Here is a 56067-nt window from a genome sequence, read left to right as displayed (position 1 = left end):
TGCCCCGCAGGCGTGGAGCCCGCACTCACCCACTTCTCGCCCGGGATTACATACTTCTCTGTCGCCGGGTGATTGCTGCACTCCGCCACCAGAATGGTTTGGTCCGGCAGCAGCGTCCAGGTTTCCTCGGAGCTGGCGTCATTCTTGGTTGCACCGTTGGACCAGCTATTGGCCACGGGATCGTAGATAGCGGTAGCCGTGGTGTTGATGTTGCCCAGCAAGATTCTTCCATCCGGCAACACGCAGCATGGCGCATCGCCGATGTTTGCCCAGCCTGGCCCATTGATCGTGGTCCAGGTGTTGTTTACCGGGTCGTAGATTTCGCAGGCGTTGATGTCCACGCTGTCGGAACCGAAATTGTCCTCGCCGCCTGCCATGAAGATGCGGCCATCCCGCATCACCGCCGAGGCGAAGTAGGTTGGGCCAACCGGCCCCACCGCTAGCGACGTCCATGAGCCATTGACGTAACTGCCAAAGGCATCAGGGCTGAGCTTGTGCCAGTTTGCCGTAGCGAGTTCCTGCACCAGCACCGTGCCGTCGGTCATCAGCATCATGTGATTGGCGCTGAAGCCGGGTTGCGTGGTCAGAGGGGTCCAGCCAGCCATATGCGCTCTCCCATATCGATGGGGCTTGCATCTGCAACCGGAAAACGGGAATCGTCCTGACACCGCGCCTGGGTGTCGGTCCAGCGAAACTGGGCGCTGAGAACGCGCGAAGCCTAAGGTCGCCGTCGTAAGCAACGGGTGAATATTTGAAGACAGTGCAGCGCACTTTCGCGATTTGCTATGCAGATCACACGGGGGATCACACTGCGGCGGACAGGTGTATCGACGGTGTAACTATTGCTTGCGAGTCCGTAAAAGAACGGAGCTGGATACAGCGTCGACATCGGCAAAGGCGCATCCAGCGCCGCAGTGGTTTCCACACCGCGTACTTTCTCCTTACCTCGGCATAGGCAAGCACTCCATCACTTCAATCGATTCACCCGGAAAGATGGCGAAGTGAGGATGCCCTTCGAACATGTTTGCCGCTGCCTCGTGCGACTCCGCACGCACCACGGTATAGGCGGTGAGCTGGTTGCGGGCGCCCTCGATACCGTTGCTTGATATGCGCAACGTCTTTCCGAGTGGGGTGCCGGCATCAACGATAGCGCTCTGGTGCTGAGCGACCCACTGGCCCCACGCCTGCATGCCTGCGTTTTCGCGTTGCTTGCGCTCCGCTTCGCTCAGCGCATTCCAACCGGATGCTTCGAACGAAGCCTCCGAACCGATATAAACCGCCAGATAGTTCTTCATGCTTTGCTCCGTGGTGGTGACGCTTCGGTGCTCGCTGGGTGGATTTCTTTCGTCGTGGAGGGCGCAACGCGCGTGGTTGTCAGATCACTCGGCCAGCGCGGCCAAGGGCGTCTCCCTGGGGCTGACGGGCCATGGGTCCGCCCAGGCGGGAATGCGCATGAGGCCATCGAGCCAGCGCCGGACATGAGGGAAATCCTCCAGCGGCACCTCGCTCTGCTGCCAATCGCACGCCATGGAGCCCAGTTGGAAATCGGCGATGGTAAGCCTGCCGCATGCGACGAACGCCTTTCCGTCCAGATGATGATCCAGCACGGCCGCCAGCGTCTTCACGGTGGGAATCATGGCTGCCAGCTGTGACCGGTCGGTCTCGCCAAAATGGAACTGTGGCTTGATCACATGCTCGAAGTAGAACGGGCCCACGGCGCGCAACCAATGGTTGTCGTTCCACGACAGCCAGCGCAGCACATCCACCTGTTCCATGGGGTTATGTGCTGGCCACATGTCCGAGCCAGCCTTGATGCAAAGGTACGCCATGATGGCGGATGACTCCCACAGCACCGTATCGCCATCCACCAGGGTCGGCGCCTTGCAGTTGGGGTTGAGCGCCGCGTAATCCGGATGCTTCAAACCGCCGGCCTTAAGGTCGACATGGATGAAATCCGCTTTGATGCCAAGGTGCTTGACCAGCGCGAGCACCCGTCGCGGCGCCTGTGTCTTGATCCAGTAGATTTTCATGTCTTCGCTCCGGTGTGTGTGTTCACGACCGTCACTCAACATACGCTCCGGCAAAATATGTTAAAGAACATATTTTGATGAGCTGCTATACCGAACGTTCGGAGAGCACGGTCATGTCCTATACCCCTGAGCACAAAGTTCGTACGCGCGCGCGCATTGTCGAATCCGCACGGCGGCTGTTTAACCATCACGGTTTTGAGAAGGTCACCATCGACCAGATCATGACGGCGGCCGGGCTGACGCGCGGCGCGTTCTATCACCACTTCGACAGCAAGGATGAGCTCTATGCGGCCTCGGTCGCGAGCTTCATCACCTGCAATCCCTTCACCTCGCATATGGCCCATGCGGCGACGCCCGTTACCGATCCACGACAGCTCGCCCGTATGCTGATCGACCTCTATCTCAGCGACGAAGTCCTGGAAAATCTCGACCTGCATTGCCCGTTGTACGGACTGCCAGGCGATGTCGCTCGTGCGGGTCTTGAGCCGCAGAAGGCGTACACCGATCTCATACGCAGCATGAGCAACATCTACCGCGCCGCTCTCGATGGCGTGCACGATGCGGATCGGCGCGCGGAATCGGTGGTTTCCCTTTGCGTGGGTGGCATGGTGCTTGCGCGCACGACCAACGACCCCGGCTTGCGCAAGTCGCTACGGGCGTCAGCACGGCATCAGGCGCTGACGCTGCTGCAGGCGGAGTGAAGCGAAGCGGTTCTCAGCCCACTTCGCTGCCAAGACGAAGATGAATGCCCAGCTCGGTCGCCAGTTCGCGCATGCCTTCGGTGTTACGAGCAAGCGCCATCCAGCCGGCAACGCTGTCGTCTTCGGTGTCGATCACCCACAGGGCGTATCCATGCGGCGCGAGGTTGTCATAGGCGGTGCCGAGCAGCGTCCCTGAGTCGATGTCGGCGTGGAATTCATCCTCGTCCGGATCGCCATCCCAATCGATCGACAGATTCCAGCGTGAGGCCAGCTCGTTGATGGCCTGCACGAGCACACGCGTATCCTCGGCATCCACCCGGAAGGCCGATCGCCAGTCAGCCACCTGCACCACCACCTGCGCCACGTCGACCTCATCCTCGGGCGTATCACCGACCGCATCGCGATAGGCAGTGAACTGCTGAAACGCGGAATCGTCATCGCCCGGATTGATCAGCAGCAGGAGCTGCCAGACCTTCGCATCCAACGAATCTTCGTCATCATCGAAGTGATGGTCAGTCTGAAAATCGTCGTCGAAGTCGCTCATGTGCTGCTGTCCGAATTGGGCTTGCGTCAGGAAGTGAGCATAACGGAGCGGGCGCCCATTCCGGTAACGGTTCAACCATCGCTGGTGGCGGCGGTTTAGGGCTGCGCACATACGTCGCGCAAGGAGATCGACTCGGCGCCGCACGCGCTGCTATCCGGCCGGCCGCCTTTTTGGGGTGGACGTGGCTTTCTCACTTCGGCCCCCGATAGCACCGGATGCCGCAGCCTTCAGTATGCGGCGGAAGGTGGGGCATTCCATATGGCTTGGTGCAGGGCAGACAGCGGCGTGCCGCAGGCCGTCCCGCATGGCGCTTAGTTTGCGGATGCTTTCGTCCAGCTCGTCGGCTTTGGCGGAAAGCATGCGGCGCTTGATATGTGGCCTGCCGTCCTTGGTAAACATCAGCGCGATCTCATCGAGCGAGAAGCCGGAGGCGCGCCCGAGCGCGATCAGGGCCAGTTGCTCGACCACGCCCGCATCGAACAGACGGCGCAACCCTCGCCGACCCACTGAGGTGATCAACCCTTTTTCTTCGTAATAACGCAGCGCCGAGGCGGGGAGGCCAGACTGTTTCGCCACATCGGCGATATCCAGGAGTTTCACCCTTTTGACCTCAAGTCGACTTGAAGTGGCACAGTTTAGCTCCCGCTTCCAGCCGACGCGCAAGGGAGACACCATGAACACTCGCCCATCCGCCAGCCATCCGCAAAGTACGCTATGGAACGGCCCATCGGGTCACGCCTGGGTCGAAGAGCAGGCCGTGCTGGATCAGATGTTCAAGCCCATGGCAGACGTGCTCGTTGATGCGGTGCGCTCCGACAAGGCAAGCCGCGTGCTCGACGTAGGCTGCGGCACCGGCGCCACCACGCTCGCTGTCGCCCAGCTCCTTGGTACGCAAGGTCACTGCACCGGCATAGACCTATCTGCACCGATGATCACCGCCGCTATCGCGCGCGCCCGGCAGAGTGGTTCATCAGCGGAGTTCATCTGCGCCGACGCGCAGCACCACGCCTTTCAACCCGCCCGTTTCGACATGCTGATATCGCGCTTCGGCGTCATGTTCTTCGAGCAGCCTGTGCAGGCGTTTTCCAACCTGAGGCACGCCATGCGAGACGGTGCCTCGTTGTGCCTTATCGCGTGGCGCTCCGCGACGGAAAACCCCTTCATGACCATCGCCGAACGCATGGCTGCACCGCTATTGCCAGAGATGCCCGCCCGCCAGCCCGGCGCGCCGGGACAGTTCGCGTTTGCTGATAAGGACCGGGTGACTGCCATCCTGAAAGACAGCGGATGGAGCGGCATCGACATGACGCCCATCGATATCGAATGCGCGTTCCCCGAAACCGAACTGACCGGCTACTTCACCCGCCTCGGCCCTGTCGGGCTCGCACTGAAACAATCCGACGAGCACACGCGAGCGCGCGTGATCGAAACCGTACGGCCTTCGTACGATGCCCATGTTCGCGGAACGGACGTCCGTTACACCGCTGCCTGCTGGCTGATCCGCGCCCGCGCATCGTCCGGATCGAGGTGATTATCTGCCATGAGCACGTTGATACTCATCTTGCTGATCGGTGCGGGCGCTACCGGCGTGATGGATCTATGGGCGGTCCTCCGTAAGCACGCGCTGGGGATCCCACCACTCGACTACGCGCTGGTGGGCCGCTGGATCGCCTACCTGCCTCGCGGGCGTTTCTTCCATCACCCCATCGCTGCGACGCCCTCCGTGCCGGGTGAGCGTGCGATGGGCTGGATCGCTCACTACGGCATCGGCATGGTTTTCGCTGCGGCGCTCATCGGCATCTGGCAAGACGCATGGCTTTGCCAGCCGACCGTGGGCCCCGCCCTGCTTGTCGGCATGATCAGCGTAGCGGCGCCATTGCTTGTCTTGCAGCCCGCATTGGGCGCAGGCATTGCCGCCAGCCGAACGCCACGCCCCAACATGGCGCGGCTCCACAGCCTGGTGACACACGCGGTCTTCGGTTTGGGTCTCTATCTCTCGGGCTGGATCGCCAGCAAGTGGGGCTTCGTGATCGGGCTGACCCTCTGCGCGAAGTGACCTTGCGTTGTTCCGGATCCCGCGAACCCAGGAAACTGCCACCAAATAGCCCGGAAGGAGCCACCGGCGAAATCCGGGACAACGCCGCACTGCACAATCCCAAGCGAGTCATTCGGCATAGCTCGCCGACTCCTCGCTACGCTTCATCCGCGTTACGTGCCGCTGGCATCCTTGGGCACGTTGCCCTCGATCCAGGCGATGATGAATTCATCCAGCGGCGTCCGCTCCCCCACCGCGATGCCGGCCTCACGAACAAAAGCCGCAGCCGCCTTGATCAGCGACTGTCGCGCAAGGCTTGTCGCCTGCCGTGCCGCTGCCTGCTTCTGCCGCAACTGCACGGTATGCGCAGACGGCTTCCCCGGTTTCGCGTACTTCTGATATCGGCGCAACTCGTCCGCCGCCAGCTTGGTATCAAACGCTGCCTGCAGCGTGGCCCGATAAGCCTTCAGTACGGGAATCAGCGACGCTGATGCCGTCGCGCCTGCGACGGCGGCGTGGTTGGGATGTTCCAGTGCTTCGAGATAGGCCGCGTACGGAAACAGCATGGGTGCGGTCATGGAGGGAACCTGATGCGGGATCGCTCAGCATATTCGCGGGTGGCCAGCGCGCGCCACCCGCCGAGAGGTTCCGTACCGCACCAGCCCGTTAATCGTGCAACGCGGAACGCGGCGTGGGAGTCAGCCGCATGGATTGGACCTGACCCGTCAGCCACGTCTCGAGAGTCGGAGCGATCAGGCGATCCCAGGCGCCCGAGGTGATAAACGCGTCATGGTGCTGCGCGTCGCGAAACACGGCCACGCCGACCAGCACATGTTCGCCGGTTCGAACCGGTAGCCGTGGGAAGTTGTTGGGCGCGTCCTCGGTGACGTACCACGCGATGTCATGCGCTCCGGCGTTCTCAAGCACGCGCGTCATATCCTGCCCGCAAAAATCCAGCAGGCGCTGGTCAGCAGCGGCCTTCAGCGAGAACACCGTCATATCGATCAGGCCCGGCGGATCGATGTGCGTGCCAACGGCAGCGCGCTTGAGCGGCTGGTACTTCAGGCCCGCACCCGTCCAGGCCGGCTTGAGAAGCAGCACGTTGTCCGAATCAATCATCGTGTCATTGGCGGCACCGCGATTCGCCGTCCAGACAGGACCGGTGTAGAACCCCGTCAGCCCAGCCTCGCGTGACGCCATATCCTGGAATCCGCGCATCCAGACGAACATGTCGGGATGGTCCAGATCACGAAACTGTCCGAGCAGCGGCATGCCCAGCGCTTCCTGCGATTCAACAAACTCCCGCTCGAACAGTTCGATCAGAACGTCCCGCTTGCCCGGATGCAGCGTGTACTGGCGAAGCTCAATCACCGAGCACTCGGCTTGGTCATCCGTGGAACACCGGGGCGCGCTGTCAGAAGGCGAGACGATCGTCATTGGGGAACCTGCAGGTGGGGAGAGAAGAAGCCGGCAAAAGCCAACGTGGGCGAACAAACCAGCGGCCAAAGAACCCGAGTCGATAAGCCAAGGGTGCCCGCAAGGCCGGCCCAAGCTAATGGGGATATAGGACGTTACGTGTCCTATATGGGCGTGACGACGCACGCTGGCCGCTACTCGCCGTTCTCCACGTGCAGATCAATCGTCTCTGAAATGCACTGCGGCGTGTGAGCCATCACAGAAGGGTTTGTTCTTTGATTGCCCGCATCGGCAGAGTGTGACCCGGTTACGCACCTCGTACGTGAATCCGTCAGCGGCGATGACGGGGATGCCTCCGCGCAACCACAGCGGGCCGCTGCATGCTTCAACTGGGTCTTCGATGAGGCCGATGGAAACCGGCAAGGCATCTTCAACCGGCTCCCCGGTCGCCCTGTCCCACGCCACCAGACGCCCGGACGGGCACCGGTTGACCTGACGGATAAAGGCAGCACGCACACCCGGGTTGTCGGTCTCGGCAACCTGGTTCCAGACCTGCCCGTTGGGATCGCAGAACCGCGCAAACGCGCAGAGGTTTTCCACGTCCGTAAGCGCATGCGATGGGCCATTCAGCACCTGCGCCTGATCGGCGTAAGACTGCCGGCTTGCCGTTTCAGTGCCATCAAAGCCAACTTTCTTATGCGAGCCATCGCAGAACGGCTTCGTCTGCGACATACCGCAACGGCATAGCGAATAGGTTGGCGGGTGCTCGATCGGCGGCCCTTCCTCCCACGCTTCAGAACCGCCCGCGCCATCCGCGACCACGGTTTGTTTCGCGAGCGCGATATCGCCAACGACCAGATACGGACCGTTCCTGGACACGGTCACGTGAACGTTTGCTCTTTCGGGAGTCATGACATTCACTCCTCTAGCCCTGGGGTGGACCCTGGATCGTAACCATGAGCCCACAGCCGGGGTGGCGACGTGAATGCGAGATGGCGCTGCAGGTGAAAACGACGGTGGAAAATGCCGGGAAGCGTCGTCAGCTGCCCGATATCGGCGTAACGATGCACGCTGGCGTCAGCCGCATGCCCCATCCCGGTTTTGACGCGCGCAACGCGCCATCACTGCGGCTTGGCAGCCATCGCCGCGAGCTTTGCCACCGTGTTCATATTGCGCGCCGTGCCGGTCTTGGCAACAGGGATCTTCATTTTGGAATCAGCCATGCCGTCGCCGTAATGCACGTAGATCTCGCGGCTGCCCAGCTTGACCACTTCGCCATTGAGCCCGGTGACGGAATCCAGCGTGTCCGCCGGCGGCGCCGCATCGAGAAAAATCGCCACCACCCGATTGGGCGCTTCCTTGGTAAACGGATTGGCGGCAGCCACCGCCGCGATCTCGGCAGCGGTTCGCACGTGCACGCCAACCGGCTTGCCCGCATAAGCCTGCAAACGCTTCTCGAGGGCGGACTTCACCTGCGCCTCTGTCTTCTTGCTGGTGAATACGACATTGCCGCTGGCGATGTAGGTGCGCACATGCTCGAACCCGGCGTCCTCGCACATGGCCTTGAGGTCAGTCATGGCGAGCTTACCGGTGCCACCGACGTTCACTGCGCGCAACAAAGCAACAAAGGCAGTCATGGTTCGATCCTTACAACCAAGGCTAAACGTATTTGCTAAAACCGGAGCATCATTGCACGTGCCCCGGATTCTCCCCGCGCTTCATCCGGGCTACGTTGTCTGCTTACATCTGTTCGCCATCATCGACGATGCGTTTTCATCTCGTCATACAACCTGTCGCCTACCAGCTTGTTGACCCAGGCCGATGGGTGGCCGCTGTAGTAGTAGAAATATTTTCTGGGATCTGAGCACGGCTCACCCTTCTCGCCGAGCACCGCGCTGAAGCCGCACGGGTCTTTTGCGTTGGCGATGCCGTAGGCTTGGGGATGCTCCATGATCTCGTCGAAATAACGGCCCCACTGGCTGAGCCGAAGATCGATCCCCAGTCTCTCGCGCAACTCGGGTACGAGCTTTTCATAAGCGGGGTTCAACCGAAGCGCTGGCACGGAAAAATCCGGAACTTTGGTGGGCAGCAACGCCAGAACCATGTGGCGTGCACCCACCGATCTCAGCATCTCGATCTGCCGGGTGATATTCGCCACGCTGACTTCAACGGGAACCTTCTCGTCGTTGAGGCCACCCGCGATGAAGAACAGCGTCTTGTTCGGATCAAAAGCGATCGACTTGGCCCGCACGCGCGCTGCAAAGTCCTGCACCTGATTGAGCATGCCCACTTCCAGCAGCACCCCATTTGTCCGTTCGCCCGGATTGAGGCCAGTGCCTGCGCCCGACACCGCGAAATCGATGCTGCCGCCGTTGGCGTTCTTGTCCATGGCGTGCGTGAACGGTATATGCATCCGTTTCGCAAGATACGCCACCGACGTTGGGCCGTTCGCCAACAAATAACCCGCACCCATGTCCGAGTAGCTGTCGCCAAACACATACAGTCGATTGAAGTCCGCGCCTGCCCACGCCGGCGGAGCGGTTATCGCTGCAAACAGAAGAACGAGTACGCCAAGCACCAACCGCATAAAACACTCCGTGTTGCAGGGCTTAGCCTGACTGGATGGATGTTAGAACAAGGGCCTGGAAAAGCATTCTGGCCCATGGCTTCATTCTTTCTCAGCACAAGATCCGGATAGCCCCCGTCCCGCGCGAATGAAATCCTGCCGCATCGACCGGGAGAATTTCATGAAACGCATCGCTGGCCTGCTCATGATGGTTAGCCTGATGAGTCGCGCCAATGCAGACTGCGAACTGCTCTACGCGCCTCCCGAGGTCCGCGCCGCCGCGCTGAAGTTTCACCACCAAATCAGTCAACGTCGAGAGCCACCTCGCCAGATGGACATGAGAGAGCATTCACTCAAAGCAACGCGGCGGTACGAGAAAACTCGCAGCCCTTAGACTTCGACCAAGTGCCCCAGCTGCCCAACTTCGCCACCGGCGAGGCAGCGCGGTGTTAGCGCCGCTCGCACTCCAGATCGTACCGTGCCCAAGAGGCCCTGGCGCAGACTTCCACGCAGCGATAGCCTTCAGGCATACCGGCAGCTCAGCATCTTGGGGCGACCGTTACTCAGGGGGATGCATGGGAAAGCGCAAGGAAAGCGGTTTCGATGTGGTCACGTCGATGTCCTGGCCCGCAGGCCTGGTACTGGGATTGAGCGCCTTCGTCGGTATTCAGTACGGCATCGGCTGGCTGTGGAGATCAAGCAGCAACCCGTATTTGGCGGCCTTCGCCAAGGTGGCTTCGACGGGCATCTACTCGCCATTTGCGTGGTTCGCCCTGATCGGCTGCTGCCTCGCGGCATTGGGATCATTCCTCCGTCGACGCAGGCGTCGGCGCTTGCTGGAATCCCAGACCGGCATGGACAGTCTTCGCAGCATGGACTGGCGAACTTTTGAACGGCTGGTGGGCGAAGCTTTTCGGCGGCAAGGCTACACCGTGGAGGAGACCGGCCAGGACGGCGCTGACGGCGGAATCGATCTGGTGCTGCGCAAGGAGGGCCTGACCACGTTGGTTCAATGCAAGCAGTGGCGCTCGCAGCGCGTACCCGTGCAGGTCGTCCGGGAGATGTTCGGCATTCTGGTGGACCGGGGCGCCGCCGCCGTAAAGATTGTCGCGCTTGGCAGCTACACGCCCGATGCCGCGGCATTCGCTCGAGGCAAACGAATCGAATTGATCGATGGCCGCATGTTGCTCGCCACGGTCATGGGCATTCAGGCAAAAAATGAGCCTGAAGCTGCCTTGGACAATCCATTGTTCTTCGCGGGTGGCGCGTTGACCTGCCTGCTGATCGCGTTCGCACTGCCTACACAGCAACCGGCACAACGTGCCGACGCGCCAAGCGCGCCATTGGCGCCCGCACCTCCACCCCTTCAAAGCGCCGGAGCCACGCAAGGCATCCCTGCGACTCGGACCGCTTCCGCGCCCGTGCAGGCCGCTGCGTCTCCAGCCCCCAAGGTCTACAAGGCAGACCCACCCATGTCGAATGAAGAGCTACGCGACTGGGAGAAGCGAAATCGCGAGGCCATGAAAATTCTGGAGAAGACCACGCCGGAGCTGGAAACAGCGCCAGCGCATTGAGCGTCACGAGCCATCGTAAAGAAAAGTACTCTGGACTACCCCTGATTTCCAAAAAGAAGGCCGCGCACTGCGCGGCCTTTTTCTTGGATCAACGCTGCAAGGTGTACCGCCGCCATAAGCGATGCCGTAGACCGGTGAAAGGGCGACAGCAGCGCCGTCGCCCTTCGTTAGTCGAATCAGAACTGCCAGCGCAGTCCCATATTGGCAGACCAGCCCTGTTCGCCGGCACTGCCAGGGGCCGTCTGGTAGTCCGCGCTGCCGTAGATCAAGAGTGTCTTGCTTAGCGATCCCGTCACGCCGATACCCAACTGCCATGCTTGCCCCCAGCTACCGCTGGCAAGGCTGCCAGTGACGCCCCAGACGTCGCTCGACATGGTGACCATGCTTCGACTGCTTGCGCTCCAGAGGTAGTTCACGCGCGCCCATGGCGTCCAACGCTGTCCGCCAGCCGTATCAAAAGTCTTACCGAGATTGGCACCTACTCGCCCGATCCACGCGCCCGTGTTCTGCGGGGTCACGCTCAGGTCATCGCTGTCTGTGAAGCGGTTGGTATGCAATGTCTGATAGACCACCTGCGCCTGCGGTTCGAGACGCAGCCCGTTGGCGAACACGAACGGATAGCCACTTTCCAGTGAGTACGACCAACCGTGCGTCTTGAAGCGCGCCATGTCATAGCCACGGAGCGCGGTATCAACACGTGTGTCGTAGTAGTTGCGCGCCACCACGCCGTCGACATAGAAGCCGTTGCCGGTGACGTAAGTACCGGTGGCGGCAATGCTCCGTGCATTCATGCGCATGTCACTGCTTCCATCAACCGCTTGCGGCATGATGTGCGAGGTACCGATGCTGCCGTACATGCCAAGACGGAACGTGGACGCATCACCACCTGTCTTCAGCCAGGTACCACCGATCTGGATACCGCGGTCGTTCTGACGGAAGCCATAGCCAAACTGGCTGAAGCTACGATCACTGCTGTATTGGTAGTTACCGCCTAACACGCGTGCATAGAACTCGCCCGTATTGCCAGCCACTGACACATCATCCTGATGGATCTCGCCAAGGCGATCGTGCAGCGTGCCCAGGTTACGCATGCCGTAAGACAACATCGCGTTGGATGCGCTGAGGTATGACGGCACCTGCGGCACAACTTCTGGACGCGGTGTGGGCGCAGGTGTGGGCGTCGGCGTCGGTGTGGGTGTGGGTGTGGGTGTGGGTGTGGGTGTGGGTGTGGGTGTGGGCGTTGGATCAGGCGTCGGTGTCGGGTCGGGCGTTGGTGTGGGATCCGGAGTGGGCGTGGGTGTCGGGTCAGGTACGGTGGCGTTTTGCAGGCGGTAATCCCAATACCCGTTACCCGAACCTGCAACCACGCGCTGCGAAGGGTCTGACGAGCCAGGTTGATAGGTCATCAGGTCATAACGCCAGGGACCGACCGCGACGTAACTACCAACCAACGCAAAACTCGTTGCGGTCGCCTGGCCCGACACTTGCGCCAACGAAATGCCTTCGTTTGCTTCCATCACTCCGTTGTTGTTGGTATCGGTGGACGCACCACTGCCCGAACCCACGACCTTCAGATACGTCGTGCCACTGATGTCGCCATCCACCAGCACCCGATCGGTAAACTGATTGGAAAGCACGCCGCCGTCGTTGAGAGAGGTGTTCAGCACCATCGTGCCGCCGTTTCCGACCAGATCACCGTTGACCGCCAGCGTTTTGTAGCCGCTAGCCGGTGGTGCGAACTGGATGGTGGCGTTACCCAATGTCAACGCTCCAACCGAGGAGTCGCCAGTCATCACCCACTGGCTGCCGCTATCCATCGACAAACTACTCACGACATGTTGCGTGGCACCAGTCCACTGAGATCCATTGCTCAGCGAAACGATGGTGTTAGCCGCCGGCACTGGCTGATTCTGCATAAGCGAAGGATCAAAAATAATGTCGCCTTGTGCTGCCACCTGATCGTCCATGGTCAATGCAACATGCGCTGCCGGATCGATGACGTCCAACAGCACGCCGCTTCCACCCATCGCTTGCAGGCCGTGCGTAAGGTTGATCGTGGCATTGCCCGCCGCTACAAGGGCGTGAGATTGCGTGCTGGTGATCGAGCCACCATCCATGGTCAACGTACCACTCGTACCGCCAATCGCTGCGCCATAGGCATCCGCACCCTGGGTCAGCACTTCAACGCCACTCAGCTCAGCCTGCCCTCCGTTTTGCACCAGCAAACCGTAGGCGTTATGGCCACCCGTATGGACGTGCCCATTGATCATGCTCGCCGTGCCAACCACATAGGCACCAAAGGCGCCGTCGCCGCTGGTTTCCACGGTGGTGCCATCCAAGGCGATGTTGCTTCGCGCATCTGACCAAACACCGATACCGGTACTGCCCTGGGTGGCAATGTCACTTCCGGTCAGCGATATGCGGCCACCCAGTCGCGCCAAGGCTCCGACGCCCTTGTCCCCGGATGTACGAATCACCAGATTTGAACCAGTGATAATCGTGTCGCTAGCGCTCTCTCGCGATGCGTACAGTGCGTAGCTACTGGCCCCCTCGGTCGATAGGCGGCTATTGGCCAGGCTGATGGTAGAGGCCCGATTGTCAATGCCAAGCGAGTTGCTTCCGGTCGTTTGAATGTCGACGCGGTCGCCCGTAATCACGGTATTGCTCGGCGCCCACACCGCATCGGAGCGAACGCCCGTGGTGGTGATCGAGACGTCATACAGCGTAATGGCCGAGCCTTCCTGGTTCATGCTGACGCCATACGCGAAGTCGCCCGACGTCTTCACACGTGCACCGGTCACGGTTGCCTTGGCGCCCTGCGTCAAATGGATACCAGCCGACCCGCGCCCCGACGTGGTGTACAAACCGCCGTTTAAATTGGCGATGACGCCCGCTCGCGATCCGTCGAGATACACCGCGTGCGAACTGTCACCACGCGTCGTGATCGAAACGTTGTTGAGAGTGATCAGTCCAGGCGATGCGGCACCGGTGACGGCCGCATCGGCGAAGATGCCGTAGGCGTTCACAGTGCTAATACTGCTATCGGTCAAGAAAAGCTTGGCACCACTTATCCGCGCGCCGTGACCCGAAATTCCCGTCGCATTAATCGTGACCCCTACGCCGCTGATGGCGGTACCTGCATCGATGCCATACAGACCATAGGCTTCCAGTCCCGACGTGGTGATGGTTGTACCGGCGCCAAGGGGGTCCCGGCCGATGGCGGCTGAAGCACCCGCCTGGGCAAGGACGCCATAGCCATAGGAACCCGTAGTCCCGATCCTGCCGCCGCTGAACAACAACGAGCTGCCGGCGCCATTGACCCTTGCCCCCGCCGCATTATTTCCCGAGGTACTCACCACAATGCCGCCACCTGCCGTGATGTTGCCCCCATTGACGATAGATAGCGCTGGCACACCATTCGTCACATAGCTATCGGGAGCAAGTACGAGTGTTGTGCCATTGGCGACCTGCTGTCCGCTCGTCGCGTGCGTTGCCAGAGGCACAAGCAGCGCCACTAAAACGGCGTTCACCAACATGCGCCGGGCCATTTCGTTGCATCCATGCGTCGATTTCATCGCTTTTGATCCCTTTTGTTGGAACAACTCGTGTCGCTATGCACATGAAGGCGATGTGACTCGCCTGCCCCAACGTCGCGATTCGCTGACATTGCTTGAGCTTGTTCGGGGCTAAGACAAACTTGAGACCGTCACCACTGATATCGCTATGGCGAATTCGTGTGAATCCGCCTGAATTGTTCGAAGTGTTCTCGCGACATCGAGCGCCATAGCGCGAACAACTGAACGATGACGGTAGTGTCCGTGGCGCCGGCCTGATATCAGAAAAATCTCAAATCCAGGCCAAAGACTGTTGGGGGCGTCATGCAGACGGACGCCCGTATAGACACCATACGAAGATATGAGAGAAAACAGACACGCCGCGGTGTCGGTCCAGGATGAGGCGAGAGATTTTTTCTAATAGGCCTCACGCAAAAAAAACCGTGATGCTCTTTATCCCCAACGTGGCGTTTGACCGAGGCCGGCATCCACACCACTGCAATGACAGGCGATCGCTAAGCGCACCCCACCCTGGCTTGCTGGTCTTTTCTCGAGAAGATCAGAAAGAGTAGGGCCAGAGTGCTTCCATGTTGGAAGAAGCGCTCTGACCCCAGTACTTCGATGTCAACCTTCTCTCTCGCTGACTAGCAAGCAAACAGCACGTGCACTCTGCCCATGGCTGAAGTTCAAGGCACGCTTACCAATGCGGCTCCGACGTTGGCTTTGTGTGCGATGGCTTCGCGTATTTCAGCCTGCGTCAGGGCGACGGTAGGCGACTGGCGTGCCGCAACGGCGATGGTCGATTGCGGCCTCAGCATCATGCGACGCTGAGCTTCCCAGTTCTTTGCCAGATGTTCCGCCTGGGCGACTTCAGCGGGTGTTGCGCCGACATAGGCCACGACGACATAGCCATTCATATCGACGGTGTAAGCTTCAACAGCAGCGTTGGCATTTCCTATGCAAGCGAATCCTAGGGCGATAACCGCGGGGATCATCAGGCGCTTCATGATGATGGCCTCCTGTGACGTGGATGCACCCACCGGGGTAACCATCAATGATGAACTCCTTGCCCCCAGGAATCATGAGGAAATCGCACGAAAACCTCAGGATTTTGTGATGATTGGTTGCCACCAGGACAAACGGGGCCAGAGTGCTTTTCTCTTAAAAGAAGTACTCTGACCCCTGCTTTCTATTTTCAAGAAAAGTACGCTCTGATTCATTCTGTCCGGGCGACTTAAACGGAAGTAGGCCGGCCACGGCACTTCACCTTTTGGGGAGACAGGGATCGTGAACTCGCTTGTGCTACGACGTCTTTTCCTTCCTTTTTTGCTACGCCTGGCTCTGCTCGGCTGTGCATCACTCGTCCACGCGACACCGCTGCAGCAGGCTTCATCGCCTGCAGATGGCGCTCGAGAAATCGCAGCTCAACATGCATTGGAGCGTGCCGTGGAAGTACAGCGTGACCGTATTGCCAACGAGAACGCGGCGGCCGCGAAGGCGCCCTGGGCTGGCAACTTCTATAACGGCGACGGCACGGGCACCAACGTCAGGCTGTCTCTCGCGCCCCATGCCGGTGTCGCCGCTACATCGCGAGGATGCATGGGAACCTACGCTGCCAACAAAGGTGCCGTGATCCCGCAAGCCGACGGCAGCTTGCTGCTGAAATACGAGCAGCCCAACGATGAGAGGGGCATCGGCTTCGCGGACCATGTCGTGCCCGTCGCCTGGGGCGAGCGGATGTATCTGATCCCTGAGAAGCAACTAGCCGAATTCGCCAGCGCCGTTAATTTAGGCGACGAGCCGCGGACGAGCGCGTTTGGCTTATTCCTCATGCGCGAAGGAGACGAGCAGCGCCAGGCATCTGGGCTGCCCGCGCTACCACCGGAGGCAAAACGGCTGATTCAGCAGGCGCCGTTGGCGGTTGGCGTGATCTCAGCAACCCGGCTGCCCGACAAGGATCCCGATCATTTTATATGCCGATACCGGCTCGAACTCGATCACGGCGCCAAGGCCGGGCTGGCAGCGGGGATGGAGCTGACGACGACCAACGTCCGCGGTGGAAATCGCGTCATCCTCGACCAAACGACACCCACTCGCGCGATAGGAACTATGTACCTGTACGGCGACGACTGTACGGACTCGACTCAGCGGCCTTCAGCCAAAACGCGCTTTACGACCGGAGCTTATCAAGCTGCACAGCCGAAACGCTCTCCCTGAGCGGGCGCGAAAAGATGTCAGAGTGCTTTTCTCTGAAATGGCCGAGACACAGAACCCTGCCCCTTTATAGAGCTACCTTCGCCCTTCCAGCTCGCTCCGTGTAAGCGAAAGAAGCCGCTGCCAGCCCTACTCTTTGTCGGCATGCCATGAGGCGCGGCGAGTGACGTCCTGCTGGTTATCGCTGTCGCCGTCGTCATCGCAGGTGCCGCCTGGAGCACCCTGGTTGGCGACCGGGTGGGCGGGTGCGCTGGCTTCTTTATCGATCGGTTGCGCGAGGCGATGCTTGGCCTCGTCGCTTTGGCTTGCTGTCCCGCGTTCTTGCGTTTTCGCGTCCGAAACGCTGTACGTTTCTTTGCTGGTCATGACTGCTCTCCAGAACCCGTAGGCGGATCAATTGCCTACGCTTCGTATTGTTCGCCGACCATGCTGAGCGAATTGATACGATCTCGTGAAGACGCGGCAACATGGGTGACCGGGCACCACGCGCGGGTCATCAGGCACTGAACTGGGTGTCTCTCTTGCTGCAGAAACGGGGTCAGAGTGGACCTTCTGGAAAAGTACACTCCGACCCCGGTTTTGGCCCCGGCTTTCTGAGCCTTCTTCAGTGCCTATCAGGGTGCGACCGCAGCTTCCGTGCCAGTCATGACGTCGTCACCGCACACATCACGCCACAGGTGATACATCACACCGAACATCACCGCGATCATCGCCAGTATCAGGGCGACATAGAGTGGAAGGATCAGAACAAAAATCAGCCACGGGGCAATGAGCTTGCCAATCAGGGCCAAGAGAAAGACCACGATAGCCAAGGCGATGATCGCAACGAGCCAGGCAAGCGCGAGGCTCACTGCAAACACGAGCAACGGCAACAGGTTCTTCAGCGCACCAACTAAGCCATCACCAATGGCGCCGAACACACTGCGCCGGCCCAGCGCGACCTGGCCAAGGCTGATCGCGTAGAAACCCAACATGAAAATGCCGAGCACCATGAAGAGTGCCACGGCGATTCCAAAGCCCGGAGGCAGCGCTGGTGGTGCTTGATGGGAGGCCTGGGCCGTCACCACCTGCATGTACCAGCTCGCAATGCCGCCTCCCGTCAGCGCGATGACGGAACCGAAAAGGGCGAAGTAGAGCCCCATCTTCGTGAGCCCGTACCCCATCAGACGCCATGCTTCGCCTTGCCGATAAGGATTGAAAATGTCACTGGCGCGAGCCGGCATGCCGCGCTCGGCTGCATCGACCACCCGCAAATAACCTGCATAGAGCGGCACGATCAGCAGACTAACCAGCATGGAGATGGCCATGAGGCCGACAAAGGTAACCGGGCTCTGCGGCGTGCCCGTAGCCATCGCGTGCAATTGCATCGGCAGCGTGACCATGGCGGGCAGCAAGCTCGCCACGATCAGCAAGGCGGCCCCGCCCAGCAATGGCTTCGGGTGACGGAAGCCCACGCTGAAACCATTCGTCAGCCAGCCGAAGCCAGCCGACGGTCCATTCAAACGGATCGTCATTGTTCCCCCTGTAGATCGGCGCCCCCGCGCCGAACAGGCTCAGCTTAGCCGTTAGCGCCGAAGTCACCTAGTCACGAGAACAAAGGGGACGGAGGTAGTTAACCCAAACGGAGTCAGCCGCCCGTGACCACCAGGCCAACGACGACCACCAACGCCAATAGCAGCGGCAACCCCACTACCGCCAGCTCCAACACGCGAACCATCGGGCGCGGCCGCGCCAGCTTGCGATAAGCGAGCACCCCAAGCACCAACGCTACCGCCGAGATAAGCCCCGACAAGAACAACGCGGCCATATAGAGACCCAGAATGGGCATGCCACAGGCATTGCCGTGGGCCAGCAACTCGCGGGCCTCCGCCTCGCCCCTCAGATAAGCCAAAAGCGGCACCACGATCCACGCGATGATGGTGAGCAGCAGTGAGAGCTTTCGCTTCATCGCACCTTGTCCACCAGGGCCTGCGCTTCGCCCACCAGCGCGGCGTAGACCGGCGTGCCCGGCAGGTGTTGCGCGTAGCACTGATAGAAGTGGCGGGCTGCCGTGTCTTCCAGGCCTTCCGCCTTGTCCACGGTAGCTTTGTCGGAAGACCGAGACGCGCGATAAGCCGCCCACACTGCCTCGGCCTTACTCATGTCTTTTTGATACGCCGCAGCGCAGTCAGGAACATCCGGCACCGACACCGGCTCGTCAAAGATCACCACACGTTCGCCGCTCATCACGGCGACCACTAGCCCGCTGGGCGGATAAGGGGCGGTGACATCCTGCCCCGCGGCGTACAGCGACGCGTGTGCACGCCCCGATGCCACCACCGGCGTGACGGGCAGTTCGGCGTACAGGTAGTAATGCGCATCGTTGGAAATGGCGAAGGTATAAAAGTCCTCGGAGGCAAACGCCTCAGCCAGATCGTTGGCAGGCGACCGCGCCGGGTGTTTGAGGACGTCCGGATCGCTACCCAGCCACGCCACCATCAAAGGCACCGTGGACACATAGGCCTTTGACTTCCCATTCAGCGCATTCACCACCATGGCATCGAGCTTGCCGTAGCCAAGCTCCGGGAAAAGCGTCTCGATGTTGTACGTACCGCTCGACGCGTAACCTTCCAACCGTATCGGCTCGACGATGGCCTTCAGCATGCCCTGCAACTGGTGCAGCACGTCGCTATGCCGGTGTTCGATCGCCGGGTTCACATCGGTCACCGCCTTGAACTCGGCTACAGCTTTGTCACGGACGGCGAGGTAGGCGGTAGCGTCCGCGCCGGAAGCATGCACTGTGGCAACGGGCAGGCTGGCGAGCGTCACCAGCGCAAGGTCAATCACCCATTTCTTAGCGGTCCGTGGAAAGAAAGGCACGCGCGCTTCCTTGTTGTCGCTAGTCAGTGATGCCAAGCACCCTGGAGAAAAGCACCCCGCCTCTTTTTCTCCGAGGTCGCCATCGTGAACTAAGTTCTGCCGTCAGCCCATTCGGTCGGCTTGCCGGCCGAGACAAGGGTAGCGCGTCAAGGCAAACCCCTACAGCGGCCCGTGGCGGCCCTGAGTACTCTCGGTAGGTCGCTCGCGGTGTCTGTTCACCGGTTGCCGCGAGTGACCATGGCAGTGATGTCATGAAGCGCGGGCCGCGAGTGCAACGAACACTCACGACCCGCTAACCAAAGCCAACCTGAGGAGTTGATCTTGGCTACCCACGATCATACGGCACGCGCACGCCTGCCCGTTCCCGCCGGCAGCACCCACACTCTTCCACCCGACACCCTCACGGCGTCGGCGTCGGCACCCCCTCCTGAGCTCGTGTTCACCCGCGAAGACCTCGCCCTGGCTGCGTACGCCCTGACGCGTCTGCGCATCGATCACGAGCAGTGCCTGCACGCCCGCACCCAGGGGTTTCCCCACAAGTCGTTGGAATGGCCGCTCTCGGCCTCCGTGGCCATTGCAGTGGCCACCGCTATCCAGTGCCTTGAACGTCTGGTGGATGGGTCCGGTGAGGCGTTGAGAGTGAACGCTTAGCCCCGTCCTGTGATCGTTCCCCGTGGCGCGTCGATACCCATCGATGCGCCACACCTAGGCGATCACCCACAGCGTCGCAGGACATTCCCCGACACGCATCGATGTCATCCCTGATGCGTCGCCTTGCCGTGCCTGACCGGAAAATCCGATGAATCTGATTCGCCCCGACCCGCAGCTGCGGGTGGACCCCTCATGGCACCTGCGCACCCCCGGTGAGGTGCTGCGGGACGACTACCTGAAACCCCGCGCCATGACCCTCTCCGCCCTCGCCCGCCGCACGGGGATCAGAGCGCCACGCCTGCGTCGGCTCGTGATCGGCGAGGTACCCATGTGCGCCAATGTCGCCCTTCGCCTCGCCGTTGTCCTCGACACCAGTGCGCTCTACTGGATGCTGCTGCAAGTGCAGTGCGATCTGGAGCGGGAACGGCGCGGGCGCGATGTCGCGATAAAGGGGCCAGGTGCTTCTTCCCGTTAGGTCGCCCAGAAAAGGAAGCAGAAAAGCACTCTGCCCTCTCTTCCGCGCTCGCTTGCTAACACCCCAGTTTCATAAGCCAAAGCGGCGGCGTGCCCTCATCCCTTCTAAAGAAGTCTGACCCTACGCTTTCAAGCTCTGCATTTTTTTGCGCGGCCGGCAGATTTTTACGACTTCTAAAGATCCTTCTGATGGGGATACAACAATCGCTCGCTTAATCTGGCCCTGCTCCCGAGAGATCCGCATGACTCCCCGGAGCGAGCGACCGCCCTACTGGCGGAGCACCAACAGCCCACTGACGACGGCTGGATGGACGACAGATGGGCGGCCGCGCAAGCGCCGCCCATTTCCTTTTGAGGCCTCGGCGCGTCGAGGCATAGAAAAGGATCGGAGGCTTTTCACCTAAGGGAAAAGCACTCTGACCCTTTTTTTCTCAAGACCCCTCACCGTACATACTTAACACCACGCGCACTTCCGCCGCCTTGGCATTCCCTCCCAGCCCTGGATAAATCCTTGAGTGGCTCAACCCCATTGCATCGAGATCGGCCATCGCGTGGCCAGCGCCGGCCACAGGCACCAGATACTTTAACAACGCTTTTGAACTATTAGGAAATTGAGCAACGTATTGTTCGAGTGAATCCGATGGTGCTTTCAAATAGCTAAAGCGCCCATGCTGATTTCTAATCCGCTCATTGCCAAAACTTGGCACATCGACAATCTCGCAACCGAACTCCGAACTCCAACACTCGTCGGCACTGTCAAGCACCCAGATTGCGACATGCTTTTCCAAAGGCACTATGTGCCGAATGTGTCCACTGAACGCAAAAAATGCAGCTACGTAAGGGCTCTCGCTCCAATCAAGGAGACGAGTCGGAAGTCCGTGGTGCTGTGCGAGGCTAAGCATGAGAAGCTTATTTTTCCGAACATCAGAGGATATATCCTCGAGTTCACACTCTTTAGCAAAAGCATCCAACAGAAGATCAGCAGTCTTGGCTTTGGTGGCCAACTTACCACTATATCCCTGATACCAGCGATCAAAAGAAGACATCAACGACCAAGATGCGCTGCCTTGGCCTCGGAACAAAAATCTTCCGCGAGAGAATCGCTCCCCGTGAAATAGATCAGCGATAATCCGACTCTTGAAATCTGTCCAGCTTGAGCAGACAACTTCTTCCATACTCGTATCTTCTCCCTGCAAAAGGCCGCAAACAAAGGGGACGGAGGTAGTTAACTGACTTAACTACCTCCGCCCCCTTTACTGAAATTCAATCAAAAATTGAACTCTTGAAGGGCAATGGTGCTTACTGTTTTTCCGTCAAGTGTGGCAGCCTCAAAGCGCCAGCCACGCGTCGCCTCTATGGCTAAATCGCATAGCTTGGGAGCCGTACACTTGACGATTGTTGGCGACGCCGCGCGTCCATCGGTAGTCACGACGTATGCCAACATGACATAGCCGTGAAGCTGAGTTCCATCAGCATTCTCTGGGGCGTGCGGCATAGACCCGGCCACCGGGTGCGGCGACGTATAGTGGTGCTTAGCCAGGTCAAAATCGATGATGTTGTACTGGCTGTCGAGCGCGTCGTGGGCCTTCTGATCCAGCGCTGTTCGGCCGCCCGGAGATAGGTTGTTGTAGGCCACTGGCATGCTCCCAGCAATCGCCAATCCCGTGAACATCAACGATGCGGCCCACGCAATACGTACTTTCATGTCTACTCCCATTTAGGTCCCCTTTACTCGCCTTTACTCGGCGATCCGTGGAGAGAAAGGCGCGAGCGCTTCCTTTTCGCCGCTAGTCAGCGATGCCAAGAACCTTGGAGAAAAGCACTCCACCCCCTTATTTCCCCTGTTGCGGAGCAGCCGGCGCACCACCGACATTGGACGCAACCAGCCCCAGGCCCTTCCAGAATTCCGGCGGATACGTCAGCGTCGGCTGCCCGACCCAGCCGCGTGCAATGTCGAGTTCATAACCGTCACCCACGCGACGGTAGCTCACAGAGTTCAATGCGATGGCATCCCAATCCCCTGTAAAGGTCAGGTCATGAAGCGTCTCGGGGTAGCTGCCATGCCGCAACTTGTAGAGCTCGACAAGCGCAATGGTTGTCTTGAAGTGCTGGTCGCCAAACTTGGCATCTGCTTCCTGCTTGAAGGCGCAGGCTGTGGCGAGCGCGATGGCGAAGAAAACCGCGAGCCATCGGGTGACTTTCAGAAAACGCATACCCCCTCCAACATGACTGCTCCCCAGTTCTGTCGTCACGAGCCGGGCTCAACGCCCCGCCCTACCCGCATCGCTTGTTCGAGAAATGAAGCCGCCTGAGATTACATCTCGGCCATCTTCTGCTCCACTTTCGACCAATCGAGGAGCTCCCGGGTCAACGGCCACGTCCGCCTCATCTTCAGGAATTGGCCCGCGTCCCTCAGAAAGATGGAGACGTATGCCACCGCAAGCAGCCCTGCCCAGAAGCACTGGCCCAAATAGAGCATGGCACCAACCGAACCAATGGCGGCGGCAAGAATGACGACGTAGATACGCCAGTTGTAGAGAAACATAGCGGCTACGGATACATCGCGATCCCGAAGACGCATATAAAGAAGCAGCTGACGACGTTGTGCTCGATTCACCGAAGCATCCTTTTCTGATTGTGCGAAATGCGCCTAACAAAGGGGACGGAGGTAGTTAACTGGCGTAACTACCTCCGCCCCCTTTACTGCGCTTTCACTACGGGGCAGGAATGTGGGCTCTTCTCTCGCTCCGTCATATTGCCACTCACCGCGAGAATCGCCAGGAGGGAAGCAGCAAAGGCCAAGCCAAGCCAGCGCCTGTGAATCGTGCTGACATTCAAAAACCGGTGGCCATACATGCCTTGGGCGATGGCAAACAGATGGAAAAGCGCTATGAACAGCACGAGAAAGATTGCCCAAAGATCATCTGGACGCCTTATGCCATAAGCCCGCAAGGCCAGGACGGTTCCGATAAACGAACCAATTGCTACGGTCAGAGCATCAATCGATGCCTTCCAAATACGCCTTGGAAATCTGCTCGCTCGAATCTTTGCTGGAAGGAATGAATGGCTCGCCAGTTGAACGAATCTCACTGCGCACCAAGCCACGAGGAGAAACATCCACGGACGGCCATCCATGAGCGATACGGACAGGTTGGCTAACGCGTCGCTATTGGATAGAAGGCTCAGGTAGATACCAACGCAAACAAATCCACCAAGGATGATCGCCTGCCAGTAAGCATCCGCTAAATACTGTCGCCAGTATCTGCGTAGCCGCTTTAGCGAAAACCCTTCTGCACCAATCGCCGCCATGCCCAACATCTCCCCTTCTAGCGCTAGCTGACTTAACTACCACCGTCCCCTTTAGCCTAAGGGAAAAGCACTCTGACCCCTTATTTGCGCCCGGCCCTACGTGTCTCGATTCTGCAGAATCACACCCATTCGAGTCAGCGACGGCATTGCCGCCTCTATCTCGATGATCGCCAGCCTTGCACTTTCGACAGTTCGATTAGCTATGAATGTGTAGTAACTCTCGCCCGCCCACCGACGGAGTTCCTTGAGATCTACTTCGGCAACCATCCTCAGGCGCTGCCGCGCATGCAGCGTTGCGAAGCAGGCTCGAACGATCCTTCTCCCGTCTTCATCCTGAAAACAATCGAGCTGATCCATGAACTTTTCGATCATGGGTATGCCTTCAAGTTTTAGCCTCTTTGCGCTAGTTCGAGTTCTTCCTATCAACCCGGTGTCCGCAGCAAATCCGAGGCCATCGACGACGCTATGGAAATGTATGAGACACGACATGAGCTCGTCAGCAATGGCATTTCCAACATTCCACGCCTTTGCGGCGCGAAACTCCTCGGCCTGACGAAGCGGAAGCATCGCAACTCGGATGGCCGTTCTCGCCGTGTAATAGGTGGCTAACGCTGCAGCCGCTCCGGCGAAGCCCGCAAACCACGTAGCAATATCACCCCATTTCTCACCTTCACCCCAACCTGCGTGAGGTGGGTACACAACGAAAATTACAAAGCCCATGCCGAAGAAGAACCCAACCACTAGCGGCCAGGTGCACAGCTTTGCAATGAACGGATACGGACTTCCGCTTCCTTTATTTTCCATAGATGGCCACTAGCCCAATTACAACTAAAGACAAATCCTGTGAACGGAGGTTTTAGCTAATTTAACTGCCTCCGCCCCTTTAGTTCTGCTTTTGTAAGCTCAGTAAAGACTGGCACGCTCTATATAGGCTTCGAATTTCGACTCCGTGGGAACAAAGGTACGGAGATACTCTTCAAACCAAACGTGCTTACCCAATGCTGCCTCATTAGCGATCAGTCCATTCTTGTCGCGCTCGTAAGCAGCCTTGGCGGACATATAGATCGCGGGCCACTGTGGGTCAGCCAGAACGTGAAGAAAGTACACGCCATTCTGCTGAGCAACTAAATCGGCCTTACGCAATTGAACTGTACTGCCGGGACCTGAGTGCATCTGGATGATGTTTTCGTCTATTACGATACGAGGATGTATCGCCCTAGAGGATTCAAGCTCATAGGATCGCGCGATCGCATGACTGTAAGTTAGTTTGTTATTTTGAAAATGCTTCGAATAGGCAATTCCACCGCGAACAAACAGACCTCTCTTCAGAAAAGCCAAGAAAACGGACTTAATGACCTGAAGGAATTCAATGAAATTTGCATGCGTGGTGCATGTCAATATGACGGTATCTGAAATCGCATGAACACCGAATACTGCCGAATTGACTCCATCGAAGCATCTCAGGGCCTCCTCCAAATCATCTTTGAAGGCAAAAGAGCCGCTCTCTTGATCGCCCTTCAACCTGCTGCGATAGCCTAGAACATCTATTAGCGCACAGTAGGCATAGGAGGGATTCATGAAATCGCCTCGGCAAGCTTTGCTATTTCCTTCTTGTAGGCATCCATGCGCTCCTCCCATGGAGTCCAAACGGACCCGTAGTACATGCTTCCGTCCGTTGAAGCTTCCCGCGTATGTTCTTTTTGGATGTCAAATATCGCTCGTCCGAACATCTGAGCGATCGGTGCAAGAACCGCTACATCTCTAATAGATGCCGTGTATGGGTTGTTTTCGTCGAACTCCGCCTTCGGCGTAAGTGCACCCGGGCCAATTAGTGACGTCTTAATTTGCTGCGTGATCTTGTCCTGCCATTTTATGTAGGACTGCTTAGCCTTTGCACCACTGTGAACCTTAAAGTTCTGAACAACTGTGCCCGCAAGCTTAGGCTCACCAACAAACGGAGTAATCTCAAATGGAACGAGCGAAGCGCTTATTATTTTGTGCCGATCCACCCATTCCTTAATAATCGACCCAAGCAGCTTAACTGCTTGATAGCAGAACCGATCGGGAACCAGAGGGATAACCAGCTCATCACAACTCAATATGACGGTACGACTAATAGCACCCGTGCTAGGCCCGACGTCGCACAGTATGTAATCAAAGGATCTCTCATTGCCAAGCGCACGAAGAAGTCTCTCAAAGACCACATAGGAGTTCTTTTCGTGGATGTTTTCGGTGATTGCTTGATTCCACGCAGTACCGAAGTATGTCTCCGCACGCGCGAACTCTAGATCCCCCTTAAAGAGCGACAAATTCTGATACAAAGCATGCGGAACCAACTCAACTGATTTCTGATCAATTACGGCCTGCTGCCCTTTGAATCGGGGCAGAAGAGCCTGATAAATGGACGTTCCGGGTAAATCTATGTCCGGACTATCAGAGTCTTCGGTAGCAGCAAAAAACAACTCGGTAACATTGCACTGGGGATCGCAATCTACGATCAGGACTTGCTTACCCGTGATAGAAAGATAAACAGCCAGATTGAACAGGGTCGTCGTTTTGGAAACTCCGCCCTTGTTGTTGTATAGAGTGACAATTTTAGTGTCCATTTAGCCCCCTGCCTCCGTTCGCTCCACTACAGGCAAAAAAAAGGCGACTTTGAGTCGCCTTTCATCTATTTAATATGTCGGCATCAGCCGCATTTACTATAGCCACAATTCAAGCAAGTCTGACACCCATCCATCAGCACCAGCGCCTGCGTATTGCACTTGGCGCACAGCGTGGCGCCAGGCGGGAAGCCGTTGGCGTTGGTGGGTTCAGCGCTTGCTTCAGCGGCAGGCTTGGCGCTCTTGCCGTTGGCAGCCGCTTCATAAGCAGCGCGCTTTTCGTTGATGAGCTTGCGGGTGGACTCGTCCATCTCCGGGTCGTGGATGAGGCCGATCATCTTCATGTGCTGCTCGATGACGGCGCCGATCTCGGCGACGATGCTGGGCATGTAGACGCCGCCAGCCTTGAAGTAGCCGCCGCGCGGGTCGAACACGGCCTTCATTTCTTCCACGAGGAAGGTGACGTCGCCGCCCTTGCGGAATACGGCGGAGATGATGCGGGTGAGCGCCACGATCCACTGGAAGTGGTCCATGTTCTTCGAGTTGATGAAGATCTCGAAGGGGCGGCGCTGCTCATACTGCGTGCCGGCGTTGAGCACGATGTCGTTGACGGTGACGTACAACGCGTGCTCGAACAGCGGCGACTTGATCTTGTAGGTGGAGCCGACGAGCGTCTCGGGGCGCTCCAGGCTCTCGTGCATCTGGATGACTTCGGCCTTGGGCGCTTCTTTCGGAGCGGCCGGGGCGGGTGCTGCGGCGGACGCGGCCTTGTCCTCGGGCTTTACGACGTTGTAGCCCTTGATCTTCTTTTCGATCTTGATCGCCATGGTGTGTGCTTCTTTTCAGGTGATTGGCGGCGCGCGACAGCTTGAAGTGGCTGGCAAAACCGATGTCTCAGTGGAGACTCGTGGTCCAGAGCATTAAAGGCACTGGATTCCAGCTTTCGCTGGAATGACGGGACTGAGAGGGTGTCGCGTCTTGACGGCTACTTCGGAACGATTCGGCCCGGCGGATGAACGCCGGGCCGAATCGGGTACGGCTTACTTGCGGCGGGCGGCTTTCTTGGCCGGCTTGCGCACGGCCTTCTTCACGCCTGCCTTCTTGCTGGCAGTGGACCTCTTGACCGCCTTGGCGGCCTTCTTACCGGCGGCCTTACGGGCCGTCTTCTTAACTGCGGCCTTCTTGGCCGTCTTCTTGCTGCTGACCTTACGTGCGACCTTCTTGGCGGCAGCCTTACGCACGGCCTTCTTGGCGACCTTGCGTGCGACCTTCTTCACCGCCTTCTTGGCGACCTTCTTCTTGGCGACCTTCTTGGCGGCAGCCTTCTTCACTGCCTTCTTGGCCACCTTCTTGGCAGCTGCCTTCTTGACCGCTTTCTTCACGGTCTTCTTGGCGGCAGCCTTCTTGACGGTCTTCTTGACGGCCTTCTTGGCAGCGGCCTTCTTCACCGCCTTCTTCGCAGCCTTTTTGGCCGGAGCAGCCTTTTTGGCCGCGGCCGACTTCTTCTTGGCGCGAGCCTTCTTGGGGGCAGCGGCAGCCGGCATTACTTCGACTGCGGCAACCTCAACCGGCGCGTCAACGACCATGACGGCTTCATCTTTCATATCAAATTCGGTATCGATGGACATGCGGGTATTCCCCTCCGACGTGGATTTTGGAACTTGTAGTGAGCCTTGCCTCTAGGTATGCCGGTGCTGCTCTCGCAAGCATGCCGGCACCTGGTGGCAGGTACCGGCCGCTAGTTTAGAACTTTCCGTAATACCCTTCCTTCAAGGCATCGAACAGGTTGGCGGCGGAATGCATTTCGCCGTCGTATTCCACTTCTTCGTTGCCTTTCAGTTCCACAACACTACCGTCCTCCAATTCGAAGCGGTAGAGGGTGTTCTCAAGATCAGCTTCTTTCACCAGCACGCCCTGGAAGGCTGCGGGGTTGAAACGGAAGGTGGTGCAACCCTTCAAGCCTTGTTTATAGGCGTAAAAATAGATGTCTTTGAAGTCTTCGTACGGGTAGTCGGTGGGCACGTTCGCCGTCTTGGAGATCGATGAATCGACCCACAACTGCGAGGCGGCCTGAATGTCGACATGCTCTTTGGGCGTGATGTCGTCGGCGGCAACGAAGTATTCGGGCAGCTTGGCCTTGGGGTCGTCGCTGTACGGCATGGCATCGCCGTTGATGAGCGCGCGGTAGGCCAGCAGCTCGTAGCTGAACACTTCGACCTTCTCTTTGGTCTTGCGGCCTTCGCGGATGACGTTGCGCGAGTAGTGGTGCGCAAAGCTCGGCTCGATGCCGTTGCTGGCGTTGTTGGCCAGCGACAGGGAGATGGTGCCGGTGGGGGCAATGGAGCTGTGGTGCGTGAAGCGCGCGCCGGTTTCGGCCAGCTGGGCAATGAGGTTGGGCGCCACGGTGGCTACGCGCTGCATGTAGCGGCTGTACTTGGCGTGCAGCACGCGGCCCGGGATGGTGTCGCCGACTTTGTAGCCGTCGGTGGCCATTTCGGGGCGCTTGCGCAGCATGTCGCCGGTGACGGTGTAGTCACGCGCCAGTACCGGGGCCGGGCCTTTTTCCTTGGCGAGGTCGAGCGCGACTTCCCAACCGGCCACCGCCATTTCGCGGGAGACCTCTTCGGTGAAGGCGACGGACTCGGCGGTGCCGTAGCGCATCTTGAGCATGGTGAGCGTGGTGCCCAGGCCCAGGAAGCCCATGCCGTGACGGCGCTTGGAGAGGATTTCGTTGCGCTGCTGCTCGAGCGGCAGGCCGTTGATCTCCACCACGTTGTCGAGCATGCGGGTGAACACCTTGACCACTTCGCGGTATTCGTCCCAGTCGAAGCGGGCCTTGGGGCCGAACGGGTCGCGCACGAAGGTGGTGAGGTTGACCGAGCCGAGCAGGCACGAGCCGTACGGCGGCAGCGGCTGCTCGCCACACGGGTTGGTGGCGCGGATGTGCTCGCACCACCAGTTGTTGTTCATCTCGTTGACCTTGTCGATCAGGATGAAACCCGGCTCGGCAAAGTCATACGTGGAGACCATGATCATGTCCCACAGGTGACGCGCGCGGATGTGGCCGTAGATCTTGCAGGCGACCAGGCCGTCTTCGCGCTCCACGTAGTTTTCGTGGGTGGGCCATTCGCGCCACACGACCTTGGTGGGGTCGTTGAGATCGATCTCGGTCTGTTCCTTGACGTGCACCGGGAACACCAGCGGCCAGTCCTGGTCGTGCTCCACCGCCTGCATGAAGCCGTCGGTGATGAGCAGCGAGAGGTTGAACTGGCGCAGGCGGCCGTCTTCGCGCTTGGCGCGAATGAATTCCTTCACGTCGGGATGGCTGACGTCGAACGTGCCCATCTGCGCGCCGCGACGGCCACCGGCCGACGACACGGTGAAGCACATCTTGTCGTAGATATCCATGAAGGACAGCGGGCCGCTGGTGTAGGCACCCGCGCCGGACACGTACGCGCCGCGCGGACGCAGCGTGCTGAACTCGTAGCCGATGCCGCAACCGGCTTTCAGTGTGAGGCCGGCCTCGTGCACCTTCTCCAGGATGTCGTCCATGGAGTCACGGATGGTGCCCGACACCGTGCAGTTGATGGTGGAGGTGGCGGGCTTGTGCTCGAGCGCACCTGCGTTGGAGGTGATGCGGCCAGCGGGAATGGCCCCGCGGCGCAGCGCCCACAGGAAGCGCTCGAACCAGTGCTCGCGCAGCTCCGGCGTGGCTTCCACGTCGGAAAGCGCTCGGGCGACGCGCTGGTAGGTTTCGTCGACGCTGCCGTCGACCGGCGCGCCCGATTTGTCCTTCAGGCGGTATTTCTTGTCCCAGATGTCGTAGGACGCCGGCTGCAGCGGGATGGCTGCGGAATCTCGAATTACAGCTGGTGCACGCTGGGTGCTCATCGGCTTCCTGACCTCATCGGTACGGCCTTTCGGCCCCGTTGGTTGTTCTAATCGGCTAAACCGCCCGCGTCAGCCCTTGCACTGGAAAAACGAAGCCAGCGCTACGGCCCGACCGACGTTCCCTGCCCGACCTTCGACAACTCCCCCCGAGTGTCTTGTGACACCAGCTCTTGGGTTGAGTCCCGGCGGTGTCACACAAGATGTTGTGGTCGCGAACGGATGTGAACGTTACCCCCGGTATGCATCGTTGTAAAGTGGTTTTGTCAGCGTTCGACCGATGGAACCGGTGACGGCACGCCGAGTCGAACGACCGTCGATTCGAAAGTGAAAAAGGAGCTTCCATGTTTGCCCGTCTTGTCCGTCGACTGGCCGCCGCGGCCCTGGTTCTGGTTGCCGCTGCGCCGCTTGCCAGTCATGCCTCGCTACCGCCTGTGGTGGACGGTCAACCGCTGCCTTCGCTGGCGCCGATGCTGGAGAAGGTGACGCCGGCGGTGGTGAACATTTCCACCAAGACGCGTGTGCAGGTGCGCAATCCGTTCTTTGACGATCCGGTGTTTCGCGAGTTCTTTGGCCGGCAAGGTGGGTCTCGCTCGCGCATTGAGCAGAGCCTGGGTTCGGGCGTCATCGTGGATGCCGCCAAGGGCTATGTGCTCACTAATCATCATGTGGTGGGCGGCGCTGACGACATCACGGTGACGCTGCAGGACGGCCGCGACTTCAAGGGCAAGCTGGTGGGCACGGACCCGGACACCGATCTGGCGGTGGTGCAGATTCAGGGCACCGGCCTGCAGGCCTTGCCCATGGCTGATTCGTCGCGACTGCGCGTGGGTGACTTTGTGGTGGCGGTGGGCGACCCGTTTGGCCTCGGGCAGACGGTGACCTCGGGCATCGTGTCGGCGTTGAGCCGCTCGGGCCTGGGCGGCACGGGCTATCAGAACTTCATTCAGACCGACGCCTCGATCAACCCGGGTAACTCGGGCGGCGCGCTGGTGAACCTGCGCGGCGAGCTGGTGGGCATCAACACGATGATCTTCTCGCCGTCGGGCGGCAACGTGGGTATCGGCTTTGCCATTCCCACCAATCTGGCCAGCGAGGTGATGCAGCAGCTGGTCACCAACGGCAAGGTGAATCGCGGCAACCTGGGCGTGGAGACGCAGGACATCACCCCGCGCATTGCCAAGGTGCTCAACCTCAAGGACACCAATGGTGCGGTGGTGACGCGCGTGACCACTGGCTCGGCGGCGGAGAGCGCCGACCTTCAGATGGGCGATGTGATCACCGCCATCAACGGCAAGCCGCTGCGCAATGCGCAGGAGCTGCGTAACGCCGAGGGGCTGCTGCCGCTGGGCAGCACGGTGAAGCTGGGCGTGCTGCGCAACGGCACCGCGCGCGAGGTCACCACCAAACTGACGCCAGAGAAGCTCGCGACGCTGGATGGCGCCAAGCTCGATCCGCGTCTGGCGGGCGTGACCTTCAGTGAGCTTCCGCAGAATCTGCGCGGCCAGGGCATCAGCGGTGTCGGCGTGAGTGCGGTGCGCAACGGCAGCCGCGCGGCGCAGGCCGGGCTGCAGGGAACGGACATTGTGATCGGCGTGGGCAACCTGCGCGTGCCGGACCTGCGCACGCTGCAGCGTCTGGCGGGCGTGAATCCGCGTCAGCTCGTGCTGGTGGTGTCGGGGGATGACGGGGTGCGGTATGTGGATGTTCGTTGAGTAGTGCGCAAACGTTGAATGCCTTGCGAAGGTTTTTTTGGGCGTCATCCCAGCGAAAGCTGGGATCCAGTGCCTTTCGCTTTTGGCCGCGACAAAGTCGCTGGATCCCAGCTTTCGCTGGGATGACGGTGTAGGAGAGGTTGCAACGCACCATTCGTGTCGCAGTTCACATGCGACGGTATGGTTTGTGCTGAGACGAGCTAACCGCTCATGAACGGCGTGACGCGAGCGTGCACGCCATCGCGTTTTTACTAACGCATAGCGCCGAATCGCGCTTGATGTTTGGCCCTGAGCTGGCTGAAATAGCCGGGTTCCACTTTTTTTCCTGCACGCGCGCCCTATTCCGGCGGCCTGCGAACACCACTCATCACATCCCGGGGTTCCTCACCGCCATGTCTCTACGACTTTCCCGTGTACTCATCGTCGCGCTGCTCACCGCATGCGCAGCCACTGGCGCAATGGCCGCCACCAAAACCAGCAAGTCCGCCAAGAAGCCCGCCGCGTCTACCGCACCGGCGCTGGTCTGGAGGGGCGACTACGCCACCGCACGTGCCGTGGTGGAGGACGTGAGCAAGGCGTTTGAGAAGAGCGGTAAGGGCCGTATCGAGATCCAGCCGTTCAACACGGCGTCGGGCCTGGACGCGGTTCAGCACGGCCTGGCCGACATCGCCGGCAGTGCGCGCGCCAGCGCCGGTGGCCCGGAGAGCGACCTGGTGTTCACCCCGGTGGCGTTCGATGCGCTGGTGATGATCACGCATCCGTCCAACAGCATTCCCAACCTCACCCCGAAGCAGCTGCACGACATCTACGTCGGCAAGATCACCAACTGGCGTGATGTGGGCGGCAAGGACGCGCCGATCGACCTGTACGCCGTGGCCAGCCCCGGTGACGGCGTGGAATACAGCCTGCGTCGCTTGTTGTTCGGTCGCGGCAACCAGCCGGTGGCTGCGCCGCGTCTGTACGTAAACACGGCCAAGCTGGAAGAGGCTGTGACGCTCGACCCGAACGCGCTGGGCGTGACCACGCTGTCTGCGGTGGCCTCCAACAGCAAGGTGCGCATGATCAGCGTTGATGGCGTGCGTCCGAGCCTTTCCACCATCTCCAACGGTGAGTACGCGCTGTACATCCCGCTGTTCCTGGTGACCAACAAGACCAGCCCGAAGGCCGCGCAGATCCAGACCTTCATGCAGTTCCTGCGCACCGACGAGGTGAAGTCGCTGGCCCGCGCCCACCAGCTGGTGCCGTATATCGATGCGCCGCAGCTGGCCCAGAACGACAAGGCCCGCCGCCAGAAGCTGCTGGCTGAAACCGGCACCAAGATGGATGCCGAAGCCGACCCGATTCCGACGGATGCCGCGGTGAGCGCACCGGTGGCTTCCGCGGCCGCTGCCGCCCCGGCCGCTGAAAAGGCTGCCGCTGCTGGCGAGACCTACACCGTGGCCAAGGGTGACGTGCTGTCGTCCATCGCCAAGAAGTTCTCGGTGTCGGTTTCTCAGCTGCGCAACTGGAACCATCTGTCGAGCGACAACGTGAAGGTGGGTCAGGTGCTGCAGGTGAGCGGCAACTGATTTTGTCCCGCGTGCGCATTCGCGCCCTCACTCTCGATCTGGACGACACCCTGTGGCCGGTTCTGCCGGCCCTGGAACGCGCAGACCGTGATCTGGACGCGTATCTGCGCCAGCACTTTCCGGACGTTGCGCGCGCATGGCCCATACCCGCCATGCGCGCGCTGCGTGCGGAGGTAGCCGCCGAGCGTACTGACCTCGCGCACGACTTCACCGCACAGCGCTACATCACCATGCAGCGCGCGTTTGCAACCTGCGGCATCGAGCAAGCACCGCTCGACACGCTGTGGGAGATCTACTTTTCGGCGCGCAACAGCGTCGAACTCTTTCCCGACAGCCTGCCGGCGCTCGAGCGCATCACGAGCCACTGGCCCATCGCCAGCCTCACCAACGGCAACGCTGACCTGGACCGCATCGGTATCCGCTCGCACTTTGCGCATCACGTGTGCGCCCGCGATACCGGCGTGGCCAAACCTGACCCGCGCATTTTCGCCGCCGCCGCCGAGCGGCTGGGCATGGCGCCGGGGGACATTCTTCATGTCGGCGACGATCCGGAGCTGGATGTTGTCGGCGCGCGCGATGCGGGGCTGCGTACGGCGTGGATCAACCGCGCGGGCCATCCGTGGCCGGGCGCATTGGGCAAGGCGCCCGATCTTGATGTGCGCGATATGAGTGCCCTTGCGGATTGGCTGGAGGCGCAGGGCGAGTAACGCTCCGCGCACGGCAGATTTCGTTGCCTCAACCCCACCTACACCGTCATTCCGGTGCAGGCCGGAATCTAGTGACTGTGGCGCATGGTTGTCGCGGCATCATCCATTGCCGGCAACCGGCCCGCCCGGCGCGACAACCCGGATATATCGCGACTGGATTCCGGCCTACGCCGGAATGACGAGCAAAAGAACGGCCGCACTGGCATACCTAGCGAGAAATGAGCCACTCCCTCGCCCCCCGCACCAAAAGCGAGCATCATTAACGTATCCCTCGTTGTCATAGCGGCCCGCGGGTGCGCCGCGTAAGGAAATTCATGTCTGTCCTGATCGAACGCAAGGCCGGCGAGCGCCAGAGCATCGCCATCGAAACTACTGATCCGTCCCGTTTTGCCGCCACCAAGCGCCGCCTTACCGCTGCGCAACGCCAGTGGCTGGCCTCTTCCGCTTTTGAAGCGGCGCCGGGCACCTTTGTCCCGGTTCCTGACGAAGCCGGCAAACTGGTGCGCGTGCTGGTAGGTGTCGATGCCAACGATCCGCTGAGCGCGCTGGGCGCTTTGCCGCGCACCCTGCCCGAAGGCACCTACCACCTCGCCGACGAAAGCGTGTTCAAGGACACGCTGCCAGTGGCGATGGGTTGGGCGCTGGGCGCGTACGAGTTCACCCGTTATCGCAAAGCGCGCCGCGCTCCGGCGAAGCTGGCTATTTCTACCGCCGATCTGAAAGTGCTGGCGCCGCTGATGGAAGCCACCACCCTGGTGCGCGATCTGGTCAACACGCCTACCGAAGATATGGGCCCCAAGCATCTCGCCGACGCCGTGAAGCAGCTGGGCAAGGCGCATAAGGCCAAGGTCAATGAATGGGTGGGCGATGAACTGCTCAAGGCAAACTTCCCGACCATTCACGCGGTGGGCCGCGCCAGCCATCGCGCGCCGCGCCTGATCGAACTTACCTGGGGCAAGGCCAGCGATCCGAAGATCGCCGTGGTCGGCAAGGGCGTGTGCTTCGACACCGGCGGCCTCGACCTGAAGCCTGCCGACGGCATGCGCTGGATGAAGAAGGATATGGGCGGCGCGGCACATGCGATCGCGCTGGCCGGCCTGATCATGCAGGCCAAGCTGCCGGTGCGCCTGCAGCTTTTGATTCCGGCTGTGGAGAACGCCGTATCCGGCGAGGCGATGCGCCCGGGCGAAGTCATCACCACGCGTGCCGGTATCACGGTGGAGGTGGATAACACCGACGCTGAAGGCCGCCTGGTACTGTGCGATGCGCTCTCTTATGCCAGCGAGCAGAAGCCGGAGCTGATCATCGATTTCGCCACGCTCACCGGTGCTGCGCGCATCGCGCTGGGCCCGGATCTGCCGGCGCTGTTCGCCAACAACGACGACGCCGCCGAACGCGTGCTTGCGGCGGGCCGTGCGGTGAACGATCCGCTGTGGCGCCTGCCGTTGTGGCGTCCGTACCGCAAGATGCTCGAGTCGTACCTGGCCGACATGGCGAACTCGGGCGCGTCGCGTCATGCGGGTGCTATCACCGCGGCGCTGTATCTCGAGCGCTTCGTGCCTGAGACCACGCCGTGGCTGCATCTGGATACGTACGCATGGAACGATGCGGATCGCCCCGGCCGGCCGCGCGGCGGCGAAGCGCTGGGTCTGCGTGCGTTCTTTGCGTTTTTGCAGCAGCGCTACAAGCGTTGATGCAACGCATGGATTGAACACAAAGGGCGACCCACGGGTCGCCCTTTTTTTGTGCCCGCTGCAGGAGCGCGGCGACAGGGATCTAGGTGCCCGGCGACGCCACTCTCGCACCGCGCAACTTTCGCGCCAGCGTGCGCAGGCCACGCAGAATTTTGGGCACCAGCCACAGCAGCAACAGCACGAACAAACCCAGCAACACCAGAAACACCGCAGGGTGCTGCCACATCAGGTACAGGCCACCCATCCACGAGATGTCTTCGCCAATGCTGGCGCCCCAGTTGCTGAAGGGCTCGGGCGAGGTGTTGATCAACGCCCGTCCGCCGGTTTTGGCCAGATGCGTGCCGGACGCCAGTGCGCCACCCAGCAGGCCTGCCGCAAACTGCGCACCGGGTCCGCTATCGCGAAACACACCCCACGCCAGCAAGGCGCCCGCGGGTATGCGAATAAAGGTGTTGAGCGCATCCCACACACTGTCGAACGCGGGAATTTTGTCGGCCAGAAATTCGCCCAGACCCAGCGCGCCAGCCGTGACCAACACCCAGGTATCGGTCAGCACGCGCAGCCCCTCGGGCAAATGCACAATGCCAAGACGCCCCAGCAAGCCGGCGATAAACACGGTGGCATACAGCCGAAACCCGCTGGCCCAGGAAAGGCCGCCCGCGAGGGCCAGGTTCTGCACGGCATCCATACGCATCCCCTCGATGGTGGGGTGATCTCGCTTCGCTCAAGCATGCGCGTGCCGCGGGGGTGACCACAAGCGCACATCACCTGGCCATGTCTTCCGGCCATGTCGTTCGCGCTCGGGGGTTGTCATCCTGCGGGTCGGCTCAATACCGTGCGGCTTATGACGACACTCCGCCCTTGCCTGCTTTCTCTGGCCCTGTGTGCTGCGCTCATCAGCGGCGCACGCGCAGATGACGCCAAACCTGCCACGCAACCACCGCTCAGCGAGCAGACGCTGCGATCCGGCGGCACGATGCCCGCGGAACAACAGCGTCTGCACTTCGAGCATGCCGAGCTGCATTTCAATGTGGACCCTGCGCAGCAAAGCCTGGATGCGACTGCAACGCTGACGTTCAGCGCGCGCGAGGCAACAGACGTTTTGCTGCTGGATCTGGACCCCAACCTTGCCATCAGCAAGATCACTATCGACGGCAAGCGGCTGAACGCGGACCAGTGGAGCAACCCCGAAGGTCGCCTGCGTATCACGCTGCCCAAGCCGCTCGCGAAAGGCGGCAAAACCACCGTCGACATTCGCTACGGCGGCAAACCGCACGTGGCGCAGAAGGCGCCGTGGGATGGCGGCTTTGTCTGGAGTCACACCGACGATGGTCAGCCGTGGGTGGCCTCCGCGGTGGAAGGCGAAGGCTGCGATCTGCTTTGGCCGTGCATCGATCACCCGCAGGGCAAGCCGGATCTGGCGGATATCTATATCACTGTGCCCAAGTCACTTGCTGCACCGGGCAACGGCGTGCTGGTCGACATCAAGGATCACGGTGCCACCCACACGTACCACTGGCGCACCAGGCACCCGGCCACATACGCGATCTCGCTCAACATTGGCCCGTTCGACGTGCTGAAGGGCGATTACCACAGCCGCTACGGCAACACGATTCCGATGCAGATGTGGTATCTGCGCGGTCACGAAGCGCAGGCGAAACAGCTCTTTGGCGAATTCCCGCGCATGCTCGATTTCTTCGAGCAGGAAATTGGCCCCTACCCGTTTGGCGACGAGAAGATGGGCGTGGTGGAAACGCCGCATCTGGGCATGGAGCACCAGACCATCAACGCCTACGGCCATGGCTATCCGCGCAGCGAGTACGGCTTCGACTGGTTGCTGCAGCACGAGTTTGCCCATGAGTGGTTCGGCAACCAGGTGACCAATGCCGACTGGGACGACATGTGGATTCACGAGAGCTTCGGCACCTACATGCAGCCGTTGTACGGCCAGTATCTGTATGGAGACATGCCGTATTTCTCGATGCTGCAGAACGAACGCAGCCTGGTGAAGAATGCATTCCCCATGGTGGCTGGCCGCAGCCTGTTCGAGCACGAGGTGTACAACGCGGAGCACGGGCCGGGCAACGACATTTACTACAAGGGCTCGCTGATGCTGCACACGCTGCGGCAGCTGATCGGCGATCAGGCGTTTTTCGAAAGCGTGCGCCGGCTGGTGTATGGCCGTCCAGATCCGAAGCCTGGCAACTTTGCGCCGCACTACGCCAGCACGCGTGACTACATCGATATCGTCAATCAGGTGAGCGGGCGCGACCTGCACTGGTTCTTCGACGTGTATCTGTACGAGTCGGCGCTGCCTGCGCTGGAAACGCGCCAGCAAGGCAACACGCTGTACCTGCACTGGCAGGTGCCGCACAACAAACCGTTTCCGATGCCGGTCGAGGTGCAGGTGGGCGACCGGCTGGTGACCGTTCCCATGAATGGCGGCGATGCATCGATTCCCGCGCCTGCGGGCTCGCTGGTGATCGTGGACCCTCGCAGCAAAGTGCTACGGGAGATGCCGCACTTCGTCGAGTACCAGCAGTGGAAGAAGGAGCAGGCAGAGATGAAGGCGAAGGTCGCGAAGTAATTTGCTCATGACCGCCTTGTGGGAGCGCATGGTTTCCCACGGGTATAAAAAAAGGCGGCCCATGGGCCGCCTTTTTCGTGGATCGAAGCTAGCGATCAGTGCCCGGCAGGACTCGCCTGCTGCGGCTTGTCAGCGGTTGCAGTGGCCGTAGCCGTGGTCGAAAAGCGGCCGCCATACGGCAGCACCGTTGCCGCCAGCTTGGCATCGCCCTTGATGAGGCCCACCGCGTCGAACAGGATGTGCGCCGTTTCATCCAGCTGCGGATCGGCCGCCTTCTTGGCGTCCTTCTCCTGCTTGAGCTCGGACTTGAGGCTGCGCTCGTTGGCGTTGAGGCCATCGTCCATCGCGACATCGTCCTGACCGTCCACGTCGCCGTCGATGGCTTTGTGACGGGCGCGGAAGTCCGCCTGGATCGCATCCAGGTCCTTACGTTCGACCTGACGCTGCGCGAAGTTGAGCGAGATGCTGGTCTTGTCGCGCATCTTGCGGTACTGCGCCAGCTCATCAAGCATCAGCTTCCAACCCGGCGACTTCGCCGTGCGGGCTTCGTGCTTGGCCTGCAACTGACCGAGGTAGGCCTTGAGGTCGGCCACCGGCTTGTAGTCGGCTGGCGCAATCTGCGTCCACGGCAGTGCGTTGTCGTAGGTGGACTCGCCGAAATCCTTCTCGTCGCCGTTCTTCGGATACTGGATATCCGGCGTCACGCCCTTGAGCTGGGTGGAGCCGCCGTTGATGCGGAAGAATTCCTGGATGGTCATCTTCAGCTCGCCGAATTGCGGCTTTTCCTTGGTGCTGTGCGTGAAGCGGTCGAGGTCGACCAGGTTCTGCACGGTGCCCTTGCCGAAGGTCGGCTGACCGATGATCAGGCCACGACCGTAATCCTGGATGGCGGCGGCGAAGATCTCCGACGCCGAGGCCGAACCGCGGTTTACCAGCACAGCCATCGGGCCGCTCCAGGACATGCCCGGATCGTCGTCGCCCTGCACCTGCACTTCACCGCGCGCATCGCGCACCTGCACCACCGGACCCTGGTCGATGAACAGGCCGGTGAGTTCGTTGGCTTCGGCCAGCGAGCCGCCGCCGTTGTTGCGCAGATCCATCACCACGCCTTCGACGCCTTCGGCCTTGAGCTCGCCGAGCAGCTTGGCCACGTCGCGGGTCGCGCTCTTGAAGTTCTTGTCGCCTTCGCGGCGCGCGCCGAAGTCGGAGTAGAAGCTCGGCAGGTCGATCACACCGATCTTGCGGGTGACGCCGGCGTCCTTGATCTCGATGACCTTCTTCTTGGCCGCCTGTTCTTCGATGCTCACCTTCTGGCGCACCAGCGAGATGAGCTCGTGCTTGCCGTCCACGCCCGCGTCAGAAGGCAGGATTTCCAGGCGAACCGTGGTGTCCTTCTTGCCGCGGATGTGCTTCACCACGTCATCGAGGCGCCAGCCGATCACGTCGACCATGGGGCCGCTGGTGCCTTCGCCGATGGCGACGATGCGATCGCCCACGTGCACCTTGCCGGACTTGGCAGCGGGGCCGGCCGGCACGATCTCACGGATGGCGGTGTACTCGTCGCGTGCCTGCAGCACGGCGCCAATGCCTTCCAGCGACAGCTTCATGGAGATGTCGAAGTTCTCCGCCGCACGAGGGCCGAGGTAGTCGGTGTGCGGGTCGGTGGATTCGGCGTAGGCGTTCATGAACGACTGGAACGCGTCTTCACCATCGAGCTGCTTCACGCGATCGATGTAGCCGGCGTAGCGCTTGTCGAGCGTCTTGCGGATGTCGTCGTCGGCCTTGCCGGCGAGCTTGAGGCGCAGCCAGTCGTTCATGGTGCGCTCGCGCCACAGCGCGTCGAGCTCAGCCTGATCCTTCGGCCAATCGGCCTTCTTGCGATCGTAGTTGTAGCTTTCGTTGGTGTTGAAGTCGAAACCCTGCTTGAGCAGGCCGCGCGCATAGTTCATGCGTTCGATGGCGCGCGTGACGTAGAAGTTGAACATCGAGAACGGACCGGTGAGGTCCTGGTTCCAGATGGCGTCGTCCAGCTGCGTCTTCAGCGGCGCGAACTTGGCCAGATCCGCCTGGGTGAAGAACACCTTTTCGCCATCGAGGCTATCGAGATAGGCCTTGTAGATCTTCTGCGACATCGCATCGTCGAGCGGCTGCGCGTCGTAGTGGAACCGCGTGAGGAAGCGCGCGGAGAGCTGCGCTGCCTGCGACTGGTTGGTCGTGGGCTTCAGCGGCAGCGTGGAAAACTTGCGCGGCGCGGTGTCGCTATCGGTCAGATCAGCGGCGGACTGCGCGTGGACACCGACTCCGGTGACGGCAAGGGCAAGCAGCAGGGCTAGCGAGGGGCGCAGTTTCATAAGGTCTCGATGGCGTGCCAGTTCAGTTAGGCGTGCTCAGTGACGCCTGCAGCATGGGCCTGCAGGTCGGCGTGGTAAGACGAACGCACCAGCGGGCCGGAAGCGACGTGATGGAAGCCCATCGCCTCGCCGGCTTCGCGCAGCGTTTCGAACTCTTCCGGGGTCCAGTAGCGGATCACCGGATGGTGGTGCGGGGTGGGCTGCAGGTACTGACCGATGGTGATCATTTCCACGTCATGCGCGCGCAAATCGCGCATGGTTTCCAGCACCTGCTCCATGGTTTCGCCGAGGCCCAGCATGATGCCGGACTTGGTCGGCACCTCCGGATGCTGCGCCTTGAAGCGCTTGAGCAGATCCAGCGACCACTGGTAGTCGGCACCCGGACGCACTTCGCGATAAAGGTGCGGCACGGTTTCCAGATTGTGGTTGAACACGTCCGGCGGGAAGTCCTTGAGCACTTCCAGCGCACGCTCCATGCGGCCCTTGCCGCGGAAGTCGGGCGTGAGGATTTCGATCTTGATGTTCGGGCTGGCGTGACGCGTCGCGCGGATGCACGCAGCGAAATGCTCAGCGCCGCCGTCACGCAGGTCGTCGCGGTCCACCGAGGTGATCACCACGTACTTCAGGCGCATGTCGCGAATGGTCTCGGCCAGACGCGCCGGCTCCATCGGATCGGGCGCGGCCGGGCGGCCATGGGCCACGTCGCAGAACGAGCACCGGCGCGTGCACACTTCGCCGAGGATCATGAAGGTGGCGGTGCCCTTGCTGAAGCACTCGTGGATGTTCGGACACGAGGCTTCTTCGCACACGGTCACCAGCGAGTTCTCGCGCAGGCGCGACTTCAGCTGCTGCACGGCGTTGCCTTGCGGCAGGCGCACGCGAATCCAGCTGGGCTTGCGGAGCGTCGGCACGCTCGTGTCAAAACCGGCGCGATTCAGGCCAATTTTGTCGTTACCCACCTGCTTTTCGACGGGCGCGCCGCCAACAACACTGATCGGGATGACCTTGGAAGTAGACATTTCGCTCATGTAGGCAAGCTCAGACCGCTACGCGAGCGGGTAGTTCAGGGAGGATGGGGGCGGCCGGTTCGGCGACGAATCCGAACTGGCGACAGAACTCGTCCACCAGGGCGTCTTCGACGTCCGACAGGCGCGACGGACCGCCCAAGTCTAACACCTGAGTGACCGCCAAACCCTTGTAACCGCAGGGGTTGATGCGGTGAAACGGCTCAAGGTCCATGTTCACGTTGAAGGCCAGGCCGTGGAAGCTGCAGCCGCGACGCACGCGCAGGCCGAGCGCGGCCACCTTGGCCCCCGCCACGTAGACGCCGGGGGCGCCCTCGAGACGTTCGGCGCCGATATTCCAGTGCCCCAGCGTATCGATGATGGATTGCTCGATCTTGTTGACCAGTTCGCGCACGCCGACGCCGGCGCGGCGCAAGTCAATCAACGGATAGCCCACGATCTGGCCGGGACCGTGGTAGGTCACCTGGCCGCCTCGGTCCACCTGAACCACCGGGATATCGCCCGGCGCCAGCACGTGCTCGGCCTTGCCGGCCTGGCCCTGGGTGAATACCGGATCGTGCTCCAGCAGCCACAGCTCGTCCGGCGTGTCCGGGCCCCGGTTGTTGGTGAAATGGCTCATGGCCTCCCAGGTCGCGGCATAGGGCTGGCGACCGAGGCGGCGGACTTTGAGCGGCAGAGACATGCGGGACGGGCCTGGGGGACGGGGCTAAGTATCTGCGGCCGTGAGAGGGCCCTTGCAAGGGCTGAAAGTCACCAGTGGCGTGGCGGGCACGGCCGGCCCGCCACGTCAGAACGCCTCAGAGCGTATAGCGGATATCCGGATCGGCCCGCAGCGTCGAGTGCGCCAAGTCGTACTGTTCGCGCGTGTCGCAGCGGAAGCTGACCGTGACGGAGAGGAAATTGCCCTCCCGCGAGTGGCGGTGCTTCACCGTCTCATGCAGCACGTGCAGGCCAATGCCTTCCAGGATCTGCGGCACGCGTGCCTGCAGATCGGCGCTGGCATTACCCATGGCGGTGATTTCGAATTCACCGGGGAACTGGAAGCCCTGTCCTTCCTTCTGGGCCTCGATGGAGTCGATATCGCGCATCAGTGCACCTCCGTCACTTTTTCTCGTCAGGCTTCTTGTCGCTGTGGAACCACAGCATGATGCTGTCCCACAGGCGACCGAAGAAGCCAGCCTGCGGTGCATCACTCAGGGCGATCAGCGGCACGTTCTGCACCGGCTGGCCATCCAGCGTGAGACGCAGCGTACCGACCTGCTGGCCCTTGGTGAACGGGGCCACCAGCGTCGCCGGGATGTCCATGGTGGCCTTGAGCTTGTCGTAGTCACCACGCTTGACGGTCACCAGCACATTGTCGGCCACGCCCAGCGACAACTGGTTGGCCTGGCCCTTCCACAGCTTCGGCGTGGCCAGCGGCTTGTCGCCGTCATACAGCTTGTGGGTCTCGTAGAAGCGGAAACCGTAGTTCATGAGCGCCAGCGCGGCATCGGCGCGGCTCTTCTCGTTGGTGGAGCCCATGACGATGGCGATCATGCGCGAATCGCCCTGCTTGGCCGAGGCGGCCAGACAGAAGCCTGCCGCAGCGGTGTGGCCGGTCTTGATGCCATCCACCGTGTTGTCGCGCCACAACAGCAGATTGCGGTTGTGCTGCTTGATGCCGTTCCACTCGAAATCCTTGACCGCCGAGATGGCGTAGTCCTCGGGGAAATCATGGATCAGCGCGCGCGAGAGAATCGCAATGTCGCGTGCCGTCGAGTAGTGGTTCGCGATCGGGTAACCCGAGGCGTTCTGGAAGTTGGAATTGGTCATGCCCAGCTGCTTGGCATAGGCATTCATCAGGTTGGCGAACGCCGACTCGGAGCCAGCGGTGTGCTCGGCCAGCGCGATGGCGGCGTCGTTGCCGGACTGGATGATCATGCCGTACAGAAGATCCTTCAGCGGCACCTGGCTGTTGAGCTTGAGGAAGCTGGTGGAGCCATCGGTGCCCGCACCACCGCTGCGCCAGGCGTTTTCGCTGATGTTGACCGGATCGGCCATGTGGATCTTGCCGTTGGCGACCTCGGCGGACACCACATAGTCGGTCATCACCTTGGTGATCGAGGCCGGCTCAACGCGCAGGTCCGGCTCTTTCGACGCCAGCACCTGGCCGGTGGCGTAATCCATCAGCACCCAGCTCTTGCCATCCACATCCGGCGGCGGCGGCACCGGGGCCTCCGGCGTCACTGGGCGCGGCACCGGCGCGGGCTTCGGCGGCGTCTGCTGGGCGACGGCAGTGCCGACGACCAGTGCGGCGACGGCAAGCGAAGAAAGGGTGCGGCGAATCAGGTTCATCTGTCAGTTCAATCCAATGGCTGTATGGCGGCGAGCGAGACGCCGCCGCGAGAAAATCAGTGCGTCAGTCTACCGCGACCTGCGGCCGGGGCAGCCCCATGTTGGCAATTCGGGAGGTTACGTCGTCCGCCTGATCGACGCTTGAGAGCGGCCCCACCCGAACGCGTCGGACGCTGCGGCCGTTGATTTGCGCATCCACCACCTGTACGGGCGCAAAATTGGCGGCTCGCAGCTGCTGTGCGACACGCTCTGCGTTAGTCACGTCAGAGAATGCACCCACCTGCAGGTAAATACCTGGCCCCGGCGAGGCGGGTTTGGGCGGCGGCGGTGGCGGCGGCAGCGCCTGTGCGGTGAGCGGCTGGCCGGGATCGATGGCCCGTACTTCCACCAGGCCGGTACCCTTGGGCCACACGCCGATTTTCACAGCCGCAGCGTAGGACAAATCGATCAGGCGGTTTTCGTGGAACGGCCCGCGATCGTTGATACGCACGATCACGCTCTTGCCGTTCTCCAGATTGGTGACACGCGCGTAGCTGGGCAATGGCAGCGTCTTATGCGCGGCGGTGAACTGGTACATGTCGTAGTCCTCGAGACTCGACGTTTTGTACCCGTGGAATTTGTTGCCGTAGAACGAGGCGACGCCCCTCTCCACATAGCCGTTGGGGTTGGCCAGCACGTTGTAGGTCTGGCCAAGCACCGTGTACGGCGACTTGTTGCCGTAGAGCGCGCGCGGCTCCACCTTCGGCACCGGTTCGGGCAAGGTGTTGATGAAGTCGGGTGGCGCGCCGTCCGGCACGCTGTCGGCGTTGTCGCGATAGCGGCTGTTCTGCGGGCGGCTGGTGTCGTCGCTGACGCCGCCGCGGGAATAACCACCGCCACTGCCCGACGAAACCCCGCCACGCGACGACGAGCCACCATGGCTCGCCGAGGGCCGGGTCTTGTTGCTGCTACAACCCGCCAGCAGCGCGATCAACAGGAGTGGCAGCGCAAGCTGCCACCTCATTGCGTGGCTTCCATCTCGCCTGCCCCGGCGGCAATCGCCTGCGCCAGCTGATGCACGGCCAGCGCGTACAGGGGACTGCGGTTGTAGGTGGTGATCACGTAGAAATTCTGGAAGGTGAACCAGTACTCCATGCCATCGGCGCCCTGCAGCGACTGCAGGCTCGACGGCTGCGCCGGACTGAACGGCTGCACGGGCGCATAGCCCCAGGCTTCGAGTTGCTCGAGCGGCCATTGCGGCTTGGAATCCTTCACGGTGATGGGTTTGGCTGCGCTATCCGCCTGGGCGCGGGCTGCCACCGGGCCACCCTTCTGCCAGCCATGCTTGGCGAAGTAGTTGGCAACACTGGCGAAGATGTCGGGCAGCGAATTCTTCAGGTCGATGTGGCCATCGCCATCCGCGTCCACGCCGAAATCGCGGATGCTCGATGGCATGAACTGGCCCCAGCCCTGCGCCCCCGCGTACGAACCGGTGAGCGTGTCGATCGGGCCGGCGAGTTGGGTGTTCGGCAACTCGAGCAGCGTCTTCAGCTGTTCGCGGAAGAACGTGGCGCGCGGCGGGTAATACAGGCCCAGCGTCACCAGCGCGTCGAGCACCTTGTACTTGCCGGTGTTGCGGCCGTAAGAGGTTTCCACGCCGATGATCGCCACGATGTATTCGGGCGCCACGCCGTATTGCTTGCCGATGTTTTCCAGCAAGGCCCGGTGCTGACGGTAGAACGCAATGCCGTCATTGATGCGCTGGGGCGTGATGAAGATCGGCCGGTAGTCCTTCCACGGCTTGGCTTCGGCCGGGCGGCTGATAGCGTCGAGAATGCTTTGTTGCTTCTGGGCACCATCCAGCAAGGCGTTGAGAGCCTGCGGATCCTTGCCGGTGTCCTTGGCTACTTCGCTGACGAGCTGGTTTTGTCCGGGATGGGTTTCCGCGAGGGCCGGCATGCATGCCGCGGCGAATAGAAGGCCCAGCGTGGCAACGAGGCGACGAGTCGGGAGCGACGCGGGAATCGAGAGCATGAAAGACTTCGCTGTCGTGAACGGCTTCGCGCCAAGCCTAGCATGCGAGCCGGCAAAAACCGGCCTTTTGCACTCACGTTCTGCCGATGCGGCGTGGCCCTAGGAGTGGGTCTTGCGGTTGGCGTGAATCGACATGAGTACGCCAAAACCGGTGAGCAGCGACACCGCCGAGGTGCCGCCGTAGCTCACCAATGGCATCGGCACACCCACCACCGGCAGCATGCCGGCCACCATGCCGCCGTTGACGAACACGTAGACGAAGAAACTCATGCCGATGGCGCCGGCGAGCAGGCGCGAATAGGTATCGCGCGCCTCCATGGCGATCCACAGGCAGCGTCCGATGATGAAGGCATACAGCAGCATCAGGCAGATCACGCCGACCAGACCGAACTCCTCGGAGAACACGGCGAAGATGAAGTCGGTGGTGTGCTCCGGCAGAAAATCCAGCCGCGATTGCGTGCCGTGCTGCCAACCCTTGCCAAACAGGCCGCCGGAACCCACCGCGATTTGCGACTGGATGATGTGCCATCCCTTCCCCAATGGGTCGGACTCCGGATCGAGCAAAGTGAGCACGCGGTTGCGCTGGTAGTCGTGCAGGAAGTGCCAGGCTACCGGGATCATGGCGCCCACCGCGGCGAGCAGGCTGCCGATCTTCCACCACGCCATGCCCGACAGGAACAGCGCAAACGCACCGGCGGCCGACACCAGCAGCGCGGTGCCGAGATCAGGCTGCTCAGCAATGAGGCCGGCGGGAATACCAATCAGGATGCCCACCATGATGATGTCCTTCCATCGCGGTGGCAGCTGACGCGGATGCAGATACCAGGCCACCATCATGGGCATGGTGAGCTTGAGCAACTCGGACGGCTGGAACGACATCACACCCAGGTTCAACCAACGCTTGGAACCGCTGCGTACTTCGCCGAAGCCAGCCACCATCAGCAGCAAGACGACGCTGGCCGCAAACAGCCATGGCGTCCAGCTGCGCAGCACCGGCGGGGGAATGCGCGAAATCAGCAGCACCAGCATGCCGCCCATGACGAAACGGGTGGCCTGGCCGCCAATCATGGCCATGTTGCCGCCACTGGCGCTGTACAGCGTCGCCAGGCCCACCAAGGCAAGCAAGAACAGGCCAAAGGCCAGCGGCAGGTCGATGCGTGGCCGCGTCATCACACGGCGCACGAAACGCAGAAAACGCGCCTGGAGAGCGTCGATCATGGATTGCCTCCGTCATCGGGTGCGGGCGCGCTGGTGTTCTCGGCCGGCATGGCGGACATATCGGCGGGCGTTGCCATCGGCGTGTCCTCGGGCGCTTCCGGTGCGCTGGGTTCGCCGGACGCCGGACCCGGTGCCGTTTCCGGCGTGTTGTTTGGCGGCACGGGGCCACCGGTCGACGCTATCCATGCCTCCATCACCTTGCGGACGATGGGACCCGCATCCGACGCACCCCATGCACCGGATTCCAACATGGCCACGACAGCGATGCGCGGCGCCTCTGCAGGGGTGTACCCGATGAACCACGCGCGATGGCGCGCCGCCAGATAAGCCGTGTTCTTGTTGGTGTCGTAATCGTTGCTGCGACGGGAGAAGCGCTCTGCCGTACCGCTCTTGCCCGCAACGAGGTACGGAAAACCGGTGAACTGCCCCTTGGCCGTACCCCCTACCTCATTGACCACGGCCAGCATGCCCTGATTCACCACATCCCAGTCGTGCGGCTTGCGAATCAACGAAGGGCCGGCGGGCGGATTGGGCAACGGTACCGGCCGCTCCTTCACCGCCTGGGTCGCCATGACCAGGCGCGGAGCATACGGCGTACCGTGACCTGCGAAGGTTGCGGTGGCGTGCGCGAGCTGCAGCGCGGTGACGTTCCAGTAGCCCTGACCGATACCGGCAATGATGGTTTCGCCCTGGAACCACGCGTATTTGCTGCGCGTGGCCTTCCACTCGCGCGACGGCAGGATGCCTTCCGCCTCGCCCAGCAGGTCGATGCCGGTCTTCTTGCCAAAGCCCAGGCTGCCCATCCAGTTCGCGAGCCGGTCGATGCCCATGTCCAGCGCGAGCTTGTAGAAATAGGTATTGGTGGAAAGCTGAATAGCGCGAACCATGTTCACCGTACCGTTACCGCCGCGAACGTCATCGCGATAACAGCGCTGCTGGCCGGGGATACAGAATTCGCCAGTGGACAGCACCGTGTCTTCAGGACGGCGAACGCCGAGCTCGAGGCCACCCAGCGCCAGGAACGGTTTCACTGTCGAGCCCGGCGGATAGGCACTCTTGAGGGCACGGTTGAGCAACGGCTTGTCTTCGGCCGTCATGTAGCCCGTGTAGTCCGCCTTGCTGATGCCGTTGACGAACAGATTGGGGTCGAAGCTCGGCACGCTGACCATGGCCAGCACCTGGCCGTTGCGCGGGTCGATTGCCACGGCCGAGCCCGGGCGGCCCTGGAACGCATCGTTCGCTGCCTTCTGGACGCGCACGTCGATGCCGAGGTAGAGATTCTTGCCGGGAATGGGCGCGTGGGTTTCCAGCACGCGCTGCACGCGGCCGTCGACATTCACCTCGACCAGCTCGTAGCCGGGCTCGCCGTGCAGGATGTCTTCGTAGGAGCGCTCCAGACCGCTGCGGCCCACATGACTGGTGCCCTTGTAGCGATCGGGATCCAGCCGCGCCGTGTCGTCCGCGTCGATGCGGCCCACGTAGCCCACCACATGTGCGAACAACGCGCCGTACGGATAGCGGCGGGTGAGGTAAGGCACCACGTCCACGCCCGGAAAACGCCAGCGGTTAACGGCGAAACGCGCGATTTCATCTTCGGTGAGATGAAGTTTCAGCGGCACGCTGTCGAAACGGCGATTTTGCTTGAGCTGCTTCTTGAAGGCATCGATGTCGCCATCGTCCAGCGGCACCACCTCGCGGATGGCGGACAACATGGACTGCATGCACTTCACTTGCTGCTTTTTGGACGTATCGGTATCGCCGTCGTCCTGCGATGCCACCTCACTAACGGAGGACGACATGCCTTGCATGCACTTCACCTGCTCGGGCACCACTTCCAGACGAAAGGCGGGCACGTTGTCGGCCAGCAACACGCCGCTGCGATCGAAGATCAGGCCACGCGCCGGCGGAATCGCCCGCGGTTTCACACGATTGTTTTCCGAGCGCAAGGCGAACTCGTCGTGACGCTGCACCTGCAGATAGGAGTAGCGCACCACCAATACGCTGAGGCCCATCAAAATCAGGACAAAGCCCACCAGCGCACGCACGCGGAACAGCGCGGCTTCGCCACGGGTATCTTTGATGGAGCGTCGCCGCAGGGCCATGGCAGCTATTGGATGCGCAAACGCATGCGCAGGTCGTCCATGAGCAGAAACAGGAACGGCCACAACGCAGCGCCGACGAACGGCGAAATCCACCAGGTCGCCGCCGGCAATGACTCGCCGGCAAACGTACGCACGATCAGCAACAACACACGATCATTGAGCAGCAAGGCAAGTACGGCCAGCGTCTGCTGCCACATGGGGAAGAAACGCAGACGCGAACGGAAGCGCAGCGCGATGAACACCAGCGCACACAGGCGCATGGCCTGTTCGCCCAGCAGCACGCCATCGAGCAAGTCAGCGCACAGGCCAACCATGAAGGCCAGCCCCAGTGTCACGCGGTCGCCCGACTCCAGCGACCAGTACAGCAGGAACAGCGCCGGCCAGTACGGCTTGAATGGCTGCAGTGGCGCCGGCAGCGGCACCAGCATGGAGACCACCGCAAACACCAGCGAGCCCACGAACAACAACAGGCTGATACGTGGCTTGCTCATGGTTGCACCGTCGGCGCCTGGGTGGATGGCGCTGCGGATGAAGCGGCTTCCGCCGGGCGCGGCGCAGGTGCGATGGAGCTGCCCGGAGCCGGCGCCAAGTCAGCCGGCGGCCCCGCAGGCGCTACCGGCTCAGGCGGCCCCACCGGCTCAGCCAGGTCATGCAGCAGCAGCACATCTTCGCTGCGATCAATATCGGCGGTGGGACGCGCACGCCCCTCGAGGAACATGCCCGACGCCGCCGGCTCGACGCTGCGAATTTCACCCACCGGGAAGCCCGGCGGGAAACGACCACCGAGACCGGAGGTAAGCAGCTTGTCGCCCGGATGCACGTCGGCCGCCATGGAAATATTGGGCAGGCTCAGCAGGCCGCCATCGCGCGAGCCATAGGCCACAGTGCGCAGACCCGTACGTTCGACGACCACCGGAATGGCGTGATCAGGATCCGTCACCAGCATCACCAGCGAGGTGCGTCGCATGACTTCCACCACCTGTCCGATGACGCCGTGCGCGTCGATGACCACCTGGCCGGCTTTCACACCATCGCGTGCGCCGACGTTGAGCATCATGCGATGACGGGAGCCGCCGAGATCCACGTCGATCACTCGGGCCAGCTGCACATTCAATTCAAGGCTGTGTTGCGTATCGAGCAGCTCTTTCAGGCGCTGGTTCTGCTCGGCCACCGCCGCCATGCGATTGAGCTTGGCATTGGCCAGCAGCAGATCTTCTCGCAGACGCTGGTTCTGCTCAGTGAGCAGCTTGCGATCGGAAAACGCCACGCTGAGCGCGCGCATGCCATTGGCCGGCATGCTGGCCAGCCGGTACACCGGCTCAACCAGCACCGAGGTGGTATAGCGAAGGCGCCAGATCCAGCCATTGCGATGGTCGAGCACCATCAGCACCATGGCCAGCGCAAGATAAAAAATGAGCTTGAGCGTACCGGCGACCGTGCCGGCAAACAGGGGCGAGGAATCCTCGCGCGACAGCGCCATGGCCTAACCCGCCCCCGTCTTGTCGATTACTCGGGTGCGAAGAAGTCGCTGCCGTGCTGATCGATCAGCTCCAGCGCCTTGCCACCGCCACGGGCCACACAGGTCAGGGGCTCATCGGCCACCTGCACGTGCAGGCCGGTTTCCTCGGAGATCAGGCGATCCAGGTCGCGCAGCAACGCGCCACCGCCGGTGAGCACGATGCCACGCTCGGCCACGTCGGAGCACAGTTCCGGCGGGGTCTGCTCCAGCGCGGACTTCACCGCCGCCACGATGCCCGACAGCGGCTCGTGCAGCGCCTCCAACACCTCGTTGGAGTTGATGGTGAACATGCGCGGCACGCCCTCGGCGAGGTTGCGGCCGGAGATTTCGATCTCCTTCACATGCGTCTGCGGGAACGCGCAGCCAATCTCAAGCTTGATGCGCTCAGCGGTGGACTCGCCGATCAGCGTGCCGTGGTTGCGGCGCACATAGTTGATGATGGCCTCGTCGAAGCGGTCGCCACCCACGCGCACAGACTGCGAGTAGACGATGCCGTTCAGCGAGATCACCGCCACTTCTGACGTGCCGCCACCGATATCAAGCACCATCGAGCCGCGCGCCTCATGCACCGGGATACCGGCGCCGATCGCTGCAGCCATGGGCTCTTCGATCAGAAACACGTCACGGGCGCCGGCGCCTTCGGCCGATTCCTTGATGGCGCGGCGTTCTACCTGGGTCGAGCCACAGGGCACACACACGAGCACGCGCGGGCTCGGGCGGAGCATGCGCGACTTGTGCACCTGCTTGATGAAGTGCTGCAGCATCGCCTCGGTCATGGAGAAGTTGGCGATCACGCCATCCTTCATCGGACGCACCGTGGCAATGTTGCCGGGCGTGCGGCCCAGCATCTTCTTGGCATCGCTGCCGACGGCCGCCACTGCACGTGGACCACCCGGGCCGCGGTCCTGGCGGATAGCCACCACCGACGGTTCGTTCAGTACGATGCCCTGTCCCCTTACATAAATAAGGGTATTGGCCGTACCAAGGTCGATCGAAATATCGTTGGAGAAAAATCCGCGAAACTTCTTGAACATGGGTCCGCCGTGCGCCGGCTGTGGCTAAAAAGTAAGCGGGCCAGTCTAGTCAGCAAACCCCCGGATCGCAAGGATAATCTCGTTAAGAAAGCCTTTATCTACACAGTGATATGCGCGTTTTTGAGCTCGCGCACATTACCCTGCGACCGCAAGAAAAGTCGCAGGCAGCACCAGATCCCGGTATGATCTGGAACTTTGAGCCAGGCAGGCCCAGCTGCCGCCCGGTTTCCCGTTCAACTGCCAGGGAAAACACCTCGCATCATGTCTGCCGTCATCTGCGGATCGCTCGCTTACGACACCATCATGGTGTTCCAGGACCAGTTCAAGAACCACATCCTGCCCGATCAGGTGCATATCCTGAACGTGTCCTTCCTGGTGCCGCGGATGCGCCGCGAATTCGGCGGCTGCGCCGGCAACATCGCCTACAACCTGAAGTTGCTGGGCGGCGAACCGCTGCCTGTGGCCACGGTGGGTCAGGACTTCGGTCCGTATCGCGCGCACATGGAAAAGTGCGGTATCCCGCTGGATTACGTGCGCGTGTTCGATGATCAGTTCACTCCGCAGTGCTTCATCACGACCGACCTGGACAACAACCAGATCACGGCCTTCCATCCGGGTGCGATGCTGAGTGCGCACAGCAACCATGTGCGCGACATTCCGGAAATCAGCTTCGCCATCGTGGCGCCGGATGGCCGCGACGCCATGTTGCAGCATGTCGATGAGTTTGCCGCGCGTGGCGTGCCCTTCATCTTTGACCCTGGTCAGGCCATGCCGTTGTTCGACGGTGCCGAATTCCGGTCGATGATCGAGAAAGCCACCTATGTCATCGTCAACGACTACGAGTCGCAGCTGCTTCAGCAGCGCACCGGCTGGAGCGCGCAGGAGATCGCCTCGCGGGTAAAGGCCTACATCGTGACCCTGGGCCCGCGCGGTTCGCAGATCCACACCGATGGCATCACGCACGAGATTCCCGCAGCGCGCGAGCGCCAGGTGATCGACCCCACCGGTTGCGGCGACGCTTATCGCGCGGGCCTGATCTTCGGCATCATGCATGGCAAGGATTGGCCGACCACCGGACGCATGGCATCGCTGATGGGTGCACTGAAGGTCGAACATCCGGGCACGCAGAACCAGCACTTTGACTACGCGCAGTTCGCTGCCGAGTTCAAGGATCAGTTCGGCTACGCGCTCGACTGAGAGCCGCCGCCTCGGTAACAACACAAGGCCTCCGCATGGAGGCCTTGTTCGTTTCAACCCGTACGAAAACCCATGGTGGCCTTTACCGCATCCTGCCACCCGCGATACAGGCGATCTCTTTCTGCCTCGCGCATCTGCGGTTCGAAGCGGCGATCGACCTGCCAGAGCCTGGCGATCTCTTCGCAATCTTTCCAGAATCCCACCGCCAAACCGGCGAGATAGGCGGCTCCGAGCGCGGTGGTTTCCTGCACTCGTGGACGCAACACGGGCACGCCGAGCATATCGCTCTGGAACTGTGCGATGAAGTCGTTGGACACCGCGCCGCCGTCAGCACGCAGCTCTTTAAGCGCGATGCCTGCATCGCCTTCCATCGCGGTCAGCACGTCGCGTGACTGATACGCCATCGACTCCAGCGCCGCGCGCACAAAGTGCTCCTTGCTGGTGCCGCGACTCAAACCGAAGATGGCGCCACGCACATCGCTCTGCCAGTAGGGCGCACCGAGTCCGACGAAGGCCGGCACCACATACACGCCATCGCTTGAAGCGACGCGCTCTGCGTACTCCTGCGAGTCAGCCGCCCGGTCTAACATGCGCAGACCATCGCGCAGCCATTGAATGACGGAGCCAGCGACAAAGATGCTGCCCTCCAGCGCGTAGTCGACACGATCACCTAGTTGCCAGGCGATAGTAGTGAGCAGGCCGTGCTTGGACGGCACTGCCTGTTCGCCGGTGTTCATCAACATGAAGCAGCCGGTACCGTAGGTGTTCTTGGCCATGCCAGGCGAGAAACACGCTTGTCCAAACAAGGCAGCCTGCTGGTCGCCGGCAACGCCTGCGATCGGTACGCTGGCTCCGAAAAACTGTGCAGGCGCCGTGTGCGCATACACCTCGCTGCTGGAGCGAACGTCGGGCAGCATGGCCCGTGGAATCCGCAGCATGTGCAACAGGTCATCGTCCCAGCAACGACGATGAATGTCATACATCAAAGTACGCGCTGCGTTGCTTACATCGGTGACGTGCGCCGCTCCGCCGCTGAGGTTCCAGATCAGCCAGCTGTCGATGGTGCCGAACAGCAGCTCACCGCGTTCAGCACGCGCCTGAGCGCCGTCTACGTGATCGAGAATCCAGCGCAGCTTGGTCGCCGAGAAATACGCATCGATCAACAAGCCGGTCCGTTCGCGCACGAGCGGCTCGTAGCCATCGCGCTGAAGCTGCTCGCAGATCGCCATGCTCTGACGCGATTGCCACACGATGGCGTTGTGGATGGGCAATCCGGTAGCGCGGTCCCACACCACGGTGGTTTCCCGCTGATTGGTGATACCGATGGCGGCAATGTCGGCGAGTTCGACCCGCGCATTGGCGAGCAGCTCGGTGACCGTCACCAATACGCTCGTGAGAATGTCTCGGGGGTTGTGCTCCACCCAGCCCGGCTGCGGGAACAACTGTTCAAACTCACGCTGCGCGACGCCCACCACCGACCCCGCGTGATCGAAAAGAATCGCGCGTGAACTCGTGGTGCCCTGATCGAGGGCAAGGATGTAACGCTTCTCCACGCGAGGTCGCTCCGTTACGGGCATGAATGAGGCCGCAAGCGTAGCAACAACCCGGGCGGTGCATGCACTTTCAGCCCGGGGTCTGCCTTCAGTTCATCCGTGATGTGCCGGCTTGCCAGCGGGCTGCATGATGCGATCGATAAAGGCCAGAGCCAGCGCCGATACGACAAAGGCCAGATGCAGCAGTAACTGCCATTTGATGGTATCGCTGCTCAGCGTGCTCGCCTTGATGAAGGTGGCCAGAAGATGGATGGAGGAAATGCCGATGATCGCCATCGCCAGCTTCACCTTGAGCACCGTGGCGTTCACATGCGACAGCCATTCCGGCTGATCAGGATGATTTTCCAGCTTCAGTCGCGAAACAAAGGTTTCGTAACCGCCGACGATCACCATGACCAGCAGGTTGGAAATCATCACCACATCGATCAGACCAAGCACTGTCAGCATGATGGTGGTCTCCGCGCTTTCGGCGCTGGCACCTTCACCGAGATGGCCAAGCAGCGTGGCGTCCACCAGGTGCCAGAGTTCCCGCAAGAACTGCACCACGTAAATCGCCTGCGCAACGATAAGACCGAGGTAGAGCGGCAGCTGCAGCCAGCGCGAGGAGAAGATCAGGTAGGGGAGCGGGCCCAGGCGGTCCTTACCGGGAGTCGTCATACGCAAACACATCGTGGAAGAAAGAGGACCTACGATGGTCGCAAATTCCTACGTTACGGCGAGTGAATAGCATGGCCGCTATTCAAGGCCGAGAAAGCGCATTGCGCGGAAGTATTCGAGGCCCGATAGACGATCTGTCGTATCGACGATGAAGTCTGGAATGCATCACACGCACCACGTCAATCAGACTTCCGATTGGATTCGGATGACCAGCCATTTCCCGACCACGGGCGAGACAATTTTTGAATCGCGCAAAGACAAACGCCTTCCCGGATGGGAAGGCGTTTGAGGGATAAAGCCCCTGGCGGTGACCTACTCTTGCATGAGGATTCACACTACCATCGGCGCAGCTGCGTTTCACTTCCGAGTTCGGGA

At 61.1% G+C, this 56067-nt stretch carries 56 protein-coding genes and 1 rRNA gene (1 of these 57 only partly in view); 14 read left to right on the top strand and 43 right to left on the bottom strand.

Annotation, left to right across the window (positions count from 1 at the left end; all coding sequences use genetic code 11):
- The 3 genes from OQE56_RS04505 to OQE56_RS04495 all read right to left on the bottom strand — a co-directional run.
- Positions 1-605, bottom strand: partial view of a Kelch repeat-containing protein gene (locus OQE56_RS04505; RefSeq protein ID WP_267222016.1) — the 5' end (the start) only. Its footprint begins 1162 nt before the window's first position; the window shows 605 of its 1767 coding nt (coding positions 1-605); it begins with the start codon at positions 603-605; its stop codon lies beyond the left edge, outside the window.
- A gap of 336 nt (positions 606-941) precedes the next feature.
- Positions 942-1295 (bottom strand): hypothetical protein, encoded by a 354-nt coding sequence (locus OQE56_RS04500; protein ID WP_267222014.1) that lies wholly within the window; start codon positions 1293-1295, stop codon positions 942-944.
- An 84-nt stretch (positions 1296-1379) separates the two neighbouring features.
- A complete protein-coding gene (locus OQE56_RS04495) occupies positions 1380-2030 on the bottom strand; it encodes a glutathione S-transferase family protein (protein ID WP_267222012.1) in 651 nt (216 codons plus the stop codon).
- A 113-nt stretch (positions 2031-2143) separates the two neighbouring features.
- On the opposite strand from OQE56_RS04495, the gene OQE56_RS04490 reads away from it, so the two are divergent.
- On the top strand, positions 2144-2731 hold the full coding sequence (locus OQE56_RS04490) for a TetR/AcrR family transcriptional regulator (protein ID WP_267222010.1): 588 nt from the start codon (positions 2144-2146) through the stop codon (positions 2729-2731).
- 13 nt (positions 2732-2744) lie between these two features.
- Here OQE56_RS04490 and OQE56_RS04485 read toward each other — a convergent pair whose 3' ends face one another.
- Both OQE56_RS04485 and OQE56_RS04480 read right to left on the bottom strand, forming a co-directional pair.
- The gene (locus OQE56_RS04485) at positions 2745-3275 is read right to left on the bottom strand and encodes a DUF6630 family protein (RefSeq protein ID WP_267222008.1); all 531 of its coding nucleotides are present in this window, start codon (positions 3273-3275) and stop codon (positions 2745-2747) included.
- Between the two features lie 150 nt (positions 3276-3425).
- Positions 3426-3875 carry a helix-turn-helix domain-containing protein gene (locus OQE56_RS04480; protein ID WP_345781166.1) on the bottom strand — a complete coding sequence of 150 codons (450 nt, stop codon included), beginning with the start codon at positions 3873-3875 and terminating at the stop codon, positions 3426-3428.
- 73 nt (positions 3876-3948) lie between these two features.
- On the opposite strand from OQE56_RS04480, the gene OQE56_RS04475 reads away from it, so the two are divergent.
- A complete protein-coding gene (locus tag OQE56_RS04475) occupies positions 3949-4806 on the top strand; it encodes a class I SAM-dependent methyltransferase (protein ID WP_267222006.1) in 858 nt (285 codons plus the stop codon).
- Positions 4807-4815: 9 nt separating this feature from the next.
- Entirely contained in the window at positions 4816-5331 is a 516-nt protein-coding gene (locus OQE56_RS04470; protein ID WP_267222004.1) for a DUF2938 domain-containing protein, read from the top strand.
- A gap of 152 nt (positions 5332-5483) precedes the next feature.
- Here OQE56_RS04470 and OQE56_RS04465 read toward each other — a convergent pair whose 3' ends face one another.
- From OQE56_RS04465 to OQE56_RS04445, 5 genes are all read right to left on the bottom strand, one after another.
- The gene (locus tag OQE56_RS04465; RefSeq protein ID WP_267222002.1) at positions 5484-5888 is read right to left on the bottom strand and encodes a hypothetical protein; all 405 of its coding nucleotides are present in this window, start codon (positions 5886-5888) and stop codon (positions 5484-5486) included.
- Positions 5889-5976: 88 nt separating this feature from the next.
- Positions 5977-6681 (bottom strand): NIPSNAP family protein, encoded by a 705-nt coding sequence (locus OQE56_RS04460; RefSeq protein WP_267222000.1) that lies wholly within the window; start codon positions 6679-6681, stop codon positions 5977-5979.
- 264 nt (positions 6682-6945) lie between these two features.
- Positions 6946-7638 carry a CDGSH iron-sulfur domain-containing protein gene (locus OQE56_RS04455; RefSeq protein ID WP_267221998.1) on the bottom strand — a complete coding sequence of 231 codons (693 nt, stop codon included), beginning with the start codon at positions 7636-7638 and terminating at the stop codon, positions 6946-6948.
- Positions 7639-7847: 209 nt separating this feature from the next.
- Complete coding sequence (locus tag OQE56_RS04450) at positions 7848-8363, bottom strand: DUF1697 domain-containing protein (protein ID WP_267221997.1); 516 nt, start codon at positions 8361-8363, stop codon at positions 7848-7850.
- Between the two features lie 119 nt (positions 8364-8482).
- Entirely contained in the window at positions 8483-9313 is an 831-nt protein-coding gene (locus tag OQE56_RS04445; RefSeq protein WP_267221995.1) for an SGNH/GDSL hydrolase family protein, read from the bottom strand.
- Positions 9314-9473: 160 nt separating this feature from the next.
- Here OQE56_RS04445 and OQE56_RS04440 point away from each other — a divergent pair, with 160 nt between their 5' ends.
- The gene (locus tag OQE56_RS04440; protein ID WP_267221993.1) at positions 9474-9686 is read left to right on the top strand and encodes a hypothetical protein; all 213 of its coding nucleotides are present in this window, start codon (positions 9474-9476) and stop codon (positions 9684-9686) included.
- A gap of 181 nt (positions 9687-9867) precedes the next feature.
- Entirely contained in the window at positions 9868-10866 is a 999-nt protein-coding gene (locus OQE56_RS04435; protein WP_267221991.1) for a restriction endonuclease, read from the top strand.
- A gap of 176 nt (positions 10867-11042) precedes the next feature.
- On the opposite strand, the gene OQE56_RS04430 is transcribed toward OQE56_RS04435, so the two are convergent.
- Entirely contained in the window at positions 11043-14441 is a 3399-nt protein-coding gene (locus OQE56_RS04430) for an autotransporter family protein (RefSeq protein WP_267221989.1), read from the bottom strand.
- Between the two features lie 665 nt (positions 14442-15106).
- Complete coding sequence (locus tag OQE56_RS04425; protein ID WP_267221987.1) at positions 15107-15427, bottom strand: hypothetical protein; 321 nt, start codon at positions 15425-15427, stop codon at positions 15107-15109.
- Positions 15428-15866: 439 nt separating this feature from the next.
- Here OQE56_RS04425 and OQE56_RS04420 point away from each other — a divergent pair, with 439 nt between their 5' ends.
- On the top strand, positions 15867-16637 hold the full coding sequence (locus OQE56_RS04420) for a hypothetical protein (RefSeq protein ID WP_267221985.1): 771 nt from the start codon (positions 15867-15869) through the stop codon (positions 16635-16637).
- A gap of 126 nt (positions 16638-16763) precedes the next feature.
- On the opposite strand, the gene OQE56_RS04415 is transcribed toward OQE56_RS04420, so the two are convergent.
- The 4 genes from OQE56_RS04415 to OQE56_RS04400 all read right to left on the bottom strand — a co-directional run bounded on the left by OQE56_RS04415 (position 16764) and on the right by OQE56_RS04400 (position 19493).
- Complete coding sequence (locus OQE56_RS04415) at positions 16764-17000, bottom strand: hypothetical protein (protein WP_267221984.1); 237 nt, start codon at positions 16998-17000, stop codon at positions 16764-16766.
- Between the two features lie 248 nt (positions 17001-17248).
- Positions 17249-18046, bottom strand: coding sequence for a hypothetical protein (locus tag OQE56_RS04410; protein ID WP_267221983.1), 798 nt, complete (start codon positions 18044-18046; stop codon positions 17249-17251).
- Between the two features lie 215 nt (positions 18047-18261).
- Positions 18262-18582 carry a hypothetical protein gene (locus tag OQE56_RS04405; RefSeq protein ID WP_267221982.1) on the bottom strand — a complete coding sequence of 107 codons (321 nt, stop codon included), beginning with the start codon at positions 18580-18582 and terminating at the stop codon, positions 18262-18264.
- Complete coding sequence (locus tag OQE56_RS04400) at positions 18579-19493, bottom strand: hypothetical protein (protein WP_267221980.1); 915 nt, start codon at positions 19491-19493, stop codon at positions 18579-18581. The genes OQE56_RS04405 and OQE56_RS04400 overlap by 4 nt, the downstream gene beginning before the upstream one ends.
- 321 nt (positions 19494-19814) lie before the next feature.
- On the opposite strand from OQE56_RS04400, the gene OQE56_RS04395 reads away from it, so the two are divergent.
- Entirely contained in the window at positions 19815-20144 is a 330-nt protein-coding gene (locus tag OQE56_RS04395) for a hypothetical protein (RefSeq protein WP_267221978.1), read from the top strand.
- A 148-nt stretch (positions 20145-20292) separates the two neighbouring features.
- Positions 20293-20619, top strand: coding sequence for a HigA family addiction module antitoxin (locus tag OQE56_RS04390; RefSeq protein WP_267221976.1), 327 nt, complete (start codon positions 20293-20295; stop codon positions 20617-20619).
- Between the two features lie 430 nt (positions 20620-21049).
- Here the strand turns inward: OQE56_RS04390 and OQE56_RS04385 are convergent, their stop codons facing one another.
- From OQE56_RS04385 to OQE56_RS04335, 11 genes are all read right to left on the bottom strand, one after another.
- The gene (locus OQE56_RS04385; protein WP_267221974.1) at positions 21050-21793 is read right to left on the bottom strand and encodes an FRG domain-containing protein; all 744 of its coding nucleotides are present in this window, start codon (positions 21791-21793) and stop codon (positions 21050-21052) included.
- A 92-nt stretch (positions 21794-21885) separates the two neighbouring features.
- Positions 21886-22323 (bottom strand): energy transducer TonB, encoded by a 438-nt coding sequence (locus OQE56_RS04380; protein ID WP_267221972.1) that lies wholly within the window; start codon positions 22321-22323, stop codon positions 21886-21888.
- 127 nt (positions 22324-22450) lie between these two features.
- A complete protein-coding gene (locus OQE56_RS04375) occupies positions 22451-22831 on the bottom strand; it encodes a hypothetical protein (RefSeq protein WP_267221970.1) in 381 nt (126 codons plus the stop codon).
- A 101-nt stretch (positions 22832-22932) separates the two neighbouring features.
- Entirely contained in the window at positions 22933-23235 is a 303-nt protein-coding gene (locus tag OQE56_RS04370) for a hypothetical protein (RefSeq protein WP_267221968.1), read from the bottom strand.
- Positions 23236-23318: 83 nt separating this feature from the next.
- Positions 23319-23927 (bottom strand): hypothetical protein, encoded by a 609-nt coding sequence (locus OQE56_RS04365; protein WP_267221966.1) that lies wholly within the window; start codon positions 23925-23927, stop codon positions 23319-23321.
- A 96-nt stretch (positions 23928-24023) separates the two neighbouring features.
- Positions 24024-24731, bottom strand: a complete 708-nt coding sequence (locus tag OQE56_RS04360) for a hypothetical protein (protein ID WP_267221965.1) — start codon at positions 24729-24731, stop codon at positions 24024-24026.
- Between the two features lie 99 nt (positions 24732-24830).
- Positions 24831-25505 (bottom strand): hypothetical protein, encoded by a 675-nt coding sequence (locus OQE56_RS04355; RefSeq protein ID WP_267221963.1) that lies wholly within the window; start codon positions 25503-25505, stop codon positions 24831-24833.
- Positions 25502-26533: a ParA family protein gene (locus OQE56_RS04350; protein WP_267221961.1), complete on the bottom strand. Its 1032-nt coding sequence runs from the start codon at positions 26531-26533 to the stop codon at positions 25502-25504. The genes OQE56_RS04355 and OQE56_RS04350 overlap by 4 nt, the downstream gene beginning before the upstream one ends.
- An 83-nt stretch (positions 26534-26616) precedes the next feature.
- Positions 26617-27357 carry a TSCPD domain-containing protein gene (locus OQE56_RS04345; RefSeq protein ID WP_267221958.1) on the bottom strand — a complete coding sequence of 247 codons (741 nt, stop codon included), beginning with the start codon at positions 27355-27357 and terminating at the stop codon, positions 26617-26619.
- A 213-nt stretch (positions 27358-27570) separates the two neighbouring features.
- Positions 27571-28158: a histidine biosynthesis protein HisIE gene (locus OQE56_RS04340; protein ID WP_267221956.1), complete on the bottom strand. Its 588-nt coding sequence runs from the start codon at positions 28156-28158 to the stop codon at positions 27571-27573.
- Positions 28159-28273: 115 nt separating this feature from the next.
- Positions 28274-30421: an adenosylcobalamin-dependent ribonucleoside-diphosphate reductase gene (locus OQE56_RS04335; RefSeq protein WP_267221954.1), complete on the bottom strand. Its 2148-nt coding sequence runs from the start codon at positions 30419-30421 to the stop codon at positions 28274-28276.
- Between the two features lie 341 nt (positions 30422-30762).
- Between OQE56_RS04335 and OQE56_RS04330 the strand changes: the two genes are divergently transcribed.
- The 4 genes from OQE56_RS04330 to OQE56_RS04315 all read left to right on the top strand — a co-directional run bounded on the left by OQE56_RS04330 (position 30763) and on the right by OQE56_RS04315 (position 36102).
- Positions 30763-32133, top strand: a complete 1371-nt coding sequence (locus OQE56_RS04330; protein ID WP_267221953.1) for a Do family serine endopeptidase — start codon at positions 30763-30765, stop codon at positions 32131-32133.
- Positions 32134-32525: 392 nt separating this feature from the next.
- Complete coding sequence (locus OQE56_RS04325) at positions 32526-33701, top strand: LysM peptidoglycan-binding domain-containing protein (RefSeq protein WP_267221951.1); 1176 nt, start codon at positions 32526-32528, stop codon at positions 33699-33701.
- Positions 33702-33712: 11 nt separating this feature from the next.
- A complete protein-coding gene (locus OQE56_RS04320; RefSeq protein WP_267221949.1) occupies positions 33713-34408 on the top strand; it encodes an HAD family hydrolase in 696 nt (231 codons plus the stop codon).
- Between the two features lie 314 nt (positions 34409-34722).
- Positions 34723-36102, top strand: coding sequence for a leucyl aminopeptidase family protein (locus OQE56_RS04315; RefSeq protein ID WP_267221947.1), 1380 nt, complete (start codon positions 34723-34725; stop codon positions 36100-36102).
- A gap of 82 nt (positions 36103-36184) precedes the next feature.
- Here OQE56_RS04315 and OQE56_RS04310 read toward each other — a convergent pair whose 3' ends face one another.
- On the bottom strand, positions 36185-36790 hold the full coding sequence (locus OQE56_RS04310; RefSeq protein ID WP_267221946.1) for a DUF4126 domain-containing protein: 606 nt from the start codon (positions 36788-36790) through the stop codon (positions 36185-36187).
- 156 nt (positions 36791-36946) lie between these two features.
- Here OQE56_RS04310 and OQE56_RS04305 point away from each other — a divergent pair, with 156 nt between their 5' ends.
- A complete protein-coding gene (locus tag OQE56_RS04305; protein ID WP_267221944.1) occupies positions 36947-38689 on the top strand; it encodes a M1 family metallopeptidase in 1743 nt (580 codons plus the stop codon).
- 95 nt (positions 38690-38784) lie between these two features.
- Here the strand turns inward: OQE56_RS04305 and OQE56_RS04300 are convergent, their stop codons facing one another.
- The 12 genes from OQE56_RS04300 to OQE56_RS04245 all read right to left on the bottom strand — a co-directional run bounded on the left by OQE56_RS04300 (position 38785) and on the right by OQE56_RS04245 (position 52285).
- Positions 38785-41040, bottom strand: coding sequence for a carboxy terminal-processing peptidase (locus OQE56_RS04300; RefSeq protein WP_267221942.1), 2256 nt, complete (start codon positions 41038-41040; stop codon positions 38785-38787).
- 26 nt (positions 41041-41066) lie between these two features.
- Positions 41067-42068, bottom strand: coding sequence for a lipoyl synthase (gene lipA, locus OQE56_RS04295; protein WP_267221940.1), 1002 nt, complete (start codon positions 42066-42068; stop codon positions 41067-41069).
- 10 nt (positions 42069-42078) lie between these two features.
- Positions 42079-42747: a lipoyl(octanoyl) transferase LipB gene (gene lipB, locus OQE56_RS04290; RefSeq protein ID WP_267221939.1), complete on the bottom strand. Its 669-nt coding sequence runs from the start codon at positions 42745-42747 to the stop codon at positions 42079-42081.
- A 115-nt stretch (positions 42748-42862) separates the two neighbouring features.
- Entirely contained in the window at positions 42863-43153 is a 291-nt protein-coding gene (locus OQE56_RS04285) for a YbeD family protein (RefSeq protein ID WP_267221937.1), read from the bottom strand.
- A 13-nt stretch (positions 43154-43166) separates the two neighbouring features.
- Entirely contained in the window at positions 43167-44399 is a 1233-nt protein-coding gene (locus OQE56_RS04280; protein ID WP_267221935.1) for a D-alanyl-D-alanine carboxypeptidase family protein, read from the bottom strand.
- A 64-nt stretch (positions 44400-44463) separates the two neighbouring features.
- The gene (locus tag OQE56_RS04275; protein ID WP_267221934.1) at positions 44464-45402 is read right to left on the bottom strand and encodes a septal ring lytic transglycosylase RlpA family protein; all 939 of its coding nucleotides are present in this window, start codon (positions 45400-45402) and stop codon (positions 44464-44466) included.
- Positions 45399-46412: a lytic murein transglycosylase B gene (mltB, locus tag OQE56_RS04270; RefSeq protein WP_267221933.1), complete on the bottom strand. Its 1014-nt coding sequence runs from the start codon at positions 46410-46412 to the stop codon at positions 45399-45401. The genes OQE56_RS04275 and mltB overlap by 4 nt, the downstream gene beginning before the upstream one ends.
- A 99-nt stretch (positions 46413-46511) precedes the next feature.
- On the bottom strand, positions 46512-47630 hold the full coding sequence (gene rodA / locus OQE56_RS04265) for a rod shape-determining protein RodA (protein WP_267221932.1): 1119 nt from the start codon (positions 47628-47630) through the stop codon (positions 46512-46514).
- Complete coding sequence (gene mrdA, locus OQE56_RS04260) at positions 47627-49732, bottom strand: penicillin-binding protein 2 (RefSeq protein WP_267221930.1); 2106 nt, start codon at positions 49730-49732, stop codon at positions 47627-47629. The genes rodA and mrdA overlap by 4 nt, the downstream gene beginning before the upstream one ends.
- Before the next feature lie 5 nt (positions 49733-49737).
- Positions 49738-50223 carry a rod shape-determining protein MreD gene (mreD, locus tag OQE56_RS04255; protein WP_267221928.1) on the bottom strand — a complete coding sequence of 162 codons (486 nt, stop codon included), beginning with the start codon at positions 50221-50223 and terminating at the stop codon, positions 49738-49740.
- On the bottom strand, positions 50220-51212 hold the full coding sequence (gene mreC / locus OQE56_RS04250) for a rod shape-determining protein MreC (protein ID WP_267221927.1): 993 nt from the start codon (positions 51210-51212) through the stop codon (positions 50220-50222). The genes mreD and mreC overlap by 4 nt, the downstream gene beginning before the upstream one ends.
- A gap of 26 nt (positions 51213-51238) precedes the next feature.
- The gene (locus OQE56_RS04245) at positions 51239-52285 is read right to left on the bottom strand and encodes a rod shape-determining protein (protein WP_046971370.1); all 1047 of its coding nucleotides are present in this window, start codon (positions 52283-52285) and stop codon (positions 51239-51241) included.
- A gap of 261 nt (positions 52286-52546) precedes the next feature.
- Between OQE56_RS04245 and OQE56_RS04240 the strand changes: the two genes are divergently transcribed.
- Positions 52547-53482 carry a carbohydrate kinase family protein gene (locus tag OQE56_RS04240; protein ID WP_267221923.1) on the top strand — a complete coding sequence of 312 codons (936 nt, stop codon included), beginning with the start codon at positions 52547-52549 and terminating at the stop codon, positions 53480-53482.
- Between the two features lie 53 nt (positions 53483-53535).
- Here OQE56_RS04240 and glpK read toward each other — a convergent pair whose 3' ends face one another.
- From glpK to rrf, 3 genes are all read right to left on the bottom strand, one after another.
- Complete coding sequence (gene glpK / locus OQE56_RS04235; protein WP_267221921.1) at positions 53536-55035, bottom strand: glycerol kinase GlpK; 1500 nt, start codon at positions 55033-55035, stop codon at positions 53536-53538.
- 93 nt (positions 55036-55128) lie between these two features.
- Positions 55129-55692 carry a TIGR00645 family protein gene (locus OQE56_RS04230; protein ID WP_267221917.1) on the bottom strand — a complete coding sequence of 188 codons (564 nt, stop codon included), beginning with the start codon at positions 55690-55692 and terminating at the stop codon, positions 55129-55131.
- A gap of 299 nt (positions 55693-55991) precedes the next feature.
- A 5S ribosomal RNA gene (gene rrf / locus OQE56_RS20130) occupies positions 55992-56067 on the bottom strand; the annotation flags it as partial.

The sequence above is a fragment of the Dyella silvae genome (genome assembly GCF_026421305.1).
Classification (GTDB): Bacteria; Pseudomonadota; Gammaproteobacteria; order Xanthomonadales; family Rhodanobacteraceae; genus Dyella; species Dyella silvae.
The sequence above is the reverse complement of the archived record's forward strand: the minus strand, read 5'-3'. Positions and strand labels throughout refer to the sequence as shown.

What these genes read in the sequence shown, in the direction of transcription:
- OQE56_RS04500 (WP_267222014.1), bottom strand. Translation starts at nt 1,295, where the DNA reads ATGAAGAACTATCTGGCGGTTTATATCGGTTCGGAGGCTTCGTTCGAA.
- OQE56_RS04495 (WP_267222012.1), bottom strand. Translation starts at nt 2,030, where the DNA reads ATGAAAATCTACTGGATCAAGACACAGGCGCCGCGACGGGTGCTCGCG.
- OQE56_RS04490 (WP_267222010.1), top strand. Translation starts at nt 2,144, where the DNA reads ATGTCCTATACCCCTGAGCACAAAGTTCGTACGCGCGCGCGCATTGTC.
- OQE56_RS04485 (WP_267222008.1), bottom strand. Translation starts at nt 3,275, where the DNA reads ATGAGCGACTTCGACGACGATTTTCAGACTGACCATCACTTCGATGAT.
- OQE56_RS04475 (WP_267222006.1), top strand. Translation starts at nt 3,949, where the DNA reads ATGAACACTCGCCCATCCGCCAGCCATCCGCAAAGTACGCTATGGAAC.
- OQE56_RS04470 (WP_267222004.1), top strand. Translation starts at nt 4,816, where the DNA reads ATGAGCACGTTGATACTCATCTTGCTGATCGGTGCGGGCGCTACCGGC.
- OQE56_RS04465 (WP_267222002.1), bottom strand. Translation starts at nt 5,888, where the DNA reads ATGACCGCACCCATGCTGTTTCCGTACGCGGCCTATCTCGAAGCACTG.
- OQE56_RS04455 (WP_267221998.1), bottom strand. Translation starts at nt 7,638, where the DNA reads ATGACTCCCGAAAGAGCAAACGTTCACGTGACCGTGTCCAGGAACGGT.
- OQE56_RS04450 (WP_267221997.1), bottom strand. Translation starts at nt 8,363, where the DNA reads ATGACTGCCTTTGTTGCTTTGTTGCGCGCAGTGAACGTCGGTGGCACC.
- OQE56_RS04445 (WP_267221995.1), bottom strand. Translation starts at nt 9,313, where the DNA reads ATGCGGTTGGTGCTTGGCGTACTCGTTCTTCTGTTTGCAGCGATAACC.
- OQE56_RS04440 (WP_267221993.1), top strand. Translation starts at nt 9,474, where the DNA reads ATGAAACGCATCGCTGGCCTGCTCATGATGGTTAGCCTGATGAGTCGC.
- OQE56_RS04435 (WP_267221991.1), top strand. Translation starts at nt 9,868, where the DNA reads ATGGGAAAGCGCAAGGAAAGCGGTTTCGATGTGGTCACGTCGATGTCC.
- OQE56_RS04430 (WP_267221989.1), bottom strand. Translation starts at nt 14,441, where the DNA reads ATGAAATCGACGCATGGATGCAACGAAATGGCCCGGCGCATGTTGGTG.
- OQE56_RS04425 (WP_267221987.1), bottom strand. Translation starts at nt 15,427, where the DNA reads ATGAAGCGCCTGATGATCCCCGCGGTTATCGCCCTAGGATTCGCTTGC.
- OQE56_RS04415 (WP_267221984.1), bottom strand. Translation starts at nt 17,000, where the DNA reads ATGACCAGCAAAGAAACGTACAGCGTTTCGGACGCGAAAACGCAAGAA.
- OQE56_RS04405 (WP_267221982.1), bottom strand. Translation starts at nt 18,582, where the DNA reads ATGAAGCGAAAGCTCTCACTGCTGCTCACCATCATCGCGTGGATCGTG.
- OQE56_RS04390 (WP_267221976.1), top strand. Translation starts at nt 20,293, where the DNA reads ATGAATCTGATTCGCCCCGACCCGCAGCTGCGGGTGGACCCCTCATGG.
- OQE56_RS04385 (WP_267221974.1), bottom strand. Translation starts at nt 21,793, where the DNA reads ATGGAAGAAGTTGTCTGCTCAAGCTGGACAGATTTCAAGAGTCGGATT.
- OQE56_RS04380 (WP_267221972.1), bottom strand. Translation starts at nt 22,323, where the DNA reads ATGAAAGTACGTATTGCGTGGGCCGCATCGTTGATGTTCACGGGATTG.
- OQE56_RS04375 (WP_267221970.1), bottom strand. Translation starts at nt 22,831, where the DNA reads ATGCGTTTTCTGAAAGTCACCCGATGGCTCGCGGTTTTCTTCGCCATC.
- OQE56_RS04365 (WP_267221966.1), bottom strand. Translation starts at nt 23,927, where the DNA reads ATGGCGGCGATTGGTGCAGAAGGGTTTTCGCTAAAGCGGCTACGCAGA.
- OQE56_RS04360 (WP_267221965.1), bottom strand. Translation starts at nt 24,731, where the DNA reads ATGGAAAATAAAGGAAGCGGAAGTCCGTATCCGTTCATTGCAAAGCTG.
- OQE56_RS04355 (WP_267221963.1), bottom strand. Translation starts at nt 25,505, where the DNA reads ATGAATCCCTCCTATGCCTACTGTGCGCTAATAGATGTTCTAGGCTAT.
- OQE56_RS04350 (WP_267221961.1), bottom strand. Translation starts at nt 26,533, where the DNA reads ATGGACACTAAAATTGTCACTCTATACAACAACAAGGGCGGAGTTTCC.
- OQE56_RS04345 (WP_267221958.1), bottom strand. Translation starts at nt 27,357, where the DNA reads ATGGCGATCAAGATCGAAAAGAAGATCAAGGGCTACAACGTCGTAAAG.
- OQE56_RS04340 (WP_267221956.1), bottom strand. Translation starts at nt 28,158, where the DNA reads ATGTCCATCGATACCGAATTTGATATGAAAGATGAAGCCGTCATGGTC.
- OQE56_RS04335 (WP_267221954.1), bottom strand. Translation starts at nt 30,421, where the DNA reads ATGAGCACCCAGCGTGCACCAGCTGTAATTCGAGATTCCGCAGCCATC.
- OQE56_RS04330 (WP_267221953.1), top strand. Translation starts at nt 30,763, where the DNA reads ATGTTTGCCCGTCTTGTCCGTCGACTGGCCGCCGCGGCCCTGGTTCTG.
- OQE56_RS04325 (WP_267221951.1), top strand. Translation starts at nt 32,526, where the DNA reads ATGTCTCTACGACTTTCCCGTGTACTCATCGTCGCGCTGCTCACCGCA.
- OQE56_RS04315 (WP_267221947.1), top strand. Translation starts at nt 34,723, where the DNA reads ATGTCTGTCCTGATCGAACGCAAGGCCGGCGAGCGCCAGAGCATCGCC.
- OQE56_RS04310 (WP_267221946.1), bottom strand. Translation starts at nt 36,790, where the DNA reads ATGGATGCCGTGCAGAACCTGGCCCTCGCGGGCGGCCTTTCCTGGGCC.
- OQE56_RS04305 (WP_267221944.1), top strand. Translation starts at nt 36,947, where the DNA reads ATGACGACACTCCGCCCTTGCCTGCTTTCTCTGGCCCTGTGTGCTGCG.
- OQE56_RS04300 (WP_267221942.1), bottom strand. Translation starts at nt 41,040, where the DNA reads ATGAAACTGCGCCCCTCGCTAGCCCTGCTGCTTGCCCTTGCCGTCACC.
- lipA (WP_267221940.1), bottom strand. Translation starts at nt 42,068, where the DNA reads ATGAGCGAAATGTCTACTTCCAAGGTCATCCCGATCAGTGTTGTTGGC.
- lipB (WP_267221939.1), bottom strand. Translation starts at nt 42,747, where the DNA reads ATGTCTCTGCCGCTCAAAGTCCGCCGCCTCGGTCGCCAGCCCTATGCC.
- OQE56_RS04285 (WP_267221937.1), bottom strand. Translation starts at nt 43,153, where the DNA reads ATGCGCGATATCGACTCCATCGAGGCCCAGAAGGAAGGACAGGGCTTC.
- OQE56_RS04280 (WP_267221935.1), bottom strand. Translation starts at nt 44,399, where the DNA reads ATGAACCTGATTCGCCGCACCCTTTCTTCGCTTGCCGTCGCCGCACTG.
- OQE56_RS04275 (WP_267221934.1), bottom strand. Translation starts at nt 45,402, where the DNA reads ATGAGGTGGCAGCTTGCGCTGCCACTCCTGTTGATCGCGCTGCTGGCG.
- mltB (WP_267221933.1), bottom strand. Translation starts at nt 46,412, where the DNA reads ATGCTCTCGATTCCCGCGTCGCTCCCGACTCGTCGCCTCGTTGCCACG.
- rodA (WP_267221932.1), bottom strand. Translation starts at nt 47,630, where the DNA reads ATGATCGACGCTCTCCAGGCGCGTTTTCTGCGTTTCGTGCGCCGTGTG.
- mrdA (WP_267221930.1), bottom strand. Translation starts at nt 49,732, where the DNA reads ATGGCCCTGCGGCGACGCTCCATCAAAGATACCCGTGGCGAAGCCGCG.
- mreD (WP_267221928.1), bottom strand. Translation starts at nt 50,223, where the DNA reads ATGAGCAAGCCACGTATCAGCCTGTTGTTGTTCGTGGGCTCGCTGGTG.
- mreC (WP_267221927.1), bottom strand. Translation starts at nt 51,212, where the DNA reads ATGGCGCTGTCGCGCGAGGATTCCTCGCCCCTGTTTGCCGGCACGGTC.
- OQE56_RS04245 (WP_046971370.1), bottom strand. Translation starts at nt 52,285, where the DNA reads ATGTTCAAGAAGTTTCGCGGATTTTTCTCCAACGATATTTCGATCGAC.
- OQE56_RS04240 (WP_267221923.1), top strand. Translation starts at nt 52,547, where the DNA reads ATGTCTGCCGTCATCTGCGGATCGCTCGCTTACGACACCATCATGGTG.
- OQE56_RS04230 (WP_267221917.1), bottom strand. Translation starts at nt 55,692, where the DNA reads ATGACGACTCCCGGTAAGGACCGCCTGGGCCCGCTCCCCTACCTGATC.